General features: G+C 65.1%; 73 protein-coding genes and 1 other RNA gene (2 of these 74 cut by a window edge). 8 read left to right on the top strand and 66 right to left on the bottom strand.

From position 1 onward, the window contains the following. The 16 genes from AB8M85_RS13955 to AB8M85_RS13880 all read right to left on the bottom strand — a co-directional run. Positions 1–335, bottom strand: partial view of a YrdB family protein gene (locus AB8M85_RS13955; RefSeq protein WP_372699444.1) — the 5' portion only. The gene continues 115 nt to the left of window position 1, outside the view; the window shows 335 of its 450 coding nt (coding positions 1–335); the start codon lies at positions 333–335; its stop codon lies off the left edge, out of view. A 168-nt stretch (positions 336–503) separates the two neighbouring features. Further along, positions 504–890, bottom strand: a transfer-messenger RNA (tmRNA) gene (gene ssrA, locus AB8M85_RS13950). A 244-nt stretch (positions 891–1134) separates the two neighbouring features. Continuing rightward, positions 1135–1611: an SsrA-binding protein SmpB gene (gene smpB / locus AB8M85_RS13945; RefSeq protein WP_372699443.1), complete on the bottom strand. Its 477-nt coding sequence runs from the start codon at positions 1609–1611 to the stop codon at positions 1135–1137. 163 nt (positions 1612–1774) lie between these two features. Then, positions 1775–3256 carry a peptidoglycan DD-metalloendopeptidase family protein gene (locus AB8M85_RS13940; RefSeq protein ID WP_372699442.1) on the bottom strand — a complete coding sequence of 494 codons (1482 nt, stop codon included), beginning with the start codon at positions 3254–3256 and terminating at the stop codon, positions 1775–1777. 71 nt (positions 3257–3327) lie between these two features. Continuing rightward, a complete protein-coding gene (gene ftsX / locus AB8M85_RS13935; RefSeq protein WP_372699441.1) occupies positions 3328–4242 on the bottom strand; it encodes a permease-like cell division protein FtsX in 915 nt (304 codons plus the stop codon). Continuing rightward, on the bottom strand, positions 4239–5021 hold the full coding sequence (gene ftsE / locus AB8M85_RS13930; RefSeq protein ID WP_372699440.1) for a cell division ATP-binding protein FtsE: 783 nt from the start codon (positions 5019–5021) through the stop codon (positions 4239–4241). Before ftsE ends, ftsX begins: the two co-directional genes overlap by 4 nt. A 238-nt stretch (positions 5022–5259) precedes the next feature. Further along, a complete protein-coding gene (locus AB8M85_RS13925; protein ID WP_372699439.1) occupies positions 5260–5910 on the bottom strand; it encodes a CoA transferase subunit B in 651 nt (216 codons plus the stop codon). 4 nt (positions 5911–5914) lie between these two features. Beyond that, positions 5915–6706, bottom strand: a complete 792-nt coding sequence (locus AB8M85_RS13920) for a CoA transferase subunit A (RefSeq protein ID WP_372699438.1) — start codon at positions 6704–6706, stop codon at positions 5915–5917. Positions 6707–7477: 771 nt separating this feature from the next. After that, entirely contained in the window at positions 7478–8596 is a 1119-nt protein-coding gene (gene prfB / locus AB8M85_RS13915; RefSeq protein ID WP_372699437.1) for a peptide chain release factor 2, read from the bottom strand. A gap of 17 nt (positions 8597–8613) precedes the next feature. Beyond that, positions 8614–9132, bottom strand: coding sequence for a hypothetical protein (locus tag AB8M85_RS13910; RefSeq protein ID WP_372699436.1), 519 nt, complete (start codon positions 9130–9132; stop codon positions 8614–8616). Position 9133: 1 nt separating this feature from the next. Further along, complete coding sequence (locus AB8M85_RS13905; protein ID WP_372699435.1) at positions 9134–9592, bottom strand: hypothetical protein; 459 nt, start codon at positions 9590–9592, stop codon at positions 9134–9136. Further along, the gene (locus AB8M85_RS13900; protein WP_372699434.1) at positions 9582–9896 is read right to left on the bottom strand and encodes a pilus assembly protein; all 315 of its coding nucleotides are present in this window, start codon (positions 9894–9896) and stop codon (positions 9582–9584) included. Before AB8M85_RS13900 ends, AB8M85_RS13905 begins: the two co-directional genes overlap by 11 nt. Positions 9897–10449: 553 nt before the next feature. Further along, positions 10450–10806 carry a hypothetical protein gene (locus tag AB8M85_RS13895; protein WP_372699433.1) on the bottom strand — a complete coding sequence of 119 codons (357 nt, stop codon included), beginning with the start codon at positions 10804–10806 and terminating at the stop codon, positions 10450–10452. 10 nt (positions 10807–10816) lie between these two features. Continuing rightward, complete coding sequence (locus AB8M85_RS13890; RefSeq protein WP_372699432.1) at positions 10817–11872, bottom strand: N-acetylmuramoyl-L-alanine amidase; 1056 nt, start codon at positions 11870–11872, stop codon at positions 10817–10819. A gap of 63 nt (positions 11873–11935) precedes the next feature. Then, entirely contained in the window at positions 11936–12241 is a 306-nt protein-coding gene (locus tag AB8M85_RS13885; RefSeq protein WP_372699431.1) for a hypothetical protein, read from the bottom strand. Positions 12242–12444: 203 nt separating this feature from the next. Beyond that, positions 12445–12792: a hypothetical protein gene (locus tag AB8M85_RS13880; RefSeq protein WP_372699430.1), complete on the bottom strand. Its 348-nt coding sequence runs from the start codon at positions 12790–12792 to the stop codon at positions 12445–12447. 71 nt (positions 12793–12863) lie between these two features. On the opposite strand from AB8M85_RS13880, the gene AB8M85_RS13875 reads away from it, so the two are divergent. Continuing rightward, positions 12864–13055, top strand: coding sequence for a helix-turn-helix domain-containing protein (locus AB8M85_RS13875; RefSeq protein WP_372699429.1), 192 nt, complete (start codon positions 12864–12866; stop codon positions 13053–13055). 157 nt (positions 13056–13212) lie between these two features. On the opposite strand, the gene AB8M85_RS13870 is transcribed toward AB8M85_RS13875, so the two are convergent. Genes AB8M85_RS13870 through AB8M85_RS13850 form a run of 5 tightly spaced genes read right to left on the bottom strand, consistent with a single transcriptional unit; the run spans position 13213 to position 21334 of the window. Further along, a complete protein-coding gene (locus AB8M85_RS13870; protein WP_372699428.1) occupies positions 13213–13920 on the bottom strand; it encodes a hypothetical protein in 708 nt (235 codons plus the stop codon). Beyond that, positions 13917–15230 carry a hypothetical protein gene (locus AB8M85_RS13865; protein WP_372699427.1) on the bottom strand — a complete coding sequence of 438 codons (1314 nt, stop codon included), beginning with the start codon at positions 15228–15230 and terminating at the stop codon, positions 13917–13919. The genes AB8M85_RS13870 and AB8M85_RS13865 overlap by 4 nt, the downstream gene beginning before the upstream one ends. A gap of 58 nt (positions 15231–15288) precedes the next feature. Continuing rightward, positions 15289–17511: a hypothetical protein gene (locus AB8M85_RS13860; protein ID WP_372699426.1), complete on the bottom strand. Its 2223-nt coding sequence runs from the start codon at positions 17509–17511 to the stop codon at positions 15289–15291. 18 nt (positions 17512–17529) lie between these two features. Next, on the bottom strand, positions 17530–18348 hold the full coding sequence (locus AB8M85_RS13855) for a hypothetical protein (RefSeq protein ID WP_372699425.1): 819 nt from the start codon (positions 18346–18348) through the stop codon (positions 17530–17532). A 25-nt stretch (positions 18349–18373) separates the two neighbouring features. Further along, entirely contained in the window at positions 18374–21334 is a 2961-nt protein-coding gene (locus tag AB8M85_RS13850) for a phage tail tape measure protein (RefSeq protein ID WP_372699424.1), read from the bottom strand. A 28-nt stretch (positions 21335–21362) separates the two neighbouring features. Here AB8M85_RS13850 and AB8M85_RS13845 point away from each other — a divergent pair, with 28 nt between their 5' ends. Then, positions 21363–21590 carry a hypothetical protein gene (locus AB8M85_RS13845; RefSeq protein ID WP_372699423.1) on the top strand — a complete coding sequence of 76 codons (228 nt, stop codon included), beginning with the start codon at positions 21363–21365 and terminating at the stop codon, positions 21588–21590. Next, positions 21583–21789, top strand: coding sequence for a hypothetical protein (locus AB8M85_RS13840; protein ID WP_372699422.1), 207 nt, complete (start codon positions 21583–21585; stop codon positions 21787–21789). Before AB8M85_RS13845 ends, AB8M85_RS13840 begins: the two co-directional genes overlap by 8 nt. A gap of 293 nt (positions 21790–22082) precedes the next feature. Here the strand turns inward: AB8M85_RS13840 and AB8M85_RS13835 are convergent, their stop codons facing one another. From AB8M85_RS13835 to AB8M85_RS13635, 41 genes are all read right to left on the bottom strand, one after another. Further along, positions 22083–22601 (bottom strand): hypothetical protein, encoded by a 519-nt coding sequence (locus tag AB8M85_RS13835; RefSeq protein WP_372699421.1) that lies wholly within the window; start codon positions 22599–22601, stop codon positions 22083–22085. A 5-nt stretch (positions 22602–22606) separates the two neighbouring features. Continuing rightward, positions 22607–22903 carry a hypothetical protein gene (locus AB8M85_RS13830; protein ID WP_372699420.1) on the bottom strand — a complete coding sequence of 99 codons (297 nt, stop codon included), beginning with the start codon at positions 22901–22903 and terminating at the stop codon, positions 22607–22609. 103 nt (positions 22904–23006) lie between these two features. After that, entirely contained in the window at positions 23007–23531 is a 525-nt protein-coding gene (locus tag AB8M85_RS13825; protein WP_372699419.1) for a hypothetical protein, read from the bottom strand. Further along, positions 23532–23765 carry a hypothetical protein gene (locus AB8M85_RS13820; protein ID WP_372699418.1) on the bottom strand — a complete coding sequence of 78 codons (234 nt, stop codon included), beginning with the start codon at positions 23763–23765 and terminating at the stop codon, positions 23532–23534. 14 nt (positions 23766–23779) lie between these two features. Next, entirely contained in the window at positions 23780–24226 is a 447-nt protein-coding gene (locus AB8M85_RS13815) for a hypothetical protein (protein WP_372699417.1), read from the bottom strand. Then, positions 24223–24618 carry a hypothetical protein gene (locus AB8M85_RS13810; protein ID WP_372699416.1) on the bottom strand — a complete coding sequence of 132 codons (396 nt, stop codon included), beginning with the start codon at positions 24616–24618 and terminating at the stop codon, positions 24223–24225. The genes AB8M85_RS13815 and AB8M85_RS13810 overlap by 4 nt, the downstream gene beginning before the upstream one ends. After that, positions 24615–25031, bottom strand: coding sequence for a DUF6093 family protein (locus AB8M85_RS13805; RefSeq protein ID WP_372699415.1), 417 nt, complete (start codon positions 25029–25031; stop codon positions 24615–24617). The genes AB8M85_RS13810 and AB8M85_RS13805 overlap by 4 nt, the downstream gene beginning before the upstream one ends. Positions 25032–25033: 2 nt before the next feature. Beyond that, the gene (locus AB8M85_RS13800) at positions 25034–25420 is read right to left on the bottom strand and encodes a hypothetical protein (RefSeq protein WP_372699414.1); all 387 of its coding nucleotides are present in this window, start codon (positions 25418–25420) and stop codon (positions 25034–25036) included. A 21-nt stretch (positions 25421–25441) separates the two neighbouring features. After that, on the bottom strand, positions 25442–25807 hold the full coding sequence (locus AB8M85_RS13795) for a hypothetical protein (RefSeq protein WP_372699413.1): 366 nt from the start codon (positions 25805–25807) through the stop codon (positions 25442–25444). Between the two features lie 11 nt (positions 25808–25818). Then, positions 25819–26775: a major capsid protein gene (locus AB8M85_RS13790; protein ID WP_372699412.1), complete on the bottom strand. Its 957-nt coding sequence runs from the start codon at positions 26773–26775 to the stop codon at positions 25819–25821. A 55-nt stretch (positions 26776–26830) separates the two neighbouring features. Then, positions 26831–27559, bottom strand: a complete 729-nt coding sequence (locus AB8M85_RS13785; RefSeq protein ID WP_372699411.1) for a hypothetical protein — start codon at positions 27557–27559, stop codon at positions 26831–26833. Positions 27560–27615: 56 nt separating this feature from the next. Continuing rightward, a complete protein-coding gene (locus tag AB8M85_RS13780) occupies positions 27616–28845 on the bottom strand; it encodes a hypothetical protein (protein ID WP_372699410.1) in 1230 nt (409 codons plus the stop codon). Beyond that, positions 28842–30290, bottom strand: a complete 1449-nt coding sequence (locus AB8M85_RS13775) for a phage portal protein (RefSeq protein WP_372699409.1) — start codon at positions 30288–30290, stop codon at positions 28842–28844. The genes AB8M85_RS13780 and AB8M85_RS13775 overlap by 4 nt, the downstream gene beginning before the upstream one ends. A gap of 17 nt (positions 30291–30307) precedes the next feature. Continuing rightward, a complete protein-coding gene (locus AB8M85_RS13770; protein ID WP_372699408.1) occupies positions 30308–30898 on the bottom strand; it encodes a terminase in 591 nt (196 codons plus the stop codon). A 9-nt stretch (positions 30899–30907) separates the two neighbouring features. Next, entirely contained in the window at positions 30908–31963 is a 1056-nt protein-coding gene (locus AB8M85_RS13765; protein WP_372699407.1) for a terminase, read from the bottom strand. Next, positions 31947–32432, bottom strand: coding sequence for a hypothetical protein (locus AB8M85_RS13760; protein WP_372699406.1), 486 nt, complete (start codon positions 32430–32432; stop codon positions 31947–31949). Before AB8M85_RS13760 ends, AB8M85_RS13765 begins: the two co-directional genes overlap by 17 nt. Positions 32433–33189: 757 nt before the next feature. After that, positions 33190–33831 carry a hypothetical protein gene (locus tag AB8M85_RS13755; protein WP_372699405.1) on the bottom strand — a complete coding sequence of 214 codons (642 nt, stop codon included), beginning with the start codon at positions 33829–33831 and terminating at the stop codon, positions 33190–33192. 101 nt (positions 33832–33932) lie between these two features. Further along, complete coding sequence (locus AB8M85_RS13750; protein WP_372699404.1) at positions 33933–34268, bottom strand: VRR-NUC domain-containing protein; 336 nt, start codon at positions 34266–34268, stop codon at positions 33933–33935. Between the two features lie 4 nt (positions 34269–34272). Continuing rightward, the gene (locus AB8M85_RS13745) at positions 34273–35277 is read right to left on the bottom strand and encodes a hypothetical protein (RefSeq protein WP_372699403.1); all 1005 of its coding nucleotides are present in this window, start codon (positions 35275–35277) and stop codon (positions 34273–34275) included. A gap of 153 nt (positions 35278–35430) precedes the next feature. Then, positions 35431–35697: a hypothetical protein gene (locus AB8M85_RS13740; protein WP_372699402.1), complete on the bottom strand. Its 267-nt coding sequence runs from the start codon at positions 35695–35697 to the stop codon at positions 35431–35433. After that, positions 35694–36107, bottom strand: coding sequence for a hypothetical protein (locus tag AB8M85_RS13735; RefSeq protein ID WP_372699401.1), 414 nt, complete (start codon positions 36105–36107; stop codon positions 35694–35696). The genes AB8M85_RS13740 and AB8M85_RS13735 overlap by 4 nt, the downstream gene beginning before the upstream one ends. Then, on the bottom strand, positions 36104–36436 hold the full coding sequence (locus AB8M85_RS13730) for a hypothetical protein (protein WP_372699400.1): 333 nt from the start codon (positions 36434–36436) through the stop codon (positions 36104–36106). The genes AB8M85_RS13735 and AB8M85_RS13730 overlap by 4 nt, the downstream gene beginning before the upstream one ends. Further along, the gene (locus AB8M85_RS13725) at positions 36433–37164 is read right to left on the bottom strand and encodes a hypothetical protein (protein ID WP_372699399.1); all 732 of its coding nucleotides are present in this window, start codon (positions 37162–37164) and stop codon (positions 36433–36435) included. The genes AB8M85_RS13730 and AB8M85_RS13725 overlap by 4 nt, the downstream gene beginning before the upstream one ends. After that, positions 37161–37547, bottom strand: coding sequence for a hypothetical protein (locus AB8M85_RS13720; RefSeq protein ID WP_372699398.1), 387 nt, complete (start codon positions 37545–37547; stop codon positions 37161–37163). The genes AB8M85_RS13725 and AB8M85_RS13720 overlap by 4 nt, the downstream gene beginning before the upstream one ends. 2 nt (positions 37548–37549) lie before the next feature. Then, complete coding sequence (locus AB8M85_RS13715; protein ID WP_372699397.1) at positions 37550–37972, bottom strand: hypothetical protein; 423 nt, start codon at positions 37970–37972, stop codon at positions 37550–37552. Further along, the gene (locus tag AB8M85_RS13710; RefSeq protein WP_372699396.1) at positions 37969–38505 is read right to left on the bottom strand and encodes a hypothetical protein; all 537 of its coding nucleotides are present in this window, start codon (positions 38503–38505) and stop codon (positions 37969–37971) included. The genes AB8M85_RS13715 and AB8M85_RS13710 overlap by 4 nt, the downstream gene beginning before the upstream one ends. Further along, complete coding sequence (locus AB8M85_RS13705; protein ID WP_372699395.1) at positions 38502–38834, bottom strand: hypothetical protein; 333 nt, start codon at positions 38832–38834, stop codon at positions 38502–38504. The genes AB8M85_RS13710 and AB8M85_RS13705 overlap by 4 nt, the downstream gene beginning before the upstream one ends. Beyond that, a complete protein-coding gene (locus AB8M85_RS13700) occupies positions 38831–39154 on the bottom strand; it encodes a hypothetical protein (RefSeq protein ID WP_372699394.1) in 324 nt (107 codons plus the stop codon). The genes AB8M85_RS13705 and AB8M85_RS13700 overlap by 4 nt, the downstream gene beginning before the upstream one ends. Beyond that, complete coding sequence (locus AB8M85_RS13695) at positions 39151–39618, bottom strand: hypothetical protein (protein ID WP_372699393.1); 468 nt, start codon at positions 39616–39618, stop codon at positions 39151–39153. Before AB8M85_RS13695 ends, AB8M85_RS13700 begins: the two co-directional genes overlap by 4 nt. Further along, a complete protein-coding gene (locus AB8M85_RS13690) occupies positions 39618–39959 on the bottom strand; it encodes a WhiB family transcriptional regulator (RefSeq protein ID WP_372699392.1) in 342 nt (113 codons plus the stop codon). The genes AB8M85_RS13695 and AB8M85_RS13690 overlap by 1 nt, the downstream gene beginning before the upstream one ends. Further along, the gene (locus AB8M85_RS13685; protein WP_372699391.1) at positions 39953–40318 is read right to left on the bottom strand and encodes a hypothetical protein; all 366 of its coding nucleotides are present in this window, start codon (positions 40316–40318) and stop codon (positions 39953–39955) included. The genes AB8M85_RS13690 and AB8M85_RS13685 overlap by 7 nt, the downstream gene beginning before the upstream one ends. After that, positions 40315–41688: a ParB/RepB/Spo0J family partition protein gene (locus AB8M85_RS13680; protein ID WP_372699390.1), complete on the bottom strand. Its 1374-nt coding sequence runs from the start codon at positions 41686–41688 to the stop codon at positions 40315–40317. Before AB8M85_RS13680 ends, AB8M85_RS13685 begins: the two co-directional genes overlap by 4 nt. Before the next feature lie 2 nt (positions 41689–41690). Beyond that, a complete protein-coding gene (locus AB8M85_RS13675) occupies positions 41691–42005 on the bottom strand; it encodes a hypothetical protein (protein WP_372699389.1) in 315 nt (104 codons plus the stop codon). Further along, entirely contained in the window at positions 42002–42238 is a 237-nt protein-coding gene (locus tag AB8M85_RS13670) for a hypothetical protein (RefSeq protein WP_372699388.1), read from the bottom strand. The genes AB8M85_RS13675 and AB8M85_RS13670 overlap by 4 nt, the downstream gene beginning before the upstream one ends. Then, on the bottom strand, positions 42235–42438 hold the full coding sequence (locus tag AB8M85_RS13665; RefSeq protein ID WP_372699387.1) for a hypothetical protein: 204 nt from the start codon (positions 42436–42438) through the stop codon (positions 42235–42237). The genes AB8M85_RS13670 and AB8M85_RS13665 overlap by 4 nt, the downstream gene beginning before the upstream one ends. After that, the gene (locus AB8M85_RS13660; RefSeq protein ID WP_372699386.1) at positions 42435–42734 is read right to left on the bottom strand and encodes a hypothetical protein; all 300 of its coding nucleotides are present in this window, start codon (positions 42732–42734) and stop codon (positions 42435–42437) included. Before AB8M85_RS13660 ends, AB8M85_RS13665 begins: the two co-directional genes overlap by 4 nt. Continuing rightward, positions 42731–43051 carry a hypothetical protein gene (locus tag AB8M85_RS13655; protein WP_372699385.1) on the bottom strand — a complete coding sequence of 107 codons (321 nt, stop codon included), beginning with the start codon at positions 43049–43051 and terminating at the stop codon, positions 42731–42733. Before AB8M85_RS13655 ends, AB8M85_RS13660 begins: the two co-directional genes overlap by 4 nt. Positions 43052–43107: 56 nt before the next feature. Further along, positions 43108–43932 carry a BRO family protein gene (locus tag AB8M85_RS13650; RefSeq protein WP_372699384.1) on the bottom strand — a complete coding sequence of 275 codons (825 nt, stop codon included), beginning with the start codon at positions 43930–43932 and terminating at the stop codon, positions 43108–43110. Beyond that, positions 43929–44315 (bottom strand): hypothetical protein, encoded by a 387-nt coding sequence (locus AB8M85_RS13645; protein WP_372699383.1) that lies wholly within the window; start codon positions 44313–44315, stop codon positions 43929–43931. Before AB8M85_RS13645 ends, AB8M85_RS13650 begins: the two co-directional genes overlap by 4 nt. Then, positions 44312–44458, bottom strand: coding sequence for a hypothetical protein (locus tag AB8M85_RS13640; RefSeq protein WP_372699382.1), 147 nt, complete (start codon positions 44456–44458; stop codon positions 44312–44314). Before AB8M85_RS13640 ends, AB8M85_RS13645 begins: the two co-directional genes overlap by 4 nt. Before the next feature lie 88 nt (positions 44459–44546). Then, complete coding sequence (locus AB8M85_RS13635; RefSeq protein ID WP_372699381.1) at positions 44547–44849, bottom strand: helix-turn-helix domain-containing protein; 303 nt, start codon at positions 44847–44849, stop codon at positions 44547–44549. Between the two features lie 206 nt (positions 44850–45055). On the opposite strand from AB8M85_RS13635, the gene AB8M85_RS13630 reads away from it, so the two are divergent. From AB8M85_RS13630 to AB8M85_RS13620, 3 genes are read left to right on the top strand one after another with little or no spacing between them, the layout of a single operon-like run. Then, the gene (locus AB8M85_RS13630; RefSeq protein ID WP_372699380.1) at positions 45056–46039 is read left to right on the top strand and encodes a hypothetical protein; all 984 of its coding nucleotides are present in this window, start codon (positions 45056–45058) and stop codon (positions 46037–46039) included. Between the two features lie 19 nt (positions 46040–46058). Continuing rightward, the gene (locus AB8M85_RS13625) at positions 46059–46652 is read left to right on the top strand and encodes a hypothetical protein (protein WP_372699379.1); all 594 of its coding nucleotides are present in this window, start codon (positions 46059–46061) and stop codon (positions 46650–46652) included. A 44-nt stretch (positions 46653–46696) separates the two neighbouring features. Beyond that, entirely contained in the window at positions 46697–47551 is an 855-nt protein-coding gene (locus AB8M85_RS13620; protein WP_372699378.1) for a hypothetical protein, read from the top strand. On the opposite strand, the gene AB8M85_RS13615 is transcribed toward AB8M85_RS13620, so the two are convergent. Then, positions 47548–48000: a DUF488 family protein gene (locus tag AB8M85_RS13615; RefSeq protein ID WP_372699377.1), complete on the bottom strand. Its 453-nt coding sequence runs from the start codon at positions 47998–48000 to the stop codon at positions 47548–47550. The two genes, AB8M85_RS13620 and AB8M85_RS13615, sit on opposite strands and share 4 nt — an antisense overlap. 143 nt (positions 48001–48143) lie before the next feature. On the opposite strand from AB8M85_RS13615, the gene AB8M85_RS13610 reads away from it, so the two are divergent. Next, positions 48144–48551, top strand: a complete 408-nt coding sequence (locus AB8M85_RS13610) for an ImmA/IrrE family metallo-endopeptidase (protein ID WP_372699376.1) — start codon at positions 48144–48146, stop codon at positions 48549–48551. A 29-nt stretch (positions 48552–48580) separates the two neighbouring features. After that, entirely contained in the window at positions 48581–50008 is a 1428-nt protein-coding gene (locus AB8M85_RS13605) for a recombinase family protein (RefSeq protein ID WP_372699375.1), read from the top strand. Positions 50009–50207: 199 nt separating this feature from the next. Here AB8M85_RS13605 and AB8M85_RS13600 read toward each other — a convergent pair whose 3' ends face one another. The 3 genes in view from AB8M85_RS13600 to AB8M85_RS13590 are tightly spaced (each overlapping or abutting the next) and all read right to left on the bottom strand, a layout consistent with a single transcriptional unit that may run on beyond the window. Beyond that, a complete protein-coding gene (locus AB8M85_RS13600; RefSeq protein ID WP_372699374.1) occupies positions 50208–51149 on the bottom strand; it encodes a type II secretion system F family protein in 942 nt (313 codons plus the stop codon). Next, the gene (locus AB8M85_RS13595; protein WP_372699373.1) at positions 51146–51997 is read right to left on the bottom strand and encodes a type II secretion system F family protein; all 852 of its coding nucleotides are present in this window, start codon (positions 51995–51997) and stop codon (positions 51146–51148) included. Before AB8M85_RS13595 ends, AB8M85_RS13600 begins: the two co-directional genes overlap by 4 nt. Then, positions 51994–52118, bottom strand: the end of a protein-coding gene (locus AB8M85_RS13590) for a CpaF family protein (RefSeq protein WP_372699372.1). The gene runs 1102 nt beyond the window's last position; only the last 125 of its 1227 coding nucleotides appear in the window; its start codon lies beyond the right edge, outside the window — the gene reads right to left on this strand; the stop codon is at positions 51994–51996. Before AB8M85_RS13590 ends, AB8M85_RS13595 begins: the two co-directional genes overlap by 4 nt.

Here is a 52118-nt window from a genome sequence, read left to right as displayed (position 1 = left end):
ACCGCCATGATTCCGGCGAACCAGAAGTGTCCCGACATCGCGAGCGCGAGCACGCCGACCGCAAACAATGCATGGGTGACCAGGGGCAGGACCGGCCAGCCAAAACGCCATGGCGCCTGGGGAGACAGGAAGAGGCCCCATAGCAGGACAAGCGGTACCAGCACGACGAGCAGGGCCCAAGCGGTAGCAAGGGGCAACACCTTGATTGCCCACAGTCCCGCGGCACACAACATCGCAACTTCCAGCACGAATGCGAGGATGCCCGAGGACCGCGCCGGGAGGGTGGCCGGCTCCTCGGCCGGAACTTCACGGGCATTCTGCCGCTCGTCTTGCATGCTCCTGCCTATTCCCTTCCTTGCGCTTCCCGTGCAGAGAAGCCCAGCCGTCGCCGTGGGGTCCTGGGATCATCGCCCAACACCCCGTCCATCATTCCATGCATTGCCCCGGCAATCAGCGCGGCACGACAACGGCCCCGGAATCACGTGGATTCCGAGGCCGTGCGGTGGTGGAGATGGGGGGAATTGAACCCCCGTCCGATGTGGTGTTGCCAGGACTTCTCCGGGCGCAGTCTGCTATGGGTTTTCTCTGCTCCAGCAGCCGTCTCACAAACATGCGGCTGGACCCTTGCGGGCTACCCTGAGCACAGTCACCGAGAATATGTCCAACACCCCAGTGACCAAGATGTTGAACAGTGGCTATCTAAATGACGCCAGTATCAGGGCCGATAGCAATCCCTGGCTGACGGACTGTCTGGCTGCTTAGGCAGCGAGAGCGAAGTCAGTGCGCTTAGAGTTGGCACTTGTATTTTGCAAAGAGCGTTTACGAGATAACTTTGCGTCCTCGGCCCGCTTCTCCTGTCGCGACTCACATCGTCGAAACCGATCATCCCCGTATGCAATTTCCAAGGCGGGAAACCGCCGACCCCGCGGCGCTTGCCGCGAGACAACCAGTGTAACCCACCCGTGGAGAATTCTATTCCCCAGCTTCCACGGCACCGTTTCCCGGGCCCTGTTCGGCAAGCCGCTGGCATGCCACGGAAAACGGGCCATAGTGTTGCCGGGGCGAAGCAATGGGCCCCTCGCCACGGCCGTCGACCCCGCTCAAGGGCTGGAAGTGCCGGCTCTCGGCCCGTGTTCAGGATGCCCGACGATTGCGTTCCCGCATGGCGCGCAGGGCCTCGCGGTTGTCCTGCTTTTCCCGAAGTGTCTGCCGTTTGTCGAATTCCTTCTTGCCCTTCGCCACGCTGATCTCCAGCTTGGCTCGACCGTCCCGGAAGTAGAGCTGCAGCGGCACGATCGTAAAACCGGGATCCTGGATCTTCCGGGTGATCTTGGCGAGTTCCTCACGGTGCAGCAACAGCTTGCGCCGCCGGCGTGCGGCATGGTTCGTCCACGAACCGTTGAGGTATTCCGGGATGTAGATGGCTTCAATGAACAACTCGCCGTTATAGAACTGGCCGAAGCCGTCAACCAGCGACGCCTTCCCCTCTCGCAGCGATTTCACCTCGGTACCGCTGAGCACCATTCCCGCCTCGAACGTATCGAGGATGTGGAAGTCGTGGTGGGCCTTCCGATTGGTTGCGACAACCTTACGTTCAGTGTCCTTGGCCACGGCAACCTCCTCTACAGGTACATGGGTACGGGCGGATGGACTAGGTCAATCATCTTACGCCATAGTGGCGCACCACTGGTGGCCGTTGCCCCTAGTCGCATCCGCGAACGAGGCGAAGCCGGAGGCCGGGTTCCCGCTGTTGCCCGGCACGGCGCTAGTCGGTTTAGAGAAGACCGGCTGGGTTGACGACGCGGCCGTCCAAAATCGTTTCGAAGTGGAGGTGGCACCCCGTTGAGTTGCCCGTGGTACCGACGTAGCCGATGACCTGGCCCTTGGAGACGTGTTGGCCGGCATGCACCACATAGCTGCTCAAGTGGTGGTATCCCGTCACCAACGCGTGGCCATTCACGACACCGTGGCTGATCTGCACCTTGTTGCCCGATGTGGCCGACATCGTCGCGTACCAGACTTCACCGCTTGCTGCTGCGTGGACGGGGGATCCACAGCGCCCGCCGAACCCCCAATCGAGCCCCGCGTGGACGTAGCCGCCCATTCCCCCGTAGTCGATGGTTCCCGCTGGGGTCGGACGCCAGCCAAAGGTCGAGGTGATGTATCCGCCATTCACCGGCTTCGAGAGCCCCCAGCTGCTCGTTCTGGACGGCGCGCTCTTGTTGCTCTTGCTCCGTGCTGATGCGGCCGCACGATCCGCAGCATCCGCCGCGGCGCGTTTCTCCGCCGCATCGGCTGCATTGGCCCGGGCGGCCTTTTCGGCGGCGGCACGCTTGGCCCGCGCCTGCGCTTCGGCCTTCGCCGCGCGTTCTGCCGCGGCCTTCCGGGCCGCTTCTTCCTTGCGCTTGCGCTCGGCGGCTTCGCGGATCAGGCGCGCCTGGCGCTCCTTGATCTCGGCTACGACTTTGTCGTGTTCTGCCTGCTGCTTCTGGATCTGCGCCTTGATCTGCGGGCGCTTGGCGTTGAGTTCCTTGCTCGCCGCTTCCGCCCCGTCGATGAGCTCATCCACGTGTCGCTTGGATGCTTCTGCTTCGTCGCGGGCAGCCTGTTCCCGGGCCAAAGCAGCCTCGGCCTGCTTTTTGAGGTCGCTGATCTCCTCTTCAACTGCGGCAAGCCGGGCCTGCGCATTGGCGTTGGTCGCATGTTGCTGGTTCAGATCGCTGAGGACGGCGTTCTGGCTGCGCAGGGCCTGGTCGGCCATACCCATGCTGTCGGCGAGGTTCCCCTCCGAACTGGCGTTCAGCAGCAGGCTGAGGTTGCTGGAGACGCCGCCTCGCTTGTAGGCCTGCGTGGCGATCTGCCCAATGATCTTGCGGGTGTCGGCCATCTCCTCAGCATCCTGGACCATCTGGTTGCTGAGCCGGTCCTTGGAGGATTGGGCAGCGTCGACACGCGCCGACAGCTCGTTGACCTGGTCAGTCGCCGTTTGGACGCCTGCACGTGCGGTGGCAAGGCGTTCCTGTGCGGCAGGCAGACGGTCCTGGTAGTCCTTGAGCTTGTCGGCGACTTTTTGGATGTCCTTGTTGAGGAACTCGAGGTCGGATTCCAGCGAATCCAGCTGCTTCTCGACCCTTTCCTTTTTGTCGTCCAGGTTGTCCGCCTGTGCCATCGGCGCGATCAGGGAAAGGGAGAGCAGGCTTACGAGGGCACCACTGATCACCGTACGGGACATGGTCTGTCGTTTACGGTCAGGCACAGGGGTCCGTCCTTTCACTGGATACAACAGTTCGCCGCTGTAATGGGCGCAGGAAACAAGCGCGGCGCAAGCTAAACCTTCAGGTAGCGCCTTAAGGTCAGGACCGACGATACACCAGCGAGCACGACACCCAGCGCAAGCAGGCCCGGTGCAACCAGCAAAACTTCACCGGAGGCGATGAACGCCGTGTCGGGGTACTCCACCGCAAGCTTGCCCTGGATCAGGTAATTGACCACGGCCCACAGCGTTCCGGAGGCCAACACCGCGCCGATGAGCGCGGCAATGACACCCTCCAGGACGAAGGGTAGCTGGATCAACAATTTCGATGCCCCCACCAGCCTCATGATGCCCGTTTCGCGACGACGGCTGAACGCCGAGAGTCGAATGGTGGTCGCCACCAGCAATACCGCGCAGAAGATCATCACCACGGCAATGCCGACCGCGACAAGGGATGCGATGTTCATGATGGAGAAGATCTTCTCCAGCAATTCCCGCTGGTCGATGACCGTGTCCACCCCCTTCATCGAGGAGAACAACTCGTTGATGACGTCGTACTTCTCCGGATCGACCAGCTTGACCCGAAACGACTCCGGCAGCTGGTCCGCGGTCACCGTGTCGACGATCGGCGAGTTCTTGAACTGTTCCCTGAAGTGCTGGAGGGCCTGGTCCTGCGACTCGTACTCATAGCTCTCCACGTAGGGCTTTACCGCAGCCGAATCCAGCATCCCCTTGATCGCCGAACGCTGCGAATCAGTAACGGCGCCATCGGCGCACGTCTGCGATCCGTAGTCTTCGCCGCACAGGAAGATGGCGACCTCGACTTTGTCGTACCAGAAACCCTTCATCTGCGTGATCTGCATCTGTGTCAGTGCCGCGGCGCCGACGAAGGTCAGGGATATGAAGGTCACCAGGACAACCGAGACGACCATCGAGAGGTTGCGACGTAGTCCAGACCCGATTTCCCCGAGGATGAATGCCAGCCTCATGCTTCATCCTCCTCGGTGTCGAAGGGCGCGATGGCCTGGTCCTGCGGATCGGCCGTCCGTAGTTCTCGCGAGCCGTCGCGATTGATGATGGGGATCATGGCGGTGTATTCGCCGGCTTGTTCATCACGGATCAGCCGGCCTTCCGAAAGCTCGATCACCCGTCGGCGCATGGAATTGACGATGTCGTCGTCGTGCGTGGCCATGACCACGGTCGTCCCATTTTGGTTGATCTTGTCCAAGATGTTCATGATGCCCACGCTGGTGGCCGGGTCGAGGTTGCCGGTCGGCTCGTCGGCAAGCAGAATGCCCGGCTGGTTGACGATGGCCCGGGCAATGGCCACCCGTTGCTGTTCGCCACCGGACAGTTCGTTGGGCATGCGCTTCTCCTTGCCCTGGAGTCCGACGGTTTTCAGGACCTCGGGAACTGTGCTGCGAATGGAGGCCCGGCTCTTGCCGATGACCTGCATGGCGAAAGCGACGTTGGAGAAAACGTCCTTGTTGGGCAGGAGGCGGAAGTCCTGGAAGACGACGCCGATGCCGCGCCGCATACGCGGGACACGCCAGTTGGGAATCCGGGCGACATTGCGGCCGGCGACGTGGACCGACCCACGGGACGCCTGGTCCTCGCGCAGAACGAGCCTGATGAAGGTCGATTTGCCGGACCCGGAGGCGCCGACGAGGAAAGCGAAGTCACCTCGGTTGATCTCGACATCTATGTCGTCCAGTGCCGGACGGGATTTCTGGTCGTAGACCTTGGTGACGTGCTCAAATCTGATCATGGCAGTTCTGCCCACACGGACTACCGGTCAGTGTCCGAAATATGCGGGGCTTGGCTGGGGGAACGTACAGCACCGGCTCTGAGCACTCTAGCGTCAGGCGTTGTCCCACCGGCGCAGGCGGCGGCGCGTGTCGGCAGCGACCGTAGCCGGTGGCGATGGCCTCCCCGCGGCCTCACGGCTGGACACCCACGTCGGCAGGACGAACCAACCCATCCCAGCCGGGACGCAGCAGCGCCGCCTAAGCCTCGGAGAGGTCCCCGCCGAGGGTCAGTTCGGGTTCGGTGGCGGCGCGGATTTCCTCGATGCCCACACCCGGGGCGGTCTCCATGAGCACGAGTCCCTCATCGGTGACGTCGATGACGGCCAAGTCCGTGATGATCCGGTTGACCACTCCCTTTCCGGTCAGCGGCAGGGAACACTCGTTGACGATTTTCGGTGTCCCGTCCTTGGCGGTGTGCTCCATCAGGATGATGACCTCCCGGGCACCGTGGACCAGGTCCATGGCCCCACCGGGGCCCTTGACCATCTTGCCGGGAATCATCCAGTTCGCCAGGTCCCCGGTAGCGGAGACCTGCATGGCGCCCAGGATCGCGGCGTCGATCTTCCCTCCGCGGATCATCCCGAAGCTGGTCGCCGAATCGAAGAAGCTCGCCCCCGGGTTCACCGTCACGGTTTCCTTGCCGGCATTGATCAGGTCCGGGTCCAGGTCCTCCTCGGCCGGGTAGGGCCCGACCCCCAGGATCCCGTTCTCGGACTGCAACACCAGCGTCCGGCCCTCAGGGATGTAGTTCGGGACCAGGGTCGGCATCCCGATCCCCAGGTTCACATACGCCCCGTCCACCAGTTCCTGTGCGGCACGGGCCGCCATCTGCTCGCGTGTCATCGCCATGTCCTCAGCCCTCCTTCGTCGTCGCGTCGGCACCGGCTGCACGCACGGTCCGCTTCTCGATCGGCTTCTCGATCCCGGTGCCGACTTCAAGGATCCGGTGCACGTAGATACCCGGCAGGTGGACCGCATCCGGGTCGATCTGCCCGGGCTCCACCAGCTCCTCGACCTGGGCGATGCAGACCTTTCCGGCCATGGCAGCCGGTGGCGCGAATTGCCGGGTCGCCTTGTTGAACACCAGGTTCCCGTGCTTGTCCCCCTTGGCCGCGTGCACCAGCGCGAAGTCGGTCACGATCGACTCCTCCAGCACGAACTCGTCGGGCTCGCCGGCGGGGGCAAAAGTGCGTACTTCCTTGGCCTTCGAGCCCTGGATGATGTTGCCCTCGGCATCGTACTTCTGCGGCAGTCCGCCCTCGGCAACCTGCGTGCCCACGCCGGTGCGCGTGTAGAACGCGGCGATGCCGGCACCACCGGCGCGCAGCTTCTCGGCCAACGTCCCCTGCGGGGTCAATTCCAGCTCGAGCTCGCCATGGAGGTAGCGGCGCGCGAATTCCTTGTTCTCCCCCACGTAGGAGGACGTCATCTTCCGGATCCGGCCTGCGGCCAGCAGCACGCCAAGACCCCACCCGTCGACGCCGCAATTGTTCGAGACCACCGACAGGTCGGTGGCTCCCTGTTCCAGCAGGGCCTCTATCAGCACCATCGGATTGCCCGAAAGCCCGAAGCCGCCTACGGCAATCGAGGAACCGTCCCCGATATCGGCCACGGCCTCCGCAGCCGATCCGACACTCTTGTCCATCGTCAATTCCATGACCTCCCATACCTGACCCGACGATTGCTGTACGTGCGGCACACCTCCAGGGTTGTGACCGGCGTTACTTTCCAACATATCGTGAACTTGCGACGCCGCCGCCATCGGCCCTGCCGCGGCGCACATCGGCAGCCGCTCCAACCACCCGTCCATCGCCCCGGGAGGCCCCGGTGACAGCGTCCGATGCGGCCAGCCACACGGACGAGCGGGGCAACTACCTCCGGTTCGACGAGAGGCTTGACCGCTGATTCGGCACGCTACATCTTCGTGGGCACTTCCTGCTCCCCGAATCCGTGCTTCCACCATGAGCGGTGTATCAGCGGCTAGTCGTCCGGAATGAGCTCACGGACCGTATCGATCGGGCGGGTACCTGCATACTCCACCAGGATGTCGACATCCAGCCTCAGGTCATCGACGGTTCCCCTGTCTGAGAGATCGACCCGCCAGGTGGAACCGCCGACCCCGGACGCGGGACTTCCCCAGGCCAGTCCGTGGATGTGGGCAGCGGAGACATTCGCTGCCTACCAGGCGAAGACGCGCGCACATGCTCTGCCGATGCCGCGGGCGCCTACGGTGACGATCGCGCGTTCCTGCTAATTCGTCTACCCATCCCCCGTTCATGCCGCGCCGAGGCTGCGGATGCTTTGGGTCGTGGGCCAAATGGCGACGCGCCCTCCCAACGAATCATTGCTTGACCTGATCGCCTACGGACGGGATGCGACGAGATTCGGCCGGTTTGGTGGCGGCTTGCTCCTGTACCTACTGAGCCGCCTCTTGCCGGGCGTTGGCCCGCCAACGAATACCAGCATCAATGAAGTCATCGATCTCGCCGTCGAACACGGCGCCGGTGTTCCCAACCTCGTGTTCGGTACGCAGGTCCTTGACCATCTGGTAGGGGTTGAGAACGTAGGAACGCATTTGGTCTCCCCAAGAGGCCTTGACGTCACCGGCCAGAGCCTTCTTGGCTGCGTTCTCCTCCTCCTGGCGCACCAATAGCAGCCTCGACTGCATCACACGGAGCGCTGCGGCCCGGTTCTGGATTTGGGATTTTTCGTTCTGCATCGAGACCACGATGCCAGTGGGTACATGGGTCATGCGCACCGCCGAGTCCGTGGTGTTGACCGACTGCCCCCCGGGCCCCGAGGAACGGAAGACATCGACTTTAAGCTCATTGTCCGGAATCTCGACAGAGTCCGTCTGTTCGATGAGTGGAATGACCTCGACGGCGGCGAAAGACGTTTGCCGTCGCCCCTGGTTGTCGAAGGGGCTAATCCGCACCAGACGGTGGGTTCCGGCTTCAACTGAAAGGGTACCGAAGGCATAGGGGGCGTTGACCTCGAAGGTTGCGGATTTCAACCCCGCTTCTTCCGCATACGAGGTGTCCATCACTGTCGTCGGGTAGCCATGTCGCTCGGCCCAGCGCAAGTACATGCGCATGAGCATGTCTGCGAAGTCTGCGGCGTCCACACCACCGGCCCCCGCACGGATGGTGACGACGGCGGCTCGTTCATCGTATTCACCGGCCAGCAGCGTCACTACTTCAAGTTGGCTCAGTGCCTTTCGAAGCGACGTCAGTTCCTTTTCGGCCTCGGCAAGCGAATCCGCGTCGTCCTCCTCGCCCGCCAGCTCGACCAGGACTTCGAGATCGTCAATTCGCGATTCAAGACGTTCAATGCGTTCGAGCTCGGATTGGCGGTGGGAGAGCTTGGACGTGATCTTCTGGGCCGATGCCGGGTCGTCCCACAAGTCGGGGACCCCGGCCTTCTCGGATAGCTCCGCGATGTCTTCCCTGATCCGTTCGACATCGGTAACGGCTTCGATGGAGGCGAATGTATTACGCAGGTCGCGGATCTCCGCGGAAAAGTCAGATGTGGCCATGATCTTCCAAGACTACGTCATCTGGTGAGACCGGTACGGGCACTTGACTCAACACTGATCGGGATTCCTGCTGGGACAAACCAGCCCACGATCGGCGGACGGACGACTGCCCGCAGTCCGATCACGGCGGTCATTCCATCGCCGCTGGCTCCAGCCCGGGTAATCGAAAAACCCTCGAACCGGCTTGCGGCTCCCACGTCGCTGACATACTTCGAAGCGGCGGCCGCAACGCCGGAATCGCTCAGCCGGATCCTGAGCGTGTCGCTCCCGCTCTCGTTCTCGATTTCGAAGCTGTCCGCTGCCGCTGTGGCGGCGCTGTCGGCGACGCTGAGCAGTTTCCGTGCCTCGGTATTGACCAATGTGGCCGCCAGCGTCGCGCTGACGGCTAGGAGGACGATGACCACATAGCCAATGATCAGGATCATTGACTGCCCCGCTTCGTCGATTGTCTCCGCCGCCACCCAGTTCCGCGATAAGCGCCGCTGCTCTTCCGGTGGGGAAGGTGCGCCAAGCCGCCGATCGATGTTTGCGCACATGTCAGCCGAACCGATCGACGCGGACGGTCGCCGACGACGATGCCCTACCGAAATCGAGGTCAACGCCGGAGGGCAGGAACGGCAGGGGAACACTGATCGACACCTCCACGGATACGATCGATCCCGGTTCAAGGCACGCCGGTGAGCAGCGATATTCCATGCTTGCTGCGTTCGCGTCCATATCAAGGTTCGCCACGGCGACATCCACTGCATTGCGTGCCCGGGCTGCTCCTTCGGCCTCGTCCTCGGCCGATGCGAACGTCCGGGCGGCATGGTCCGCGGCCCCCACGGCCGCGAACGACGCGGCTTGCAGTTGGGAGGCACTGATGATCAGGTAGGTGACCGGGACCAGCAGTAGAACGCCGAGGAAGATGAATTCAACGATGGAGGACCCTTCTTCCCGGTCCAGCAGCATCGAATACGTGCGCCGGATCCGGGTGGGGAATGCCTCAGTCCCCATAGCTGGCCGCTTCCCCGCTGACATTCAAGTGCCCTGCCACGGCGAAGTAGCCCAGCAGGGGAAAGGGCGTGCTGACGGTCACGCGCACCCCGGGCTGGCCCCCGATGGTGATTCGCTGGTAATCGACGTCCGCGTCAAGGCCCGGGCCCAGGGCCGCGCCGATTAGATCGCTGGTGCGTGCCGCTCCCTCGGCCGGCGAACGGTCCGCCAACGTGCCAAACCGCGCTCCCGCCGCTGCTGCGTCCACCAGGGTGTTGCGTACGTGGAGAACCAGTGCCAGCTGGAGCACGGAAATGAACAGCATGGTTAGCAGGGCGGATACCATGACGAACTCCGCCACCGCGGAACCATGCTCGGCCCCCGCGCGGTCTCGGATACTTCCGGAAACCTCCGTGGGGCGCTTCCGTTTGCATGCCTGTTGCCGGCCGGCTGTGACCATCTTCAGTCGAGTCCGGAAACCCTGTTGATCGCTTGGTTGAACAGGTCGCTCAGCCGGGGGCCGGCGATGGCAAGCAACGCGGCGACCAAGACCGCGGACATCAATATGAACGGTGCCTGATCTCACCGAGGCCAGATCCGCATGATTCCGGGGTTTCTACTCCCCCCGGCGAGCGCCGACAGGCGGAGGTGGCCACGCGGTGCGCGGTTCCCACGGAGCAGCCGGCACGGTCGGCGATCTCCTGGAACGAGAAGCCCCGGAGGCGCAGCTCCACGATCAACGCGTCCCGGGCCGCCCGGCGCGCAGCGCGCCCTGGAACCACCTCGTCTTCCCTGCCCGACTCCACCTGATGATTGTAGGCACGACGAAAGCGCCCCACCCCTCCATGGTGGAGGGGTGGGGCGCATGATCCGTGCAGCTACTCGCGTAGGTGCCGGGGCGGGGTGTCGTCCGCGATCGTCGTCCCGGGGATGGGATCGTGCACGGTCGCGTCCTGGTCGACGTCGCCGGAGATGGTGTTCTCGTTCCAGTACGTGGGGGCCTTGGCGGAGCCGAGCAGGATCCGGGTCAGCCAGTCCGGCAGGCGCGGTTCGAGCCACCGCCAGAGCGTGTACCAGGCGCCCGCTAGGATCGCGGCGATGACCGGGACCGCCAGGTCACCGTAGGCCAGCAGGTCGGCGCGCAGGGGTTCCAGGACCGGCACGATGGACAGGACCCAGCCGACGATGATGCCCCACACGTAGGGGACCACCGTCCGCAAGATTGATGTGAGCATGGCCGTTCCCTTACCTTCCGTTGTTGTCGTTGAGCCAGAGCTGCAGGCCACGGATGGTCCAGCCCTTCGGGTCGCCGTCGATGTCACGCGGGTAGAAGCCGCGGTCGGCGAGCATCCGCTGGACCTCGACCCAGAACCAGTACCCGTCCGCGCCGTCGACCTTCAGACGCACGCCCTTCCGGACGCCGCGGGCCGCGAACGGGGTCACCTTGTAGTAGTCCATGGCGCGGAGCTGCTCTTGGAAGTCCTCGACCGTCAGGTCCTCGAAGTCGCCATCCCAGCGCCCGTTGTTCCAGCGCTTGAGGGCGTGGAGGAGGATCTGCAGGGCGCCGACCGTGAACTCGCCAAAGTCCTTGTCGACCAACAGGTCCTCGTAGTCTGTTGGGAACGTCGTGGACCCGTTCGGCCGGGTGCTGTTCGTCTGCACCCTCACGTGTTTGGCCCCCGAAGGCTTCGGTTTGGGCTTCAAGGAACCGGACGGCTTCACCGAACCCGCCTGCCCGGTCAGACGGGCGAACTCGGACAGGAACAGCTCCCAGTCGAACTCCGCCCCCGGATCGTGCCGGCGGGCCGGGTCCGACTCCCCGTGTCCCAGGAAGCCGGGGACGCCTCTGTGCGCCTGGGCCCGGGTGATCCGCTTCGCCGGGACCGTGATGCCGTGCTCGTCCATCAGCCACTTCGCGAACGAAGCGAACCCGGCCGCGCAGTTCCTGACGATCTTGTCCCGGCGGTCCTTGGGGATCGTGTCCCACTTGTCCGCCTGGACGGCCATGGACCCGCCGTAGGAGAAGTTGTTGGTCGCCGTGTCGTGCCAGACCTCGTAGTTGGCCGGCGCCATGAAGATCAGGGAGTCCGAGTCGCAGAGGAAATGGTACGAGCCGTAGGTGGCGCGCCGGGCGATGAATCGGGCGACGTCCTCGGCTCCGTCGTCGCGGCCGGTCAAGTCGATGGTGTTCTCTGCGGTGTGGACCACGCAGGTCCCGGTCGGCTTGCCCCCGTTGCGGCGAGTGCGGCCGTACTGGAAGGGCTTCCCGGTGTCGTGCTCGAGCAGGTAGAAATCGCTCATGGTATTTGCCTCCTGGCATGGGAAAGGCCCCGCCATGTGACGGGGCCCGGGGTTGGGGTTCTGCTATCCGGCGCGGCGGCGGCGCCAGCCGTGGATCTGCTTGCGGAGCGCCGTCTGGATGTTGAACACGATGGCCGCCAACACGACCAGGATCAGGACCGGCTCAACCCACGGCGGGGACTGCCCGAGGATAACCTCGAGCACGAAATGCCAGGCAACGAGAATCAGCGAGCTGAAGATGCTGAAGTAGGCGCGGCCCGCACTGGACCGCCACCACGGGATGACAGCCGTGTAGATCCCGAGCCCGAACGTCCCGGTCACTGCGACGGCGAGGGTGAGGATTGCTGTTGCAGCTGCTGCGACGCTCATGTGTCTCCGAATATCTTGCAGTTGAAGTGGTTCTCTTCCCGGATCTCATCCAGGACGTGCCCGAGCCGCAGGAGCCTGCCGTGGCGGGCATGGATACCGTCGCGCATGGCCCGGACGTCCGCGAGGGCCTCGCGTGCTTCGGTGCGGGCGGTGTCTTGTGCTGGGTCTGGCCGGGGGGCTGTCTTTCGGGTTCGCCACACTGGCTAATCACCGGCCTTCTGGTCGCTGATGGTGCTCATGGTGTGTTCCACGACCGACCCCACATGCTCGATGGTCTGCGTGGACTTGGAGAGGGTGACGAGCATGTCCCGCTGCTCCCGGATCGTGACGGCCTGCTCGTGGATCGTCGCCGTTTTGTCGGCGATCTGGTCCGTGAGTGCCTTCACGTGCATCCGGGTGGCGAGCCTGCCCGTGAGGATCATCAGGATCGCGATGCCCCCGATCGCAGCACCTGACAGGTTCCCCAGGAGCGTGTCCCACGGGATGTTCGTGTTCGGGATGGTGTCTGGTCCGAGGACTTCAAGCCCGGGAATCGGAACCCACTCGATCATGGTTTGCCCCCCTTGGGCTCGAGACTGTGCACCCCGCTTGCGTTGTCGCGGGGGTTTACTATGGTGATGCCGTGAGCACGATAAAGGTAGCGAAGGCAGCACAAGACAGGCTGGTCGCCGCCAACCAGAAATTCATCCACGTGGCCGCCGAACGAGACGCCGCACTGAAAGCAGCACGGCAAGCCGGGGTGAGTGCGCAAGAGCTCGCAGCCCGCCTCGGCCTGTCCCGCCAGCAAGTCCACAAGATCATCAGAGTTGCATGACCGTGATCGCCGCAGGTTCCGTGGTCACAAAAGACGTGCCGCCCAACACGTTCGTGGCGGGAGTGCCCGCAGTCGTAAAGCGTGCCCTTTCCGCACCAGCCGGATCTCCCAGCGCCCCGCAGCCCGACCATGAGGTTGATTCGCTCCCCGCCTAGACCTAGGCGATGTCCGGGTATCGGGAAATCATGTACTGGTGCACAGCATCGCGCTTCTCAAGGTTCAAGTATTCGGGCCAGTAGATCATTTCCCTGACGTCCGCTTGCGAGCCGACGGCGCCGGGGCCGAAGTACAGGCCACCGAAGCTCGTCGGCGGGACGTTGGCCGGAGCTTTCAGGACTTCCTCAGTTCCAGCACGGAAGATGAACGACTCGTCGCTGGTCTGCGTGACCAGCAGGAACACCCAGCCGTTGCCTGATTGTGTTTGTGAGAACGCGTTGTTCGTGCCGGAGCTGGCTTGATAGTGGCCGGTGCCGGTGGTGTTACGGGTGAACGTAATGCCGGTGGCACCCAGGAACTGAACGGTGTCGTACGGTGCTTTGACTACGGCGGCAATCGTGATTGGACGCTGTGCGGTGTGCGGTCCTAGCAGCCGGCCTCCGTTAGGTGAGTCGCCCGGCGCATGCACGTGTCGGATACCGTTTTCCTCTCCCACGGTCAAAGTCGATGCGGCGGCGGAAGAAAGCTTCTGCAGCTTCGTTGGCACACTTCCAGCTACGGAATCCCATTCGGCGACTTGCGCACCAACAGGCAAATTCAGATGACCGGCGATAAACCGCGCCGCGTAACCGCCATAGCCAGGGGTGCGGATAATACGGGGCGCGAACGGATCTGCGATAGCATCGTCCACGGTGATGATCTTGCTCATAGCCAGCCTCTTTCTTGTGCAATCTGGTGGACCCGGTACGCAATGGCCTTGCACCCGGTCGCGTTGAAATGGATATAGTCCGAACGGAACGACGTAGGGGTTACTCCGTTGGTAATGTCGGTGAGATCCTGCGCAGTCCAGGTAATGCCGGCCGCCGCTGCTGCTGCGGCGGTGCGCAGCCATGTGGCGGTGTCGTCCCAGTAGGCCGGGAATGCTGCCTTGCGTGCGGCGTTGTAGGCGTCCAGTTCGGCGCGGCCCGGCCCGCCGATGGGGTTAGTGTCGGATGGGGGTATCTCCATGACGATGACGCGTTTCACGTCCGGGCCGAGGTAGTCGATCATTGCCTGTGTGGAAGCAATGGTCCGCTGGACGGGAATGTTCAGGTATCCGTTGCGTCCGGCCCAAATGGTGGTGATCCGGTCGCGGTAGGCTGTGCCGTTCGCTGGGGTGAAGCGGGAACCGGGCGGCACGGGGTACGTGCCGGGGGTGTCGGGAGTGAAGATCACGGTGTCAGCCGTGGACTCGGCAAGGATTCCGGGGATGCCCGCCAGGGTGCCGGCCACCGCCCGGTTGGGCGAGTAGAGCACCGGACTGTTCGTGATCGCTGTAACGGTCGACGGGCCGGACGCGGCGGTTGTGTTCCCGGCGAGGGTGACCAGGGCGGGTAGCCCGCCTTGGCGTGCCGCTATCTGGTCGTGTTCCTGCGAGTACCAGCCGCCGTTGTAGTGCTGCTTCCCGGTCAGCGCGGCCAGCTGTGCAGTCCAGGACTGTGCGCCTGTCAGCAGATCATCGGTAAGGGAGTCACCCCAATGCGCCCAGTCGCTGGTGGGCAGGGCCGGGGTTGCGGTGGAGCAACCGCTGCTCGGGGCGAAGATGATCCGGTCTTCGGCGTCCACGACTGCGAACGCCGGCCCGTTGTCAAGGTCCACGGACGCGAGGCCAACTGAGCGACCGACTCGTGTTGCGGCCTGTTCTGTGAAGTCACCGTCGAGCCCAACTTCAAGGACTGTGCGCCGATCCTGCGCGTCAACCACGCCGAAGAATACGCCGGCGACTGGGCTGACATCCAACAGCCGTTCGTCACCGCCAAAGACGGCCGTTCCTAGAATGTCGTCAATCCGTGGGTTGACCTCTTCGAGTACGCCGACTTTGGCTGCGTTCTCCGCCCGCTCTCCCTCAACCTTGATCGCGTTGTCCGCGGTCTGCGCGAGGGTCATCATGTCGCGGGCCAGCTTCGCTTCGACGCTGTCCTGCTTGATCAGATCCCCCGCGATCGGGTACTGGATGCCGCCGGTCGTGTATTCGGGCATAGTGCCTCCCAGAATTAGGGAAGGACCCCATATTGCGGGGACCTTCCGTGCTTATGCCTTATGCGGCGTCGTTGAATTGGCCGTAGGATTGCGGCTTCGGTCCTAGTGCGTCCCACTGCGGGTAGGTCAGGTTCGCCCCGGCCAGCGCGTCGTTGTACGCCTTGTAGGTGGTGAACGTGGTCTCTACGCTGATGATCCGCACCGACAGGGACAGCGTTGTTCCGTCCTTGTCCCCACTGCGGTTCATGCCCACGATCAACGCGTCCATCGTTACGCCGAGCAGGCGCTCAGAGGACACGGTCACCACATCACCCAGTTGCAGGCGCGGATCATCAACCACCTCGAGTCCAGTGATGGTTGGCAGCGGTGTCGCGGTCTGCCCAGCCAGGTAGTCGGCGATCCTCGAAAGCCACTCGTTGTCGTCGGTGCGGTTGTTCCACACCCCGACGTCGTGCACGAGCTCCGGGCCAATCCCGCCAGCGGTCGTCGGCGTGACGGACACTTCCGTCCATTCGACCCGCCCGAAGCCGCGGATGATTGGCCCCGCATACTCCTGCCACTTCGGCCACAAGTCCGGATCGACAGCGGTCTGCAACTTGATCTGCGAACCAGCCGGGAGCGCCCCCACGGCATGGGAGAGCTTGTAGGTTCGCGACGCAACCCGACTGAGGCCAAACGTCACATACTGCTGGCCCCAATTGTTGGTCTTGTCGGTGTCACTGGAAATGGTCGCCATGAAGAACGAACCGCGGCCGGCATTGAATGCCGCCTCAACGGTGCCGGAGTTGATGATCTGCGGATCCTCGTCCGGCATGATCCAGTCAACGTCGGCTTCGGGGCCGATGAACTGCTCCTTGACGTCGCCGTCCCGCAGTGATTCCCCGGACCCTTGATATAGCTCGCGGTTCCGGTAGCGGCCCTTGTCGATGGCGGGGATCCTCCCCGTGACGGTGACCTTGGACCGTGACCCGAGGAGGGAGTCTTCCCAGTCGAGGTCGAGGATGTCGTCAAGGGTCGTTAGGGTGCGGACTGGCGTGCGGGCCCGGAGTGCAAGCGTGGGGACGAATTGCAGGACGCCCAGCTCGTCAATCCAGAGCCCGACCAGCAAGGACCCGCTGATGTCCTTGAGCAGGGCGGATGCTTCCCGGTTTTCGATCCCCGGCCCGGCGTCCATCAGCCCGATGTGGATGACGTTGGACAGGTCGAGGACCGCTGATGGAATCCAATCCAGCGACGCGAACTCCTGGGACGCCGTGGCCGGATGGGACACCTGTAGGCCTGCCACGCGGGTAGCAACATCCCCGGAAGTCAGGACCGAAGTCATGGCCGCCCCGCCGATGGTCGCGGACCCGGTCGCCGTCGCGCCGACGTCGGTCTTCAAGGTCACCACGCCGCCCTTGAGAAGTGCGGTGACGATGGTTGCGGCGCCGAGGGTGACGCGGCAGGCTTCGGTTCCGTTGACGCGGAGGATCGCAACGCGGGTCGTGCCAACCGCGAGTTGGACCGTGGCGGTCCCGTAGTAGGCGGTCAGGAAGAAGCTTCCAGCGTGATCGGGGGCAACCATGGCAGTCAGTTGAACGGTCTTCGTGGACGCGTAGGAGACCCGGGGGCTGTACTTGTTGTTGAAGTTCCCGACCGACCAGCCCCACGGGGCCGTGTTGTTCGAATGGTGCGAGCCCGTGGTGTCGTACGCGCCACCCTCAACCAGCGTGCCGGCAGCCTCTCCGTTGGGCCACATCGACCCCTGGCAGGTCACCGCGATGGCGTTGTCATACTCGGTCGGCGGGGTCGAATAGAAGCCCGCCGTACGCAACGCATGATCGACGTAGTGGATTGAGGACAGGCCGACGCCGCGGTAGGGGTCTGTCTCCACCAGAGGCGGCATGATCCGCAGAAGCGGCAGGTGCGAAACCGACGCCGAGAGCTTGTCGTAGTCGTCGATGATCGTTGCCTGGAAGCCGCCCCTGGCGTCCCCGGAAGGTTTGTCCATAACGCCCGTGAATTGGACCCACTCGGTGGTCTCGTCTCCGGCGAAGATCTGCACTTGGTCGCCCTTGCGAGGCAACCATCCCGTCGAACTGTTGAATGGGTTCCGTGCCATCGTTTCGACATCTTCGCCAGCTAACACGATCGTCCCGGTCGCCTGCTTGATACCGGATGCCGCCACAACCTGATCCGGCATGTCACCGGACAGCTCCCGGTCCACCGACCAGGAAATGTGCTCTCGCTGCACACCGTTGACGAGCACGCGGGAAGTGAACGCCCGAACACCGCTGTCCACGAGGATTCCAGCCTGCAATCAGCCCACCTCCTGCACCGTGAATGAAATGTTGGAGTACCGGCCTCCCCGCGCTTCACGGGAAGCCAGCACGAGGTTGCGGGACGCGCCGTGGACAACCGCCTTCGGGCAACCCTGGCCGTCTGAGCGTGGGAAGAGCGTGTCCGTCCATGTGAGTGCCGGGAGCGCCGATGCGGTCGCGTTGACCGAGCACACGAAGGCCGACGCGGCGCCCGCCGGGGCAGTCGCGGTGATCCACGACTGGACGACCGTGCCGGCCGTCGCGGTGATCGTGGAGGACGCAGTGCCCAGCCCGTTCCCGGCGGCGTCGTACCAGGCGATACGCACGAATGCGCCAGCCCCGAGCACATAGGCCGACGCGGTCGCCTTGGACCCCGGGATCACCGGAACCTGTTCGGAGCCGTGAAATATGGCCCCGGCGCCGTTGTTCGAGTAGGAGCGCCCCGCCCACCCGTCGGGGGTGAGCAGCGGACCCGCCTCGCCGACGGCCGTCCCCGGCCCCGCAGTGAATGCACCCGGTGCACACGAAGCCGCGTCCGGGGACAGCATGTTCGTCACCGGGGCATCCGCGGAAACGAACACGAACGGGCCGGGTCCCCACTCCCCATTCAGGAACGACATGATCGCGCCCTGCTGGGCCGGGGTCGTCGCATCCGATGTGCCGACCTGCCAAGTACGCCGCCCCACCGGACGCACCTGCGCCTTCACCCGGCCCTCCAGCGTTGTCTGGAACGAGAACCTATCCTCTGCAGCCACCTGTTGCTGTGCCGGGCACTTCAACTCCACCAGACGGCCCAACTGGCCAAGATAGATGGACACGATTGGGCCTCCTGATGTTGATGAATTAGCGGCGGGTGAACTGCTTTTCCGTGTCCCGCATGACCCCGTAGAACTCCCGTCCGCCAAGGGACACGACAGGCTGGTAACGGGAAATCGCCGCCGACACCGCTGCGGCGATGGAACCGGCATCGAACGCCGCCGCCGACTGCGCGTTGATTGCCCGCCCGTCGGCATACCCGGGCAGTTTCGGGAACGTGCCCGCGTTGATCGCGGCGAGCTCCCGGTCGTACTTGCGGGAGTTCGCACCGTTGATCACCCATTCCTCGTCGTCCAGCCACGCCACAGGGCGGGCTGTCTTCGAGTCGAGGGCGAGTATCTGGTCCGTCCCGAGGCCCGTCTTCGGCAGCTGGCCTCCACCGTCGAACCCCGGAAGCTTCCCGCCCGACTCGTAGGCTCCCCGCTGGCCGGGATAGATTTTCCCGGTGCGAGGCGGCGCGCTGCCCTTCGTCTCGTAGATCGTCACCCGGTGCAGGTTCGACCAGGCATTCACTACCCGGCCATCGACGCCGTCCAACTCCTTGTCGAGCTTCTCGACTTGCCTCTCAGCTGTTTCGGAGAACCATGAACTGATCTTCACCCCGTCCGGGACTCCAAGCACCTTTCGCGCCAGATTCCGTGCGTCCTCGGCCGTCAGCCCAAACCGCTTCCCCGTGGCCACCAAGTCTTCATAGGTGCCCTTCAGCTTGCCCTGCAGGACATCCTGCCCGACACCCTCCTCGGCGAGCGCTTTGACTTCTTCCATGCCGCAGCGTGCGAGGCCTTGAAAGGTGTCGTTGGCGAGGCGTCCGGCCGCCGTGGTGAGGTCGAAGTCCGTCTTGTTCTTGTTCAGTGTGCGGCCCATTTCGCCGCCGGATTCGGTGATGGTCTTGAGTGCATTATCGACGGAATCGAGCTGCTCCTCGTAGGCCGCCTGCGCGTCCCGTGAGGACATGGTCAGCACACCGGTCTGGAACAGCAGGTCCAGGAAGGTCTGCATGTCCGAGACGACGCCCTCGGTGGAGACGCCGACTTCCTGCAGGGCTGCGTCGAGTTCCTTGGAGCCTTCCGCAGCTTGGACCGATGCTGGCGCTGTGCCGGTTAGGGCCCAGTTGAGGATCTCCTGTTCGCTCGCTGTCGCTCCTGCATTCGAAGCGGCGGCGCGGAGCGCGTCAAGGTAGGCCGGGAACTTGCCCGCGACTTCCTCGACGGTCATGCCGGTCTTCTTGCCCTCTTCGGCTGCGAGCCTGAAGCCGGACGCTGCCGATTCGAAGTCGCCGCCCGAGACGAGGGTGGAGAGCGCACCATCGAAGCGGGTCACCGACTCCTTGGCGAGCTTCATGTCCGAATCGAAGAAGCCGAATCCCGACCCCACGAAGTCGAGGGTCTGCAGGAACCCGTTCATGTCCAGGGTGTCCAGTGCCTGCCCGAAGCTGGAGATCTCGGCTCCGCCGGAGCCGGTCGCGGAGGCGAACTTGTCCAACTCGGCGCGGGCAGCATTGATGTCCGTGGCGGACTTCTTGATAGCCCCGGTGAATTGCTCTTGTGACCCGAGATCTTCAAGGCCGGTCCCGGCGATCTGCGATGCTACTTCGAGTCCGACCAGCGCCACGGTGGCGATGCCAGCTGCCTTACTGAGGCCAACCACTCCGCGCGAAGCCTTGCCAAACGCCCGATCGGCGCGACTGCCCTCTCCTGCGAGAGTGCGGATCGCGTCCCGGGTGTCCTTGATCTTCGGCAGAACGGTGATTAGGCCACCGCCGAGGATCGCCGCGCCGCCTGCAACGCCGGCAAGCATGCCTGCGACCGAGAGCACTGGCGCCGGGATCTGGCCAACTGCGTCGATTACGCCTTCGAGGCCCTGGACGAGACCGCGCAGGGCCTCGTTGGCCCCGGAGCCGGACTGGATCAGGACGGTGTCGAACGCGCCTCCGAGCTTCTCCAAGTCACCAGCGAGGTTGTCCTGCTTGATCGCTGCCGTCTCGGCCGCGAAGCCGGCGTCGTTGACCGCGCCTTCCCACTTCTCGATGCCTTCGGCGCCCTGTTCGTACAGGACCGATGCGGCGCGGACTGCGTCGGAGCCGAAGATGGTCTTCAGGGTGGCGTTGCGCTGCTCGTCGGACATACCACGCAGGGAGTCCTGCAGGACACCCGCGTACTCCGACAGGCCGATGAAGTTGCCCTGGGAGTCGTAGGCGGAGATCCCGAGCTCGTCCATGAGCTTCGCGGCCTTCTCCGAGGAAGGCGTGAGGGACTGCAGCATCGTCTTGAAGCTGGTACCCGCGTCGGAACCAGTCAGACCGGCCGACGCGAAGGCGGCAAGCCCACCCGTGGCCTCCTCGATGGTCAGCCCGGTCTGGGCAGCTACGAGACCGGACTGGTTCAGGGCACTCCCGAGGTCCTCCACGGACCCCTGGGCCTTGCCTGCGCCCGCTGCCAGCAGGTCGGCCACGTGGCTGACGTCGGACCCCTTGAGCTTGAACTGGGTCAGTGCCGAGGCCGCGATCTCTGATGCCTTGCCGACATCCAGGCTGCCAGCGGCGGCCAGGGCAAGCGCCCCGTCCAGACCACCGTTCATGATGTCGGCCGTCGAGACGCCGGCCTTCGCCATCTCCTCGATGCCAGCCGCCGCCTCGGAAGCCGAGAACGCCGTATCCGCGCCTGCCTTGATGGCCGCTTCACGCAGCAGCGACATGTTGTCGGCAGTCTCATGCGTGGCCGCCTGGACGCCGGACATTGCCTTGTCGAAGTCGGCCGAGGCCTTGACCGCGAGACCCAAACCGGTAACCGTCGCCACACCAACAGCTGTGACGGCCGGCGCCAGCGTCTGGAGGGCCTTGCCACGCTTCGCCGCGGCCTTCGCCTCGGCATCCCCCGAGCTCTTGATCTTCTCCTCAAGATCCTTCGTCGAGTTCGCGGCTTCCTTCATCGCCGACTTGTAGTTGGCGATCTGCGCCTCGTAGATGACCTTTACCCGGCGATCGGCCACGGAATACCTCCTGCGGTAGGGTCAGTGCATGACTGAGGGGGAAGACGTGGCCGGGAAGAAGCCCGGCACGAAACTGATGAACATCGGCAGCTGGATTGCCGCAATTGGCGTCGCGTTCGGCATCCTGGCCGTCGTCGCATTGAAGCCGCCGGGGCTAGGCCTGCTGATCCTCGTCATCGGCGGTCTCGTCGCGCTGATCGGATACCTGCAGCGCGTTCTCCTAGCCTTGGAAAGGAATGGAACGGCAAATGACTGAGCGTCGCGAGCAGATACAGCCCGACGTGAACCTGGGCAAAGCGGCCGTTTACTTCCTGGTGATGGGCGTCCTCGGATTACTCGCCGGAACCGTCGCCACGCTCTGGGCTGTCATCGGCGGAATCCTGACCGCAATCGGTCTCCTGATCGGGGCCCTTTGGTTCATGACCAGGAAGCGTCAGCCCGCTGCCCGCGACTAGGTCGTCGTCGATCGGGACTGCGTAGAGCATCTGCCCCGGTTCCGGCTTGAAACCCGTCCGGCCCTTGACCTCGTCCACGGCCGCCTGCTTGTGGCAGGTCGTGTATTCGACCTCGTAGACGCCGGCGTTGTCCGGGTTGCGGCACTCCAACACCGACCCGTTGCAGACCGGGCACTTCGTGTCCAAGTACAGCTGGTACGCGAAGACCAGCAGGTGGTCGCGGTTCCCCCACTTCCGCCCGCCCAGGAACGCCGAGGGCGGGCGGCCGAACCGCTCCGAAGCCTTGAGAGCCGCTAGGACCCGTCCGCCGCCGTGGTGGAGGGCCTGGGCAAAAAATCGGCGCTCGGCTCCACCACGCCTTGGCACGCCTCGTTGTACGCCTTCAGGATCGCCCCGAACTGGAACTCGCCCACCAGGCTGTGCAGCTTCTTCAGCTGCTCCACGCTCATGACCGGGGTGATCGCTTCCGAGACCAGCGCGAACCCCGCGTCCGTCGGATCCTTGTGCTTCTTCGTGATGAGCTTCTGCTCATCCTTCGTGTGCGCTTTCAGGCGCACCGTGAGAGCGGACTCGTTGAACTCCTCCACCAGGTCCGCGTACTTGGCACGCAACCGGTTCGGGGAATCCGAGAGAGCAGTCTCGCCGGGGGCGAGCTCCTCGGCCTTCTCGGCCAGCTCGATCCGGGCGGCCAACTCGTCGATCTCGGCAAGCAGGTCCCCACGTTGGAAAACCTTCGCACTGCGGGTCGGCTTCGTCGCACCGGACAGCCAGGCGTCGACGTCGAACTTCTCGGGGGTAATGGGATCAGTCATGGGGGTCAGGCTCCTGTGCTGGTGGGGATAGGGGTGGGGGTGATGCCGAAGTCTTCCGGCTGTGCGAGGAGGGCGACGGTGAGCCTGCCCTTCCGGTACGCCGCATTGCCGTCTGCATCGACATACCCCACGTGGGCCCTGTCTTCGTTCAGGACAAAGACGGTCAAAGTCAGTTCGTCACCGTCGATCACAGCCTCGGAGTCGAGGAGGATGTCGTTCGGGTTGAGGTCGTTGGCGCGTACCCACGCCATCATCTGCGGATCACCCATGCCGCGGGATGCGATGTTTATGGTCTTGCTCATGTCAGGCTCCTAAGAGTGGCGCCAGGCTCGGGTATTGCGGTTGGATGGTTGCCCCGCCCGGAGCCTGACATCGCAGACGGGGCAACCAGATCAGGAGGGGCCGTTAGACCCCTGCGGCGGCGACGACGATGTTGTCGTACATGGTCTGGGGCTCGAGCGGAATGCGCCGCTTGATGAACCCCGTTCCGTCGACCTTCTGCGGGGTGTCGTTGATGACATGCCCGCCCAGGTAGATCTCGTCCATCTCCGCCCAGGGCACGTCCGGGTCCTTGCCGGACTCACGGGCGTAGCACCAGAGCTCGGTGCCCTTCTCCTTGACGGCCTCCCAACCGGGCTCGTTCGCCATGTCCGGGGCGCCGGTCGAGGGATCGTACTTGCGCCACAGGGTCAGCCCCGCGGTGTAGTTGCCCGACCCGATGGCGTTGGCGTTGTTCTTCGCGCTCAACGCCTTCTCCGCGATCTTCTCGGAGTCCGTGGCCGTCCAGTTGAAGTCGGAGGTCAGGACGTCGTCTTGCACGTCGATGCCAGCGAGCAGCTCGGTGACCGTCGGCGCGCCGGGGTCGGCCGGCTCGGTGATGAGGATCGTGAACTTGGTCTTTCCGTCCGCGAGGACGCGTGCACCAGCCATCTACTTGGCTCCCTTCTTGGTGTCAGCCTTCGCGGCTGTGGGCTTGTCCCCCGGCTTGTCGGCCGGTCGGTCTTCCACCGGCTGCTCGGCCGGGTCTACTTCCGCCGTCCCGTCCTGGTCGGCCGGTTCGGTGGTGAAGTCGTTGAACGGCGGCTTGTCGATCGACAACCACCGCTCGGGGATGATCTGCGTTCGGCCCGTCTTCTTGGAGCGGGCCTCGATGAACTTGGGCATGGAGGAACCTTTCATTACTGGATTCGGGACGCGGTCAGGGTGAACTCGTCCACGGTGAACAGGGGATGCAGGGAACCAATCGACACGTCGTTGTCCGGGGTGATGTTCGTCAACGACTCCAACCGGATGCGCCCCACCTGGTAGCCGGGCACCACCGGCACCTGGCGATTCAGTGCCGGACGGGCCCGCGAGAGGAGCCAGTCCAGCGACGTGCTCGACGTGGCCACGTACGTGACCCGCACGTCCAGGGACACCGCGTCCGGGGCGTCCCGCAGCGAGGGGAACAGGGGCCCATCGCCGGAGTACTCGGTGCCCGGGGTCCCCCACAGCACGACGTACGGGTAATCGGCGAGGGTGGGCACCTGCTGCCCGTCCTGGACCTTCGAGAACGACGGCGCGAACAGGTGCGTCCTCACGGAGGTGGGGAACATGGCCTTGACGGCGTCGAAGAACCCGATCACAGCAGCCCCTCCGTCGCCATCTCCAGGAACCCCAGCAGGATCGGCTCCTCCTGCCGCATGGCCACCACCGGATCCGCCACCGTCCCACCGCCACCGTTGGACCCACCGAAGTAGGCGAGACCGGCGAGCGCGGCGGTTGTGTCGCGTTGGGCGTTAGGGCCGACTTCGACTTGGATGATGCCGGTGCCGTCGAATCCGAAGGTCTTGACGTCGTAGTCGATGGAGCGGGCTGCTGGTTTGAAGTGGGGCGAGGCCCGCAGGTCGGCTTGGAGGCGTCGCTTGGTGGCGAGGCCGGTCTTGGCCATGATCGGCTTGATCTTCCGTGCCAGCTTGGCGGGGGCGAGGCCCATGTCGTGGACGAGTTCGGTGATTTCGGAGGCGTCTGCGCTCATGAGGTCACCGCCTTCACGTTCCAGCGTTCCGCGGTCTGGTAGGAGCCGCGGGCGGCGCCGGTGATCTCGTATCTGGTGCCGGCGAGGATGGGGTTGGCCACCGAGGTGCGCAGGTTGACCAGGTCGCCGGGTCGGAGTCCGGTGCCGATGGGGAAGACGAGGACCTGGCGTTCGATGGTGAAGACGTGGGACCCGGCCTCAGCGTTGCCGTCCATGGTGGTGCCGGCCTTGGCCCGGCACCAGCCGGTTTGCCCGTCGACCGGGTAGACCTGGGGGCCGGTGACCTCGTCGGAGCCGGTCTCCGGGTTGAAGGTGGTCCCGGTGGGGCGGAGGACGTCGCAGGTGTCGCGCATGGATTCAATGGCGTCGCGTTGGCCTTCGAGGATGTCCGCGGCGTCGTAGGGGCTGAACATGGTCACCCCCAGAGGGAGACGCTGTAGGCGCCGGATTCGTAGACGACCGGGGTGGGGGTGATGAGTGCGAGTTCGTGCTCGTTGACGTAGAGCTCGCCCGTGGAGACGGAGGAGTCCAGGGTCTGGGACTTGGACCAGTCGTCGTAGGACTTGCTGAGCTGGCGTACGCTGTCGGGGTTCTTCAGGACGCGGACGATCATGGACGTCATCGCGGACTTCACGGCATCCTCGGTGACGTCGTCCTTGTCGAGGTTGGCCTGCAGGTCCGGGCTGGCTGAGACGAGTCGGATCCATGCCTGGGTGGAGAGGCCGGGGACGATGGTTTCCTCGGCCGGGGAAAGGGGGCGCCATACCGCGGTGACGTCGGATGCTTCGATGTTGACGGGCATGACGCCCTCCTTCCGCTGGTGCTAGACCGGTTCGGCCTTGGTCTCGCCGGTTTCGATGTTCCGGGTCACCTTGAAGACCGTGCCGCCGGGGCCGGTCTGCTCGTAGACCTCGGTGCGTTCCTTCGGCTTGGACGTCCGGCGGGACTGCGTTGCCTTGGGTTTGGCGTCGGCGGCGGCCTTCTCAGCGATCGCCGCCTTGTCGGCTTCCTCCTTGGCCTTCCGGTCGGCGTCGGCGCGCTTCTGCTCCGCGTCGGCTTCCTGCTTGGCCTCGGCGTCCTGGGCGGTCTGTGCCGCCTGGTCTGCCTCGTCCTGTGCCTGCTGCTGCTCGATGGCCTCCTGGGCGGCCTTCTGGTCCGCTGAGGTGGCCTTCTTGGTGTTCTGTGCCATGTCGTTGCCTCCTAGGCGTTCTGGACGCCGCGCAGGCGTGCAGCGGCCTTGCCGCCGAACGTCGCGACGCCCGTGTAGAACTCGATGCGGGTGCGGTAGGCCGGCTTCTCCTGCAGCTGGCCCAGGTCATCGACCATGACCCCGCCGTTGGTGAGGCCGGTGACCGCCCGGTCGCCCTCGTCCTGGCCGAACTTCACGGCGTAGATCGAGGAGGTATCCGAGGCGGTGCCCATCGTCTCGTCCTGGGTGAGGATCTCGGTGCCGGCCGCGTCCTGGCCGGCGTCGAGGACGGCGATGCCGTTGTACTGCAGGACGCGCTTCCCGGTGAGGTCCTCGCGGACGGTCTCGGTGCCGCCGATGCGGCGGCCAGCGGAGCGGATCTTGCCCATGATCTTCGTGTTGGCGTAGATCGCGCCGTTGCCCGCGTTGATGCCGGGCACCTGGCCGAGCAGGGCGTCGAGCATGTCGAAGAAGTCGTGCGCCGCGGCGCCGTCGGTGCCCAGGATCGGGGCGCCGTTGGTGCCGGCGTCGAGGACCTGGCCGCCGATGAGGCGCTTCTTCAACCCGTCGAACGAGAGCGCGTCCACTTCGACGTCCCCGTTGAAGAACGTGTCCTGGAACTTGTACGAGGCCGCCTTGACCTTCATCGCGGTCTGAACGGCACGCTGGTCGTTCAGATCGGAACGGGTCTTCTGGATGAAGCGGTCGACGTCCGCGTCGCCGCCGAGGATGGCCAGCGTCTCGGTGCGCTGGACCACCGTGCCGGTGGACTCCGTGTACTTCCCGTTCACCGCACGGAACTCAACCCCGGGCAGTGCGCCTTCGGAGTTGTACGCGTACGCGTTGCCCTCAATGTCGAGGAACGGGATGCGGTCGAGGATCGGGGACTCCTGAATGAAGGTCTCGATCACACCGCGCTGCAGGTGGGTGGTGGACAGCTTCGCCGCCTCCACAAGGGTGATAGCCACAGTGGCTCTCCTTTCGGATGGTTATGGCCCGCTGGCGGCTGCCACCGGGGGTTTGCTACTTCTTGCCGGCCTCGCCGTAGGCGTGCCGCAACCGGCTCATGCCCGGGGCGACCTCGGCCCCTGAGCTTCCGGCAGCGCCTGCGCCGGGGACGACCCCGTTACCGGCGGAGCCGCCCCACTTCGCGATCCACTGGTCGGCGTCGGACTCCAATTCCTCCTTCGTGGCGCCGCGCAACCGCTCGGCCGCCTCGAGGTCCAGGCCCTTGGCCGCCGCGACCCGGTACTGCAGGATCGTGGTGTCCTTCTGCTCGAGCTGCCGGGTCTTCTCGGCGTCGGAGGCCTGCAGGTCCTTGAACGTCTGCTCGCGCTTCTGTTCGTCGGTCTTGCCGGCATCCTCGAGCTCCTTGATCCGCGCGTCGCGCGCGGCCAGGTCGGCCTTCAGCTGCTTGGCGACCTGCCGTTCGGCCTTGAGGGCCTTGGGCCCGCCCTCGCCGTCGAACTCGTCGGCGCCGGTACCTTCGCCGGAACCGCCGTCCCCCGAGCCGCCGTTGGTGCCAGCAGCGCCTTCGGTGCCCGCGCCTGCTCCCCCTGTGCCACCGGTGCCGCCGGTGTTGCCTGCACCGCCGTCACCGCCGGAACCCGGGCCGCTACCGGAGCTGGCCGGGTCCTGCATGACGGCATCGCCGAAGGTGGCCCGATGGTGGGCCAGCAGTGCCTCGAAGCCACCCGGAGCGTACGGGTCGATGTATCCGTGGATCAGGCGGCTGGTCTTGTTCTTGGACATGGTGAAAATCCCCTATCGCAGAGGTAGGACCCCGCGGCCTCGCGCCGCCGGGTTGGTCATTTGGTGAAAATCTCCCCGCGTGAAGCGGTCCAGCGACGGAAGCTTGCTTCGGCCCGTGCCGAGATCTCCGGAGTCAGCGGGCCCTTCCCGTACGGATTGCGGCCCTGAAGCACCGCCTCCCAGGCGAGCTTGGCGTCCAGCAGCCGCTTTTGGGCCGCTGTCCGGGTTGCCTTCGAGTAGGCCCCGGCGCCGGCCCCGCGGATCATCCCGGTGGGGTTCTGTCCGCCGGGGATCAGGTAGCCGTTGCGCTGGAGCAGGTCGAGGGTCGCTTCCCGCGGGAGCTGCTGGCCGTAGATCGCCTCCGGGGTCAACCGGGCGCGTTGGGAGCGCATGTATTTGCTGCCACCCCTGATCTTCCGGAAGGCTGCGCCGGCCGTGGACCCGTAGTAGCCACGCTTCGTGGTCCCCTCGCGGGTCACCATTGAAGCGCGCTGGCCCCGGCGGGTCCCGTCGGCGGATACTCCCGCGTAGGAGACCCCTCGTCGGGCGTTGACGACCTGGAAGAGGTCCCCCCCGTCGCGGATGGCCTGTGCGCCGGCCTTCCCGAACGCCTTGTCCTGTTCATCACCGGAGAGGCCTTCGAAGTACTCGTACGGGTCGACCCGCATGTCGTCCTCGCGGGACTCCGCAAGGGGCACGTGGGTGCAATCGCACCGTGGGTGTCTCAGGAAGCCCTCGTTGCCGCGGTAGACGCGGCCGGCGAGGACGACGCACCTCGAGCACGACGGCGGATTCAGCATCCGCACGTAGGAGACCCTGGGCCGGGCGTAGACGTCGACCCCGGCAGCGGTGCGGCCGGCGTCGGCGACCGTGACTTTCGTGAGCAGGTCCATGTTCTGCCGCGACTTCGCCAAGGCGAGTGCCGGGACCATGCCGCCGCCGATGAGGGTCTTCACGTTGGCGATCGGGGAGTACAGCAGCGAGTCCAGGGGCCGGCCGTCGGCAGCCGTTCCGGCGAAGCCGGCTGGATCCACGAAGGCCTGCGGCGCGGTGTAGCTGCCCTGCTCTGCCAGCAGCGTTCCGCCGTACCCGGCGCCCTCCGCTGCGGCGTCGAGCTGCAGCTGGGCGAGGTCCCGGAGGAGGAACGGTGCCGCCTCGTCCCATGAGGCGTCGAGGTCGGCGAGGGAGATCCGGCGCCATGCCTTCCGGCCGGCCGCGACCGCACGCAGCTGCAGGGCCCGCATGGCCCTGTCGTGCTTGATCGCGGCCGCCGGGTAGGTGATCACACCGCCTCCAACTCCCTGACCGTGTCATTCAGCGCCGCGTCCTGGGCTGCGAGCTCATCGTCCGCGTTCTTGACCCACTGCTTCACCGCAGGCGGCGTCGCGCCGGGCAGCATCATCCAGGCATCCTTGCGGGCCATGCCGCCGCCGATCAGCTTCCCGATCGCGTCCACGATCTGCGCGAACGACCGCGGCTCCGTGTCCGCCCAGATGACCTCGCTGGCGTTGTCCTCATGGGACTCCCCGCGCGCCCGGTTCGACAGACGCATCACCTCCTCCAGCGACTCCCCCGCAGCCCGCTTCAGGTCCTTCACCAGCGACTGCAGCGTGGACTCCGCACCAGCGAGCGCATCGCCGGAGAGGTTGGCCATGCGCGAGAGCATGTACTGGGGTGGGATCTGTCCGGTAGCGAAGAAGTCCGTGAGGAATTCCTGGAGGACCTTGATGTAGTTGTCCAGGTTGGATTCGGGGAGGTCGAACACCTTGGTCTCGGTCCCGGGGAACACGAGTGCACGGTCGACGCCTACCCGGCCGGGTGAATTGAGGACCGGTACCGGCTGGCCGTTCTTGGCCAGGACCGGTTTCCCGTTGTCGTCCATGCGCAGGACCGGGTTCCCCGACTTGTCGCGGACGACCGGGTCGAAGCCGGTGAAGACGCGCTGGCGGAAGGCCGAGAACTGCATGGCCAGCAGGGTGTTGAAGCGGATCGTGTTGATCGCGTCCTGCTGGGGGAATAGTCCCTCGATCGCCGAGCGGGGCCGGCCGTTGGCGTCCACCTTGTAGTCGAAGGGCACGTACGGGAGCATGTTGAACCCGTGCCGGCCCTGCGTGTCGTACGTCCACGCGCCAGAGCCGCCGACGGAGACGAACCGCATCCACTCGTTGTCGTCGTAGACGTACCCGAACTTCTTCGTGCTCGAGTAGGCGAGGTAGTCAGGCAGGATCAGCTGCGAGTCGGCGCGCTCGCGCACCTGGATGACCTTCACCGCGTACTCGTGGGTGAATGGGTCCTCCGGGTCCGGCTGCAGCCAGACATTGCGCGCGTTCTCGGGCCGGATCTTCGGCGTCTTGCGCTTCCTGGGGTTGGCGGAGACGGACATCATGCCGCGGCCATGTACGTACATCTGCAGGAAGACGATGCCCTGGCGGGAGTCGAGCCGGTTGGGCTGCCAAACCTCGTTCCAGACCGTCGAGTCGGCCGTATCGTCGCGGCCTGTCTTGAAGCCGTCGACCTGCAACCGCTGGACCGGGGCACCGGCGGCAATGTCGAGCCAGTTGGCCGTGCTCATCTCCTGCAGGGCCGCATACTCCTCGTTCACGCCCTCCGGCGCATAGGGCAGGTCCTGCTCGCCCTCGAGGTAATTCTGCCGGCGGTCCCACGCCTTGGCCTGGCTGTTGAGCTCGTAGAGGCCCAGCTCCAGGCGTTCACGGGCGAGCGTTACGTCCACGGGTGCGCCTCCTTGGCCTAGTTGAATCCGAACACCTGCGTGGAGATGCCCTGTGGTGCGTGGTAGTACTGCGTCCATCCGGCTGCCCGGGCGTCGCAGGCTGCCTCATGGGCGATCACTGAGGTCACTGCGGCGTCGATTTTCTGGTGTTCTGACGGCTTGAGGATGATGTACCGCTGGCCGGTGCGGGCGAACATCTTGGCGTTGGAGATGTGCAGCGCCGTCACGGCGCAGTCATCGTGGGTGAGGGATCCTGACCCCAGGTCGACCAGAAACCGCTCCAGGGCGGCATGCATGGGCGTCTGACGGTACGTTTCCCACTGGATGACACGCTTCTCGCCGTACTTCAGCGCCCAGTCCTCGACTTCGGTCTTCCACAACGGCGGGTCGCAGTACATGCGTTCGACGTCGTGCGTCTCGAAGAGCTCCTCGACGGCAGCGTGGACTTCGCCCCGCGGGATCCGGCCGCCCCACTCGGCCGGATCCCAGATCGTGGGGCGGTTGTCCGGCCCGTACGTCGGCGTGAACTGCCAACCCCCGACCGTCTCGGCACGAATGCACGTGAAGTCGGACTTGTCGGAACCGTCGAACCCGAGACAGATACGCACCAGGTCCTCCTAGACGGTTGCCGCTGCGATGGACTCCGCGCTCTCCCACACACCCTCTGGCATCCACGCACCCTTGCCCTGGACGAGGATGTTCCCGTAGAAGCGCTCGGCTTCCTCGGGGTCCTTTTCCATGAGCTCCAGCGCTTCGGCCTCGATCGCGTCCAGGTCCACCCACGGTGAACCTTCGTAGACGTACTTGAGGATCTTGCGCCGGTCACGGGCGTTCTTGAACTTCAGAGACTCCGGCGGCTTGCGAAAGAACCGGAAGATGTCCTGTGCCCGTGCCTCATAGGTCTCCTGCGCCGTCGAGTTCTCCGCCGGGTCGTACGCGTTCGACGTCTCAATACCGCGGCCGCCGATACCAGCGAGACCACGCCGCGCTGTCTTGGCCACGCCCTTGAGCTTGTTCGTCTTCGTGTACGTCCCGGTTTCGTCCCAGATCGCGAAGGTGATGGGGTTACCCAGGCGGGACAGCGCCGAGGACGTCACCGCCTCGATCTTGCCTTCCTCACCGATGCGCGTGAACTCCTCGCCCACGCGCAGGAACTCCGCCAGCGGGCCCAGCTTCACCATCTCCCGCAGCGGACCGTAGGTGTTGTCCACCTGCTCCTGGGATGCTGCGAACAGCTGGATCAACGGAGTCGGCCACGGCATGCCCTTCGGCTCCCCGGCGTCGTACTCGTACACGAAACCGCAGTCGCAGTCGTAGACCGAGCACTCGTAGGCTTCTCCGTCCCGGGCCCACCCAGCGAACAGCGCGGGCCCCTTGGCCTCGTTGAGGGTCATGGTCGCCGCCCACGGGCCCTTGCCCGTCTTCTGCGGAGCAATCACCTGGGAGCGCCGGTTGTGGAAGGCCGGCGCCAGGACCGGCTGCTCCGGCACCCAGAGTGCGGTGGGCTTCACCCGGTAGTGGTTGACCGTGCACCACAGCTGCCAATCGCTCATGATGAACGGCTGGCCGCGCTTGAAGCCGGTCGGGATCGGGCAATGCGCCTCGATCCAGTCCGCGGCCAGGAACCCCGTGGTCGGGAAGTCGACGACGAACTGGCTAGAAGCCTGTTCCATTGCGCACCACGTGCAGGCGGTCCTTCGACGAAGGACGGCGAGCGCTGTCCTTCTTCGTGTTCTCCTGGCGTTTCTCGGCTACCTGGTCGGTGGCGATGCGCCAGCGGTTGCGGAGCATGGCCGAGGGGTTGAGGCCGAGGAGGTTGGACCATTGGCGGGCTTCGGAGGCTGCCTTGAGGCTGCCGGCTTCGCTGGCGACCAGGAGGCGGACGTACAGGGCGACGTCGTGGCGCCAGCCGAGCTGGTCCCAGGCGACGGCTTGTGGTGTCTTCCAGATGGTGCGCCAGGTGGCGAGCTCGCGTGTGTCGATGGCACGGGCGGCGGCGTCGTTGCGTTCCTCGGCTGGCTTCTGCTTCTCGAGCTCGCGCCACTTCTGCAGCGGCCATGCCGGCGGGTTTCCCTTGCGCCCCTCGGAGGGCAGCAGCCGCCACGATCCCTGGTCGTCCTTGCGGCCACGGCGCAGCGCCATCGGGTCTGGCGGCGGTCCTGAATTTGGTCGTGTCCCTCCACGGGGCATGGTCCACCTGCTTCCATTACCGCGTCGCGCGGCATCACGGAACCGGCATCGCGCCGGCCCCAAATCTGACTCAGGGAATCGGCCGGTTTTGAACCTGACCAAACCGTCAAACTTTGAACCTGACTAGGGCTTTCAGGAATCCTCTGAACCTGTCAGACCTTTTAGAGACCTCCCCGGCGGTCCTGCCGGAGAAGGCCGGCGGGGGCCCCTCCCCCACCCCCTATGGCCTCGGCGCCGTGGCCGCTTCGGGATGCTCATGCACTCGATGCGATGCATGTCCGGCGGCTCCGAGGTTGCATCGCAGGTGCTCGGGACCGGACCAGGCGCGCCGGTCGTCGGTGTGCCCGAGCTGGAAGGGCTCGCCCTCCTCGAACTGCACACCACAACGGCCACACCTGAAGTGCTGGATGCCCTTGCGTTCGATGCGACGGCGTTCGTTGCGGTGAGCTGGCCCGTAGCCCCGCGCTTGTGCGCTACCTCTGCGTGCATCGCGCTCGCTTCGGTGTGTGGGGCAGCGGTTCTGCTCGTCGAACTCCGGGCATCCCGGCTCGGCGCATACCCTGAGTCGTCCCATGCGTACCTCCAGGGTCCTGGCATACGAGAAGCCCGGAACCTTGGGGGAAGTTCCGGGCTTCTCAATCGGTGGGCGTTCTGGTTTTAGATACACGTCACCGGATTGGTAATAGCGTAGCGCACTCCCGGGCCAAACTCATGCGGACTGGGCGTTGAGCGTGTCGGCCAGGTCATGGATGCTGCTGGCCGGCCACTCCGCACCACATGCACGGCAGCTGGCCAGCACCTGCTCCGACCCCACGGCCGCGGCAAGGGCCGGCTTCCGGATCGTCTCCCCGAACTCATGCACCATCGCCCACGTATTCCGGCACTCCGGGCAGCACGCGCCCCGCAGCTGCAGCACCTTGGCCGGATCCAGCAAGCCCTCGATCTGTGTCACCCACTTCGCCAGGACCTTCCGCACCTCGAGCCTGCCGGTCGGCTTCGTCCGCATGAACTCCACCCACGCCAGCACCCGCTGCTCCATCGTGGCCATCGGTCTGACCCGCAACCGCTCCCGCTCCAACCACATCAACTCCGCCGACTCACGGTCGATGGCCACGAACAGGTCCACCGCCTCGACCGAGATCGCAGCAGCCGAACCACCAGCACCACCACCGCCACCGCTCTCGGGCCTGTTGCCCATGTCCGGGCGGGCCGCATTGCGCAGCAGCACGAACAGCGGCGGCTCCTGCCAGAAGTGTCGAGCCTCCGTGCCCTCGTTGTCCCGATAGATCGCGGTCTCCGTCGTCGTGCGCAGCAGCCTGTCCGCCAACCGCATCACGTCCTGCTCAGTCACAATCCCCATCGCCATCAACCCCTTTCGTCTCGGCCTCGGCCTGTCGTTCGGTCCATTCGGTCACGCATCCCCAGCAGCTGCACGGCGCCGGCCGCCGGCACTCAGGCACGCTGGACCACCAATGCCCGGTGGATGTCCCTCGACTCCCAATCGGACGGACGCCAGATGGCCGCGTCCTGGCCAGCACGGGTCAGCGCCTCGATCCATGTGTCCTGCGCCTGAGTCGTCCTTCCCTTCTGGGTCTTCAGCTCCCGGAACAGCACACGGCCACGCACCGGCTGCACCAGGACCAGATCAGGAAAGCCCGGCTCCGAACGCCTGCTGTCATGCGTGTGATAGACCAGCCAACCCAACGACTTCGCACCGGCCACGACCTGCTCCTGGAACTCCTTCTCAGACCAGGCCAATACAGACCCAGCCAAACCACCAGTACTCACGGGGTCACCCTCTCTTCCTCGGTCTGGACCTACGTCTGCTCTTCTTCTTGGGCTGGGGAGGTGGCTGGGCTCCCGCCCCTGCCCTGCCCGTTCCGGCCCGACCCGACCCGTCCCTACCCGTCCCGGTAAAGACAGCGCCCGTAGCCTTCGCTCCTGCGGATCCTGCTGATTTCTGCGGAAGCCCTGCGGACGGCTCGACAGGGGCCTCGACAACGGGAGCTGGCTTGGGAGCCTGCTCGACCGTGGAAGCCGCCTCAGGCCGGGTGTGGCCGTTGCCTGAAGGCTGTCCTGGAGCGATGGGCTGCGCCGGAGGCTCGGGAGCCTTGTAGCCGTTGCGCTGCGCCCAGTCGTTCGTCTTGATCCACTCGACCGTTGCCGGCGAGTAGTAGGGCTTCTGCGGTACCGGCAGAAGCGGGAGCGCCGTATCGGCGTCCGGGGCGTCGGAGCGGGACGAGTTGCACCCTTTGCAGGAGACCACGTAGGTCTCTACCGTTGCCGCTTGGCCGGGACTGCGGTGGTCGTACGTGCCGACGTGCCGGCCAGTACGAGCTCCAGGGGCGAACTTCACGACCTGGCCGCAGTAGCGGCAGGCGTCGCCGTCGCGCAGGCGGACCGGGATGATGAGGGCCGGGTTGGAGTTATCCGACTTCCGTTGCCTCTCCCACTCGATCTCCTCGCGCGTACGCATGTGGATGAACTCCGGGTCGTCCATGATCTTGTACACGGTGCGGGTGCCCTGGCCGTCGCCGAGGTCCCGCTCCTGCACCGTCATGTACCCGGCGAACATCGCCACCTCGAGCAGCTTCTCCGCCCGGGAGAACCCTCCGATCGCTAAAGCGGTGCCGCGGTTCACGACGTAGTCCGTCAGGTGCGCCGTGGACTGGGCCGCGCACCGGACCACGAAGCCGAAGACCTCGTTGACCAGCTTCTCGTCGGCGTCCTGGTGTTCTAGGACCCCCAACACCGTCGGGTGGTTAGCCGCGGTGTCTCCCATTCTCAACCAGGGCATTGCCGAACCTTCCTTCCGTGGACTCGTCGCCGCCGGCCTTTACCGGAGCGGTTTGCTGCTCGTGCTTCGCTTCGCAATCACGAGCCAGAGAGGGGACCACCTTCACGTCCCCGCACACTGCACAGATCCAATGGGCGTCGTACTCCCCCGGGCTCATCGGCGGTACGCCATCCGCTGGGCCGCGGCAGCCATGCGCCGCAGCCACTCCTTGAACTCCCGGTCCTTCGTCCCATTCCCCGGGACCGCGAGAGCCGTCCGCGCCAACACCTCGTACTTCACGAACGGCCTGCACGCCTCCAATGCCGCCTCTCCGGCGAGCGCGAGTTGTGCCTGGTCGTTGATGCTGAGGGTGGCCCACGGTTGGTCGAGTGCCTCGGCAATAGCGCGGCCGGCGGCTTCGGCTGCTGGGTGGCGGTTCACTGGTCGCTCCCGTCGAGGGCTTGGGCGATGCGTTGCACAACCGGCTCGGCGCAGCACTCGTCGTAACCGAGGCATCCATCGGCCCCAATCTCACCGACCAGCGCCCGCACCCTGTCGAGGCGGGCTTCGGCGACTTTGGCGCGGCGGTCACTGTCGGCGGTGAGTTCCCGCATGATCGCGTCCACGATCGACGGCACGGCGTCTATCGCGAGAGCATCACTGAACGCAGTCCTGTCCACGATGTACCGGGCGAGGACAGAGTTAGCCGCGACCGCTTCCTCGGTCAGCCGTTCGACCTCGGCCAGCAATGCGGACGCATCGGCTTCGGCGATATGTTGCTGCCCAAGGAATCCTTGGGAGGCTCGTTCGCGGATGGCTGCCAGATTCTCCGGTGTCAGTTCCGCGCTCATGCCTCGTCCTCCTCGTAGGGGCTGGAGCCGCGGGTGCGGCCGTCCAGCCAGCGTCCGGCTTCGCCGAGGTCAGTGACGTCCCCGAAGCCGAATGCAAGGATCCGGTTGAACTGGAGGGCGTGGGCGATCTTGCGCAGCTGATAGGCGCCCAGGCCGAGCTTGGCGAGGTCAGTGCAGGCGTCCAGGAACTCGGGGGCCTCGGCTGGCCCCAGGACAGCGTAGATCTGGGTTTCATCCTTGGCGGCGGTGACCTTCGCCGCGAAGCCCCTCGCGAACGCCGCGCTCTCCGCCTCTCGCTGGGCCTTCTGGATGCCAAATAGGTCGATCATGCTGCTGCTTCCTTTCTTCCGTCTTCGAGTGCGTACTGCAGGGGCGGGAGCCGGTTGGCCCAGCCGTCCCGCCATTCCTGGAGGTCGTGGTCGAGCTCGTCGCCGTCCTCCGCCCGGATCGGCATCAGCAGGCCGAGGAACGAGTCGCCGCAGCTGATGAGCATCCGCTTGTTCGTCTCCGTCGGCTCGATCGACAACGGCTTCTTGTAGGAGGCCGCGGCGTGGGCAAAGAGCTGGAGCAGCTTCCCGTTCGTCACGATCCGCGATGGGACCTGCCGGTCGGCCGCGATCGCACCCCAGAACACGCGGGCGAGGTTCGGGAACACGTCCGTTGTCGCCCCGTTCGGGATCGAGTACGCCTTGCCCGGGAACAGGCCGGAGATGTCGATGAAGGTGATCTCCCCGTCGGAGATCGTGATCCGCAGGGCGTCGCCGATCTCGTCCTCGGGCTGGTTCTTCCCTGCCTTGAACACGGCCAGCAGCTCCTTCACCGTGGACGGGTCCAGGTCGAAGTGATCCTCCGCCGGGTCACCGGTCAGGCCCTCGTGCTCCCACACCGAGACGATGGCCATGGCCGCCGACGCCGTGTTCGTTGCCTGCACGTACACGTGCTCCCCGGTGACCGTGAAGTGCACGACCTCCAGCCCGGTGGCCGGATCCGAATGCACGTGCGGGATGACCGACGCCAGGGCCCGCCTGAAGTCCAGGGTGTTCAGGTCCAGGATCACCGGGAGTCACCGCCCCTGTGCAGCACCGTATATGCCTTGCCGTCGGCGAGCACTGCCGCCAACCAGCGCGAGTCCACGGCGCCGCTCGTGCCGATCTGACGCCACGCGCCGGTCTTGCCCCTCACGAACGGCAGACGGCCATCAGCGATGATCGAGAACGCCTGAAGGGCATCCAGCTCGTCCCTCGTCGCCACGGTCGGGTGAAACGCGTCGTATGCTGCTGCGGCCGCTGCCTTTGCCTCGTCCCCGGTGAGGTGGAACGTGTGGCCCTGCTCGAGCATCTCCATCGTCCCGCCGTTCGGGCGGATGCTCAGCTTGACGGTGTCGCGGATCGCCTGCGCCGCGACTTCAATCTGCCCTGCGCTGATGTTTTCGCCGGCCATCGCTACCTGCCCTCCTTTTCGCTCCAGGACTCGGCATGCTCCTTGAGGATGAGCACCTTCTCGTTGGTGACGCCTGCAAGCCCTGCCGCTGTGCTGCCCCACAGGCTCTTGCCCTCGAACAGGACGAACACCTCTCGGCCCGGCAGCTTCTCCCACGAGGATGCGCCAACGGTCTCGATGACGCGCATGATGTGGTCCGCGCCGTAGCCGGTGCCGACCCGCCTGGCAAACTTCCCGTTGTCGTCCTTCTCTGGGGTGTCGAGGCAGTATCCGCCGACCCCGATCCCTCCGCCCTTCCATTCGAGGTGCAGCCACGCGGTGAAGATTCCGTGGTCTTCGAACTGCAACGCGGTGCCCTTGATGGTCGCGGGCTGGCCGGTGTAGGTCTTCCCGTTGTGCTCGATCGAAACAGTCATGGTGCTCATGCCGCGTCTCCTTGGTTGTTGCGGCGGTCGATGGCCTCGGCCCACTGGGCAGCGACGGCCGCCACCTGGATCAGCTCCGTGCGCAAAGACACCGGATCGGATTCGGCGAGCGCTTCGAAGACTTCCTCGAGGAGGATGTCCTTCCAGGTGAGCATTCTGTTGGCTGCCCGATGGTCAGTCGTACGGGTGGCTTGGGCGGCGAGTTCTTGGGCGTCGAAGACGCTTTCGCCTCCCATGGCGGCGAGGGGGAACTCTCTGGGGCCGGTGCCGTCGGGGTGGTTCTGTTCACCCCACTTCTCGTTCTGCCGGGTGCGTTCCGCTGCCACGTCGGCGAGCGCGAGTGTTCCTGGGGTGGTTTCGGTGGGCGGGGTGTTGTCGATCTCCGGTAGTTGGTAGGCCCGGAGGACCTTGTTGGCGGTGGCGATGAGGCCGGGGCGGATGTCTTCGCTTTTGGTGACGAGTGTTTCCGGGATGTTGGTCTCGGCGGTGAAGTCGACGGCTCTGGCTGAGACTTGGATTCTGATCGTGGTCATGGTGTTTGCTCCTGGGTGTGGCAGTGGTGGGTGCAGGGGACGATGTCGTCTGTTGCCTGGTCGAGTGCGCGGCCGTCGCAGGCCCGGCACTTGCCGTGCAGGCATTCCGGGCCGATGGCCGGTGCGGCGCCGGTGACCTCGACGACGTCGCCGGGCAGCAGGCGGATCGGGTTGAGCCAGCCGACGGCCCAGATCCGGACGTGGGCGGCCAGGGCTTCCACGATGGCCAGCGGGCCGACAGTGGTTGTCCCATCGGCGGGGTTGGTGCACTCGATGGTCCGGCCGATGTCGCGCTGGCAGAGGTCCGCGGCTTGCTTCTGCGTGGTCAAGACGCCTCCTCGACGGCTTCGTAGGTGGCTTCGAAAATGTCCGGCTTGCAGGGGTAGAACTCGCCTTGGACTCCTTGGATGATCCAGTCGCCGAGGTTCGCGTGGTGGTAGCCCTCCAGCGTGGCGATCATCATGCGGCCGTCTCGCGGGTCGATGCTTACTCCGCTGGCCGGGCAGGGCTCGCGGCCCTCGATGACAGCCATTGGCTCGAACGAGCCGAGGGTGTTCTCTTCGATCCACAGATAGATGCCGTGCCACTCCCGGGTGCTGCCGATCAGTTGCCGGGCTTCGATTTCGACGGGCTTCTTGCGGTACTTCATGCTGTTGCTCCTTGTCTTCTGGTTGCCCTGACGGTGGCGCGTAGCGTGTAGGGGCAGTGCTTTGCTTCGGGGTGGGCTGCTGCCCTGGGGTTGGATGCGGTCCGGATGATCGCGAATGTTGGTGCGGCGAGCAGCTCGGCGCCGGTGGCCCTGGCGATCTTGTGGATCTCGAACATGGCGATCGTGCAGAGGCCCTGGGCTTCGTCCGGGGTGGGTTCGGTGCGGTTGTGGATGCCGGTGATCGGCCACACGGCCTCAAACAGATCCGGGGCCGAGGACGGGGTTGGGAGTGGGGTGGGCGGGTTGGCCGCTGTCTTGGCCTTCACCGCCGCCCCGCCCCGCGGTGCCATGGCCAGCGGGTCACCGTGCTTCAGCATCCGCTGGTAGTGCTTCCCGCACTTTCCCCGGGTCTTTGCCTCTGTCTCGCAGCCCTCGACGTCGCAGGGCGGCTTCTGGGTGGCCATCACGCCACGTCCTTGTCCTGGGAACGCTCACGGCCGCGGCGCCGATACAGGGCGTACCGCTGTTCCGGCGTGAGCCCACCGAACATCCCCGAGCGCTGCCGGCCGTGGATGGCTCCCTCTACCGCCATGGCCGCGTCCAGGCACTGCTGGGCTACCGGGCAGCACGCGCAGATCCTGGCCGCGACGTCGTACGCCGTCGGGTCGCTGAGGTTCTGCGGGAACCACGGATCAACGCCCTTCTCCGTCCATCCCCGGCATTCGGCCAGCTCCCGCCAGTCAATCGCCTGGGAGGCCCGCTCCGGGGACTCCACCAGCCGCCGTGCCCTCGGCCGGGCTAGCACGGCGGTTCCTGTTTTGGGTTGGGGCGCTCGGCCTCCCAATCTGCCATCAGCTCGGCGTAGGATGCGGTGCCCACCGCCGCGACAGCCCGGACATTCTGCGTGAACCGCAAGACACCGACCTCATGACTCGCGAACTCGAAGGCCTTGGCCCGGTCGGAGAACTGGCCGGCCAACAGCAGGCCCTGACGGCGTGCCGGAACGCCGGGAGACTGCCATACCTTGGCCGCCCACCAGCCGTCGACGTAGCGAACCACGGCGCGGGGCCACACCGCCCCGACAGGGGCCGACAGGGGTGCGTACTGGGCAGAAGCCGCCGACAGGTCCAGCTCCAACAGATCATCTGGTCTCGGGGCGGTCATGCCTCGTCCTCGCCGTCGTCCTCGAAGTCGTCATCGTCGGCTTCGTCGGCGGCGCGTAGTTCCTCGACCTCCCTCACGTGCTCCGCCCAGTGCGCCGCGACGACCTCCTCGGCCGGGGTCAGCTTGTAGCCCAGGTGGTCCTCGCGGATCGCCCGCCATGCCGCCAGCCGCTCCCCCGTGTAGTACATGAAGGGGTTCCAAGCATGGAAGGTGCCGATGTCCTCGCGGAAGTGGTCGAACGCCAGGAGCAAAAGCAGCTGCTCGGCCGAGAGCTTCCGCATCACGAAGTCGTAGCCGTCGTCTCCCGGCTGCACGCCCAGGAGCGACTTGAGAACGTCGTCGCCCACGACCTCCTCCACCAGCCGGGCCCCGAGACCCAGCACGACGCCCTTCTTCTTCGGGGCGAGGATCAGTGCCTTCAGGAAGTCCGTCTCCACGGCGACAGCCGTCCTGAGGTCCTGGATCATCTGCTCGCGGGCAGCCTGGGCCTTCGCCTCGGCGATCTCCTCCTCCGTGGGCTCCCGCGGCACCTCCTCCGCTTCGGTCCGCTCGCGCAACCAGAAGCCCCAAAGCTGCTTGTCGCTTTGCTCGTCCAACACCAGCGACCAGCCGCCGGCCGCGGCGTCCTCCACGCCCAGGCTGCTGGTTTCCTGCACCTGGTACTTGGCGTGCCAGTCCCACCGCTGCCCCTCGGGCCGGTCCATCCGCGGGATGCCGGCCTCGTCCGCGGCCTTCTCCAGGGCGGGGCGGGTAACCTCCAGCCATTCGAGCTGCCGATCCGCCCGCTTCACCGTGTAGGACCAGTCGTAGCTGCCCAGATTGTTCTCCAGCTGCTCCACCAGCTCCGGGTGGTCCGCGAACCGGGCTATATCGAGGGCCTTCTCGATGGTGACCTGGTGGGCGGCGACCTTCGCCTGCGTCTCCTCCGAAAGCCTGGTCAGCTTCAGCCGCTCCACCACCGTCTTCCGGGCCCGGCCCGTCGCCTTCGCGATCTTATTCAGGTTCAGGCCCTCCAGCTCGAGCTGCTGGTACGCCTTCGCCTCCTCGATCGAGCTGATGTCCGCCCGCTGCAGGTTCTCCACCAACATGGCCGTGATCTGGTCGGCCTTGCTCACAAGGTTGTGGTTGATCACCACCGGCAGATACGACAGGCCGGCACGCTTCGCCGCCGCCAAACGCCGGTGGCCGGCTATCACCGTGTAATCACCCTCCAGCGTCGGATGCGGCGCCACCGTCAACGGCTGCAGGATGCCCTGCGCCCGAATGCTGTCCGCCAGCTCGTCGATGTCACCCACCTCGGCACGGATGTTGCCGTCGTGGTTGCGCAGCTTCTCGATCTGCATGTCCTCGAACGTCGATGTCTTGCCCATGCTCAGTTCTCCCCTTCAGGTCTTGTCTCAATCAGACGGCCCGCAGCGACCTCGCATTGCAGGGCCTCCACCAGGTGGGTTACCGCCGTCGCCGCAGCGCCGAGGATCTCGGCCAACGGCTCGGCGCGTTCAAGCTTGTAGATCGCCCTGTGCAGGACCGCCTCGGCCGCCAACGTCAGGTCCGCGGCCTGCTGCGCCGCGGCATCACGCCGCTCGACCTCCCGCCGGGCCGAAGCCCTGGCGATCGTCTGCAGACGGGCTGCGTGCAGGTCCACGGTGTTGCCCAGGAACTCCGCTTCGGTCGGTGGCACACTCACAGCAACTCACTCCCCAACCCATCGCGCCGGTCCAGTTCGGAGAGGTCCTGCCCGATCAGATCCAACGTCGAATACCGGCGCCGTGCCGGCCGGAACGCATAGGCCAGGGCAAGCCACAGAACCTGCACCAGCGCGGCCACTGAGGCAAGCACGCCGACCAGGAAGACCAGCGCCAGGCAGGCTGCCACGACGACGGCCACGATGTTCAGCAGGAATGCTGCACCGACGCTCATGCCCCGGCCCTCCGTTCGCCTTGGCCGTCGTCCAGGACGACGCCCACCGCGGCGCCCATGAGCAGCAGGAACCCCAGCACGGTCGCCCCGTTGGCCAGCGGGTAGGTGGCCAGCCACACGACCGCGCCCACGGCCGCCAGCGGCGCCCAGATCAGGGCACCACGGCGGAACGCCGCCTGCTCCGGTGATGGTGTCCTCACGATGCCTGCCCTCCAAAATCGAATGCCTCGGTCTCCGGCGCGGTGCGCGGGACGATGGGTGCGAACGACGCTGCGTCGCGGTTGTTGACGAAGATCCGGCCAGTACAGGCCGACCAGTGGCCGGTGATCTCGACGCTGATCCGGGCGTTGCCCGGCCAGACGGTCCTGGCCGCCCTGGCCACCGAATCCTTCAGCTCCGCCCGGTCCTTGTAATGGACCATCGGGCGGTCCTTCCGGGGCTTCTCGCCCGTCGGCTGGATGATGATCTGCCGCGACACCCGCGCCTGGCTGCTCATTGCGCCAGCCTTCTGGCTTCGTTGGCGAGCCCGGCGATCGCTGCATCCGCCTCCGCGAACACGTTCTCCACCCGCGAGATCGATGCCCGCATGCTTGCCGCGACGTCGAGCGCCACGATGAAGTCCTCCCACCGGCTGGCTTGCAGCTCCATGACTGCCTCGGGGCCGCGGAACACGGCCACCCGGGTGCGGGCCTGCTCGATCAGCTCCCCTGAGCGGCGGACATAGTCCCCGCAGACCTTCGGCTGGCCGGTCCCCTCGAGGTACGCAGCCCGCTCCAGGTACTTCTCCGCCCGCTGCATGTAATCCACGGCCACGCGCAGATTCCGGCGCCGGGTTCTCTCCCGGGCGGCCGCTAGACCCACGGCGGCGTTCATGCCGCGTCCCCCGCCTGGTGGACCGGCGCCAGGCCGAGCTTCGCGCCGAGCTGCAGCGCGAACTCCTGCCGGATGTACAGCGTCTGGCGCACCTGGCCGTTGTGATAGCGCGGTGCCTCATGCTGCGGCCGCAGATCGAACCACTCGATGTACCGCGCATACGGGCGGTACTCGTACTCCTCCACCTTGCGCTGCTTCGCCTGCGACCACCGCCAGCCGATGCTGAACCGGTAGATCACCTTGGCCGCCAACAGCATCTCGCGGGCCTTCGGATCCGAGATCCCGAACTGTGCAGCCCAAACCCGGACCAGTGCCGCGTCACCGTTCGCCACATACCGGTCGTGGTAGGCGATGGCCGGCGCCGCGGCTTCCAACGCCGCGGCCATGACCTGCTTCTCCTCCTCGGCCTCCAGCACCATGCGCGCCAGATCGGCACGACTCACCAACTCCGGATGCACCTGAGCCGGGGCCGTGGAGTAGGTACCGGTCTTCCGGATGGCCGGCAGTACCTCGGCGGTGATCCAACGCTGGAAGTCCTTGATGCGCTGCCGCGCTGCCGGATCGGTCATTCGTCCGGTCTGGCGCTGGATGATCGCCCGGTACAGGCCAGGCTCCGAAATGATCGACACCTTCTGGGTGCCGCCTAGGGTATTCGTCTCGTGAATACCCTTCTCGTCCTCGTCCAGGACGCGGGTCATGTTCGTCGTCAGGTCATACCCGAGGACCGTGGCCACGTCCTTCGCCACGAACCAGGGCTGGCCGTCGACGTCGACGGTGCGGACCATCGTTTCGTCGAATTCGAATCGCTGGAGGTCATTCACCGGGGATCTCCTTTCACGACGATCCGATGCTTCTGCTCCGGATCGATCACCACCGGGCCATCAGCGCGGTCATGGGTGCGGCGCTCCTGCAAGCCCAGCGTCCGCCGGATCAAGTTCGGCAGCGTCCGCGGGGCGGCTGGCGCCGGGACGCCCTGGGGGGTGGGCGTCCCGGCGGTCTGGCCCCGGCCGGCCTGGGGGGTGGCCGACCGGGAGTCTATGAGGGTGAGAGAGGCGGCGTTCGCCATGGTGCGCCAGCCGCTCTCCCACTGGACGGGCACGAAGCCCGGGTACTCGGCGCGGTTCGCGTCGTCGTCGATGACGACACCGATGCCGCCGCGGCCCTGGGCGACTTGGTCACCGGTCTTGAAGTCCTCCGCGTTCACGAAGCCACCTCCTGCACCTCGGGAGTGCCGAACTCGCGGACCGCGGTGGCCAGAACGAGCGCTGCCGCCTGGATGCATTCCTCGCGGGTCGGACGACGCTCCCCCGCCGTGACGGGGTGCCGTGTCTCCGGTATCGTTGCCATTGAAATACCTCTTCCTGAATTGGTTTTCACGCCCTCAGCCGTTGCACCGGCTGGGGGCATTTTCGTTCTCGGACCGGCGAGCGCCGGATCAAGAGGCCTTCTTGCTCATTCCATGCTCGCTTCGAGCTGGATTCGTACTCACCTGAGTCAAAAAAAGATCCTCGACGCCAACGCCCAGAAACTTCGCAATCCTCAGTGCCGGCTCCGGCTCCAGTGTCTTCACCTGGCCGCTGACCAAGCGATTCATATAGCTATGCGACTTCCAGCCAGCGACTTTCGCCAGCCCCCTATTCGAAACGCCTTGGACAATCATGAGCCGCTGGAGCATCTTCCTGTCCCTGAGTTCCATCCAGAGATCTCCAATCGCTAGCTGCTTCCTGACGAGTTCCACCGTACTCCATTTCGATTCGTTGTGTCCACTTTCTGTACTCATTTTGCACTGCCGGTGTCCACGCGTCAACTCTTCTTTCACCGCTTCCCGCCTAAAGCCCCTGTCACGCTCCTAAAAACTTGTATTGTTCTTAGTGTCCACATTGGGCGGGCTCCCTGTGTCCACGCCTTTTGATCGCTTCCACCATCGATGGAGAGACTGACTCCGTGAACAGCAACAATCCGCTGGCCGACCTCATCAGGTCCGCACAGGAGCTGAACGGCTGGTCGGATCGAGACCTCGGGAAGCGGGCGGAGAGCCTGGGCTTGGATATAACCACGTCCAACTTCTCTCGCCTGAAGAATCGGGAACTCGTCTCCGTCAAGGGTTCGCTCATCAAGACCTTGTCCCGTGTCCTCAAAGTGTCCGAGGCCAAGGTGGCCCATGCTGCCCTGGCAAGCATGGGCGTTGAGATCTCCTACGACGAGCTCACAGTAGATGATGCTGTTCGCAATTCAACCGATTTCAGCGCCCGCGACCGACGGATCATCCAATCCGTCATGGACGCAATGCGCGACGAGCGAAGCGAGACAGTCCATGACGACCAGGAACAACCCGAAACGAATCCATCCGGCGAGCGCGTTGCCGGTGAGGGTGGGGCCGGGGGTGGTGTTGGCGTTGGCGAGAAGACGGAGGCCGTGGGTGCTTGGCGGCATGCGTTGGCGGCGTTCTTGTCGGCTGATGTGCGGAATAGGGCGGCGTGGCGTGATGATTTCTCGGCGGCTGATGGGGTTGAGCACAGCTTGTTCCCCGGGTCTCTGGACCGGGTGATCTTGACTCTTCCCGGGCGTGGCAGGGCTACGCATTTGGATGTCATGCGGCGTCCCGAGACGGCCGAGGCGCTTGCGACGGTCCTCGGTTTTCCGGAGCCTGATGCGGGCGACATCTTGTCGGAGGTTCGCGCGCAGCTGGCGCATGACTGGCTCTACGCTGATGCACGACTGGACCCTGAGGGTAACGCCGAGGGCGTTGCTTCCTGGGAGTCCTACGTGGATCGCCTCATGGAAGATGCCGACGAGACTGATTCCGACGAGATGCCGCCCGTCCATGAGTTGGCGGCGCACCACAACTTCAAGAGGGACCGGGACCGGTTCGACGAAGCACACGGCAATGCTGGGGAAGAGTCCCAGCTGGGACCAGACCAGGACTAATAGGGAAATTGGGGGGAACATGGCAGACAAGGTGAATCACCGCGCCATCGTGGCGCCGGCCACGGAGAAGCTCGTCGAGGCCAATGGAAGCCAGAGCCTGATCCGACTCAGGAAGATCCAGATCCAAACCGATGCGGGCAAGGATGTCCGCGAGCTCGAAGCCGCGGACAACCACGAGGACATCGAGTCGAAGATCCGCGCCGCAGGATTCACCATCGACCGCTGGGAGGGCGACACCGCCTTCCTGGCACAAGCACCAATGTCAGCGAGCGGCAAGGTCGCCATGGGCTGCATCTGGGGCGCCGTCGCCGCCTTCGTGCTCCTACTCGGAGGCTGCGTCGCCTTCATGAACGGTGCCTCCGACGACGAGCCCGAGAACTACGACGCGCGCGTCGCCTGCCAAACCCTCGTGAAGGGGAAGCTGAAGGCCCCATCGACGGCCAAGTTCAGCAACGAATCCGAGTCTGGCGCGGGAAGTTCCTGGACCGCCTCCGGAACCGTCGAGGCGCAGAACTCCTTCGGTGGAACGGTCGGCCACACCTACCGATGCACCGTGCACTTCACCGACGGGGACGATGCCTACACGGGCACGGCCACGATCCAACAGCGATAGACCACCATCACTCGAGAACCAGGGAGGAAATCATGGGGGGATCCATGTTCGAGCAGCTGCCGCTGATGGGTGAGGGGCGCTCGGTCTATCCGAAGCCCGAATACGGGGGCAAGGAAACCGCTCGCGTCTTGATCACTGTGAAGGCCGCACCGCAGCCGTCGGCTTCTTACGGAGACACCGTGTGCGTGGCCGGCATACGCCTGACCGAGTCGGGGCCCGAGTGGATCCGCCTCTACCCGGTACCGTTTCGGTCCATGGAAAAGTACGAGCAGTTCAAGAAGTACGAGCTCCTCGACATCGACATAGAACCCGCCTGGAAGGATTCCAGATCCGAGAGCTTCAAACCGGACACAAGCAGCATCAGACGCGTGGACTTCCTAAAGCCCTGGAGCCCCCGGCATCCCTACGTGGCTCCTCTAGCCGCGGCCCAATGGACCATGTGCGGGATCCTCAAGGCCAGGGAGCGCGGCGAACTCTTCCCGTCGCTTGCAGTGATCGAACCGAAAGAGGTCAAACGGTTCGAGATCTACCCGTTCGCCGGCTGGACCGACATACAGCAGACCCACCTCAAGAAGGGCCTCAACCAACCAGACCTCTTCGGCAACCTGCCGGAGCAAATCTTGCTCGACCCTCCACGCTTCGAGGCAAAGTTCCACTACACCTGCGAACACCCGACGTGTGGAGGACACCGGCAAGGGCTGCTCGATTGGGAAATGGTCGCACTAAGCCGCAACTTAGCAGCGGACAACAACGAAACAGCGATGGCCAAGATCAAGATGAAGTTCCTGGACCAGATGTGCAAGCCGGAACTTCGGCCGCACTTCTTCGTAGGGAACCAGCAAAAGCGCCCCCACATCTTCAGCGTGCTCGGCATCTACCCAGCGAAATCCCGGCACTAAACAGGCTGGAGCTGCACCTGACGCGCCTTCACCCGGTCCAGAACCAACGAGCGGTGGCAGCATCGCTCCGAGGCCTCGAAGCACATGAGCACGACAAGCTCGTTCGCTGCCGTTGCCGCTAGCTCATCGACGGCCGAGGCAGCCGACTCCCCCGCCAGGATTTCCCGGTAGCGGGCATGGGCTTCGCGGGCGGCAGGAGTCCCGGGCACGCCAAACCCTTCCCGGTTGTCTTTCGGGTTCCCCAGCTGCGGCCGGTGAACGTAGCGGATACCCGCTTCCTCCACGGCGGCCGCCAGGGCCTTCTTCGAGAAGCCCTTCTTCCGGGAGATCGGATTCAACCGAACATCAACCAGGACGGATGTACCCCATGCAACAAGGTCCGCAACGTACTCCTCGATCGACCGACCTTCGTACCCATGACCCATGATTCCGTGCTGCTGATTCGACATGCCCCAATTCTTGCACGACCGACCAGGCCCCCAGCCAGGCTGGCTCCCATCAGGGACCGTGAGGACTACCACCGCCTGCAGACACTTGGTTTCCCAGAGCGTAGCAATGGCTTCACATGTGAGTTAGTACATATGTTCTAACCATGTTTCATCCTTGGGGGGAGTTACGCCGGCTGGCGCACGTCATCATCATCTGGACCAAGCCAGCACCAGGCGTGCCTGCGGCCACCGACGGCGAGCGCCGTATTTGGATTGATCCGGGGTTGTCGCAGCGGGAGCGGCGGTGTGTGTTGACGCATGAGCTGGTGCATCTGGCGCGGGGTGACGTGGGGTGTCAGCCGGCGGCGGTTGAGCGGGAGGTGCGGGTGGCCGCGGCCCGGGAGTTGGTGCCGTGGGAGCGGCTGGTGGCCGAGGTGGCGTGGGCGCGGAGCCTGGGCGAGCTGGCGGACGAGTTGTGGGTTACGGAGGACGTCGTGGTGGATCGGCTGGCCGCGTTGTCCCCAGGGGACCTGCGGCATCTTGAAGCGGTGCGGGCGGCCGCGCAAAACTGAGACCAGTATTCGGATAGAGGGGGACCATCATGGGGGCGAAGCCCAAGGCAGTGCTGTATCTGCGGCAGTCCGTGGCGCGTGAGGAGTCGATTAGCCTCGAGCTGCAGGAGACCGCCGGCCGCGCGTACGCGAAGCAGCAGGGGTACCAGGTCGTCGCCGTCGAATCCGACCCGGGGATCTCCGGGCGGACGTGGAAGCGGCCCGCCGTGCTGCGGGTGATGACCATGATCGAGGACGGCACCGCGGACGTCATCGTGCTATGGAAGTGGTCCCGGCTCTCCCGGTCCCGTCTGGACTGGGCGGTGGCCGCGGACCGGGTCGAGACCGCCGGCGGGCGCATCGAGTCCGCGACCGAGCCGCTGGACGTGTCCACCAGCACCGGCCGGCTCGCACGCGGCATGCTCACCGAGTTTGCCGCCTTCGAATCCGAGCGGATCGGGGACGTGTGGAAGGAGTCCCACGCCCGCCGCGTCTCCCAGGGACTGCCCGCCAACGGGAAGCCACGCTTTGGGTACCAGTACACCAGGGCAGAGGGGTTCACGCCAGACCCTGTAAGCGGGCCTGTGCTGGCCCAGATGTATCGGAGGTACTTGGCCGGGGCTTCGGTCTATTCGCTCGTCCAGTGGGCCAACGACGGCCCCACACGACCCGTCACAGGGTACGGGCCCTCCGGCGACGGACTCTGGTCAGCCCGGACCATCCGACGCATCCTCGACCAGGGCTTCGGCGCCGGCTACATCACCCGCCACGGCGAGCGCATACCCGGCGCCCACGAACCCGTCATCACGAAAGCCGAGTTCGAGGAATACCTGGCACGCCGGGAGACCCGCCGTGTGAACCGTCGGTCGGAACGGTCCGAGTACCTGCTCTCCGGGCTCATCCGCTGCGCCTGCGGGTCCACGATGAACGCCGGGCTGTTCGGGACCTCCAGGACGGCGAAGTACAAGTGCAAGGCCGCTGGGGAGAAGCGCGCCCACACCGGCGGGTACGTCATGACCACCGTCGTCGAGGGCGCCGTCCTGGACTGGCTCCGCGGGGTCGCCGCCGACATCACCCGGGCTGCCCAGGAACTCCCAGCCCCGACGCCGAAGACCGGGGCCACGAACCAGGAAGCGACCCTGCGCCGCAAGCTCGTCCGCCTCGGGGCCCGGATGGACAACCTCACCCTGAAACTCGTCGACGGGACCATCCCCCAGGACTCCTACGAACGCCTCCGCGACCAAACCAAAACCGAGATCGCCACCGTCGAGGCACAGTTGCGGCACCTTGCCGTCGCCGAAGCCAAACCACCAGCTGCCATCGTCCCCGACCTGCTCGCCAACTGGGACACCCTACCCGTCCACGTCCGGCGCGACATGCTCTCCCGACTCATCCACCCCGTCCTCGTCAAACCCGGACGGCCACGCTCCCAAGTCGCCGTCGCCGGCCTCTGGGAAGACCCACCAACACTGCCCTAAAACCGAGGGTGAGATCAGGCCCTATTCATGAAGGTGATCATGACCCATCCTGGGACGTCGCCCCGTTCGTCCTTTCGAATTCGCTGCCCCAGGTTGCTGACGTGGGCCAGACAGATCAGCGTTGTGGTCAACCCGAGCGACGTGGCCCTGGTCCAGGTGGTTCTCATTCTCTGCTCCCTTGATTTGCTCGTATCCGCACTTACAGATTCATGTCAATGAGTGACAATCCCGGATAGACCGCGAAGACGATCGTCAGCGGCAGGACTCCGAAGACGACCGGAATCATCATGCTTATTTCCTTGCGGCCGGCCGTTTCCATCAGTTCACGTTTGGCCGCGTCCCGTACGTCTTGGGCTTGGGCTCTCATGACCTCCGCCAGTGGGGTCCCCCGCTCAGATGCGACTGTTATCGCGTCGACGAAGCGTGTCATGGCATTCAGGTCCAACCGCCTGGCTAGACGGTGCAGGGCCGCCGTCATCGGCGTCCCGGACCGCACGTCGGCCAGCAGGGCCGAAAACTCATCTGGTAGGTCACCTTGGGAGGTCTTGCAGACGCGTTCTATGGCCCCCATGGTGCTCTCGCCCGCTCCGACGGCCAATGCGATGAGTTCCGCGATACTCGGAAACTGGCCGAGGATGCGGCGGCTCCTCTTGGTGCCTTGCTCATTGAGATACCACTCACGCAGGATGAACCCGGATGTCGCCGAGACGGCAAGGATCACGATCGAAAGGAATCCATTGAAGGTCCCTTGCGCTACCGAGGCGGCGATGACGAGGCTGCCGATTAGCAGCCCGCCACCGGCGTAGGTTAGCTGGGAGACCCGGAATTCGGTGATGGTCATCTCCAGCCCGGCACGCTGCAATCGGCGTTGCAGTCCGCCACCGGCCGGATTGAACCGATTCAGCACGGAAACAAGGTCTTTGAGAACAGGCCACATGATCTTCACCAGCGGGCCAAGAGGCGATTCCGACGCTAGTTGTCCGGGTTGGGCGCCGGGGGGCCGGCGTCCGGTCCGCAGTTGCCCTGAGACGCGGTCCACGAATTTCACCCGGCGCATGGCCGGGAGCCTGACAAAGCTCAGCCACAACCCAGTCCCCAGCAATAGCCCGAGGGCAAGTCCCCAGGCAAGCGTGCTGCTCATTTGAGGATCCTCTCCTCGGCGGGAAGGGAGCCGATGCTCAACATGATGCGGTAGCAGACAAATGAAACCACCAGACCCGTCAGCAGGACAACTGCTCCGCCGAATGTCGAATAGGCTTCAACCGCTTGTGGCTGCGTAGCCATCAACAACAGGATCACCCACGGTGCGGCTACGGCCAATCTAGCTGCGTTCACCGTCCACGATTGCCGGGCTTCAAGCTCACCCCGCGTCCGGGCGCTGTCGCGCAGGAACCCTCCCAACGTTCCGAGCATCTCTCCCAGATCGGAGCCACCCACGTCCCGGGTGATCATCAAGGCAGCAATGATCTTGTCCGCCACCGGGTCTGCAAGTCGGTACCGCAGCCTTTCCACCGCCTCGTCGAAGCGCGCTGTCGCACGGTAGTCCAGCCCGAAATCGACAAAGGCCGGGCGCAAGGGTTCCGGCCCTTGCGTCCCAAGTTGGATGAGTGCCTCGGGAAGCGATAGGCCAGCCCGAATCGCGGAGCGCAGGTGATCAACGACATCTGGCCACTGTTCGCGCAATTCTGCGGCCCGCTTCGCGGCTCGCCACCGTACGACGAGGACCGGAATGCTGGCCCCAAAGGTCCCGAAGATGATCGTGATCAATGGCGACAAGGTGACCACGAAGACGATGACCGCCATAAGCAGGAAACAGATGACCATCGACGAGATGAAACCGCTGGCACTGACTTTGTCCAGGCCCGCGTGGAGCAGGAGGGTTTCAACACGGCGTTTGCGTGGCCTCTTCGGTATGTCCGGCTCGGTCCAGCAGGCCTGCCAGATGGAGAGCAGGCCCAGGCCCAGGAGAAGTCCCCATACGAGGCTCATCTTCCTGCTCCCAACAGCAGCGTAGGATCGATGCCGGAGTTCTCGAACTTTTCATGGGACAGGTCTGCTGACGGCGCGATCTGGAGTTCTCCGTCATGGCGTCGGAAGATCGTCGACGACT

The sequence above is a fragment of the Arthrobacter sp. JSM 101049 genome, assembly GCF_041679245.1.
GTDB lineage: Bacteria > Actinomycetota > Actinomycetes > Actinomycetales > Micrococcaceae > Arthrobacter_H.
Note: the sequence above shows the minus strand (reverse complement) of the source record. Positions and strands in the feature narration are given on the sequence as shown.

Bases quoted from the DNA above. Each gene is read 5' to 3' on its own strand.
- AB8M85_RS13730 (WP_372699400.1), bottom strand. From the start codon at position 36,436: ATGATCGACCTATTTGGCATCCAGAAGGCCCAGCGAGAGGCGGAGAGC.
- AB8M85_RS13620 (WP_372699378.1), top strand. From the start codon at position 46,697: ATGTTCGAGCAGCTGCCGCTGATGGGTGAGGGGCGCTCGGTCTATCCG.
- AB8M85_RS13720 (WP_372699398.1), bottom strand. From the start codon at position 37,547: ATGGCCGGCGAAAACATCAGCGCAGGGCAGATTGAAGTCGCGGCGCAG.
- AB8M85_RS13920 (WP_372699438.1), bottom strand. From the start codon at position 6,706: ATGGACAAGAGTGTCGGATCGGCTGCGGAGGCCGTGGCCGATATCGGG.
- AB8M85_RS13925 (WP_372699439.1), bottom strand. From the start codon at position 5,910: ATGGCGATGACACGCGAGCAGATGGCGGCCCGTGCCGCACAGGAACTG.
- ftsX (WP_372699441.1), bottom strand. From the start codon at position 4,242: ATGAGGCTGGCATTCATCCTCGGGGAAATCGGGTCTGGACTACGTCGC.
- AB8M85_RS13605 (WP_372699375.1), top strand. From the start codon at position 48,581: ATGGGGGCGAAGCCCAAGGCAGTGCTGTATCTGCGGCAGTCCGTGGCG.
- AB8M85_RS13640 (WP_372699382.1), bottom strand. From the start codon at position 44,458: ATGGCAACGATACCGGAGACACGGCACCCCGTCACGGCGGGGGAGCGT.
- AB8M85_RS13595 (WP_372699373.1), bottom strand. From the start codon at position 51,997: ATGAGCCTCGTATGGGGACTTCTCCTGGGCCTGGGCCTGCTCTCCATC.
- AB8M85_RS13670 (WP_372699388.1), bottom strand. From the start codon at position 42,238: ATGAGCGTCGGTGCAGCATTCCTGCTGAACATCGTGGCCGTCGTCGTG.
- AB8M85_RS13825 (WP_372699419.1), bottom strand. From the start codon at position 23,531: ATGGCTGGTGCACGCGTCCTCGCGGACGGAAAGACCAAGTTCACGATC.
- AB8M85_RS13900 (WP_372699434.1), bottom strand. From the start codon at position 9,896: ATGCTGTTCATTTCCGTGCTCCAGCTGGCACTGGTTCTCCACGTACGC.
- AB8M85_RS13615 (WP_372699377.1), bottom strand. From the start codon at position 48,000: ATGTCGAATCAGCAGCACGGAATCATGGGTCATGGGTACGAAGGTCGG.
- AB8M85_RS13870 (WP_372699428.1), bottom strand. From the start codon at position 13,920: ATGAGCAAGATCATCACCGTGGACGATGCTATCGCAGATCCGTTCGCG.
- AB8M85_RS13735 (WP_372699401.1), bottom strand. From the start codon at position 36,107: ATGAGCGCGGAACTGACACCGGAGAATCTGGCAGCCATCCGCGAACGA.
- AB8M85_RS13820 (WP_372699418.1), bottom strand. From the start codon at position 23,765: ATGCCCAAGTTCATCGAGGCCCGCTCCAAGAAGACGGGCCGAACGCAG.
- AB8M85_RS13805 (WP_372699415.1), bottom strand. From the start codon at position 25,031: ATGTTCAGCCCCTACGACGCCGCGGACATCCTCGAAGGCCAACGCGAC.
- ftsE (WP_372699440.1), bottom strand. From the start codon at position 5,021: ATGATCAGATTTGAGCACGTCACCAAGGTCTACGACCAGAAATCCCGT.
- AB8M85_RS13760 (WP_372699406.1), bottom strand. From the start codon at position 32,432: ATGGCGCTGCGCCGTGGCCGCAAGGACGACCAGGGATCGTGGCGGCTG.
- AB8M85_RS13835 (WP_372699421.1), bottom strand. From the start codon at position 22,601: ATGACTGATCCCATTACCCCCGAGAAGTTCGACGTCGACGCCTGGCTG.
- AB8M85_RS13795 (WP_372699413.1), bottom strand. From the start codon at position 25,807: ATGGCACAGAACACCAAGAAGGCCACCTCAGCGGACCAGAAGGCCGCC.
- AB8M85_RS13745 (WP_372699403.1), bottom strand. From the start codon at position 35,277: ATGCCCTGGTTGAGAATGGGAGACACCGCGGCTAACCACCCGACGGTG.
- AB8M85_RS13600 (WP_372699374.1), bottom strand. From the start codon at position 51,149: ATGAGCAGCACGCTTGCCTGGGGACTTGCCCTCGGGCTATTGCTGGGG.
- AB8M85_RS13865 (WP_372699427.1), bottom strand. From the start codon at position 15,230: ATGCCCGAATACACGACCGGCGGCATCCAGTACCCGATCGCGGGGGAT.
- AB8M85_RS13785 (WP_372699411.1), bottom strand. From the start codon at position 27,559: ATGTCCAAGAACAAGACCAGCCGCCTGATCCACGGATACATCGACCCG.
- AB8M85_RS13895 (WP_372699433.1), bottom strand. From the start codon at position 10,806: ATGCTCACATCAATCTTGCGGACGGTGGTCCCCTACGTGTGGGGCATC.
- AB8M85_RS13680 (WP_372699390.1), bottom strand. From the start codon at position 41,688: ATGGGCAAGACATCGACGTTCGAGGACATGCAGATCGAGAAGCTGCGC.
- AB8M85_RS13880 (WP_372699430.1), bottom strand. From the start codon at position 12,792: ATGATCGAGTGGGTTCCGATTCCCGGGCTTGAAGTCCTCGGACCAGAC.
- prfB (WP_372699437.1), bottom strand. From the start codon at position 8,596: ATGGCCACATCTGACTTTTCCGCGGAGATCCGCGACCTGCGTAATACA.
- AB8M85_RS13810 (WP_372699416.1), bottom strand. From the start codon at position 24,618: ATGAGCGCAGACGCCTCCGAAATCACCGAACTCGTCCACGACATGGGC.
- AB8M85_RS13800 (WP_372699414.1), bottom strand. From the start codon at position 25,420: ATGCCCGTCAACATCGAAGCATCCGACGTCACCGCGGTATGGCGCCCC.
- AB8M85_RS13715 (WP_372699397.1), bottom strand. From the start codon at position 37,972: ATGAGCACCATGACTGTTTCGATCGAGCACAACGGGAAGACCTACACC.
- AB8M85_RS13610 (WP_372699376.1), top strand. From the start codon at position 48,144: ATGTTTCATCCTTGGGGGGAGTTACGCCGGCTGGCGCACGTCATCATC.
- AB8M85_RS13710 (WP_372699396.1), bottom strand. From the start codon at position 38,505: ATGACCACGATCAGAATCCAAGTCTCAGCCAGAGCCGTCGACTTCACC.
- AB8M85_RS13840 (WP_372699422.1), top strand. From the start codon at position 21,583: ATGACTGAGCGTCGCGAGCAGATACAGCCCGACGTGAACCTGGGCAAA.
- AB8M85_RS13700 (WP_372699394.1), bottom strand. From the start codon at position 39,154: ATGAAGTACCGCAAGAAGCCCGTCGAAATCGAAGCCCGGCAACTGATC.
- AB8M85_RS13885 (WP_372699431.1), bottom strand. From the start codon at position 12,241: ATGAGCGTCGCAGCAGCTGCAACAGCAATCCTCACCCTCGCCGTCGCA.
- AB8M85_RS13765 (WP_372699407.1), bottom strand. From the start codon at position 31,963: ATGGAACAGGCTTCTAGCCAGTTCGTCGTCGACTTCCCGACCACGGGG.
- AB8M85_RS13910 (WP_372699436.1), bottom strand. From the start codon at position 9,132: ATGTGCGCAAACATCGATCGGCGGCTTGGCGCACCTTCCCCACCGGAA.
- AB8M85_RS13660 (WP_372699386.1), bottom strand. From the start codon at position 42,734: ATGAGCAGCCAGGCGCGGGTGTCGCGGCAGATCATCATCCAGCCGACG.
- AB8M85_RS13685 (WP_372699391.1), bottom strand. From the start codon at position 40,318: ATGACCGCCCCGAGACCAGATGATCTGTTGGAGCTGGACCTGTCGGCG.
- AB8M85_RS13845 (WP_372699423.1), top strand. From the start codon at position 21,363: ATGACTGAGGGGGAAGACGTGGCCGGGAAGAAGCCCGGCACGAAACTG.
- AB8M85_RS13695 (WP_372699393.1), bottom strand. From the start codon at position 39,618: ATGGCCACCCAGAAGCCGCCCTGCGACGTCGAGGGCTGCGAGACAGAG.
- AB8M85_RS13625 (WP_372699379.1), top strand. From the start codon at position 46,059: ATGGCAGACAAGGTGAATCACCGCGCCATCGTGGCGCCGGCCACGGAG.
- AB8M85_RS13890 (WP_372699432.1), bottom strand. From the start codon at position 11,872: ATGAGCGATTTCTACCTGCTCGAGCACGACACCGGGAAGCCCTTCCAG.
- AB8M85_RS13905 (WP_372699435.1), bottom strand. From the start codon at position 9,592: ATGGGGACTGAGGCATTCCCCACCCGGATCCGGCGCACGTATTCGATG.
- AB8M85_RS13830 (WP_372699420.1), bottom strand. From the start codon at position 22,903: ATGAGCAAGACCATAAACATCGCATCCCGCGGCATGGGTGATCCGCAG.